The sequence below is a fragment of the Aequorivita sinensis genome, from assembly GCF_006346335.1.
GTDB classification, from domain to species: domain Bacteria; phylum Bacteroidota; class Bacteroidia; order Flavobacteriales; family Flavobacteriaceae; genus Aequorivita; species Aequorivita sinensis.
Map to the genome: position 1 here is coordinate 1 of NZ_VDMC01000015.1, position 57671 is coordinate 57671.

General features: G+C 33.9%; 50 protein-coding genes and 1 riboswitch (1 of these 51 running past the window's edge). Of the genes, 16 read left to right on the forward strand and 34 right to left on the reverse strand.

Annotated features, from left to right (window positions below; all coding sequences use genetic code 11):
- Positions 1-1522 precede the first annotated feature (1522 nt).
- From FHP04_RS12235 to rplS, 6 genes are all read right to left on the reverse strand, one after another.
- The gene (locus FHP04_RS12235; RefSeq protein WP_139856424.1) at positions 1523-1747 is read right to left on the reverse strand and encodes a DUF6095 family protein; all 225 of its coding nucleotides are present in this window, start codon (positions 1745-1747) and stop codon (positions 1523-1525) included.
- Complete coding sequence (gene murQ, locus FHP04_RS12240) at positions 1740-2555, reverse strand: N-acetylmuramic acid 6-phosphate etherase (RefSeq protein WP_139856425.1); 816 nt, start codon at positions 2553-2555, stop codon at positions 1740-1742. Before murQ ends, FHP04_RS12235 begins: the two co-directional genes overlap by 8 nt.
- Positions 2556-2581: 26 nt before the next feature.
- Entirely contained in the window at positions 2582-3382 is an 801-nt protein-coding gene (locus tag FHP04_RS12245; RefSeq protein WP_139856426.1) for a DUF4249 family protein, read from the reverse strand.
- A gap of 4 nt (positions 3383-3386) precedes the next feature.
- Positions 3387-5747: a TonB-dependent receptor gene (locus FHP04_RS12250; protein ID WP_139856427.1), complete on the reverse strand. Its 2361-nt coding sequence runs from the start codon at positions 5745-5747 to the stop codon at positions 3387-3389.
- A 65-nt stretch (positions 5748-5812) separates the two neighbouring features.
- A complete protein-coding gene (locus FHP04_RS12255; RefSeq protein ID WP_139856428.1) occupies positions 5813-8041 on the reverse strand; it encodes an NADP-dependent isocitrate dehydrogenase in 2229 nt (742 codons plus the stop codon).
- Between the two features lie 705 nt (positions 8042-8746).
- On the reverse strand, positions 8747-9097 hold the full coding sequence (rplS, locus tag FHP04_RS12260; protein WP_139856429.1) for a 50S ribosomal protein L19: 351 nt from the start codon (positions 9095-9097) through the stop codon (positions 8747-8749).
- Positions 9098-9474: 377 nt separating this feature from the next.
- Between rplS and FHP04_RS12265 the strand changes: the two genes are divergently transcribed.
- Positions 9475-11964 carry a GEVED domain-containing protein gene (locus FHP04_RS12265; protein ID WP_139856430.1) on the forward strand — a complete coding sequence of 830 codons (2490 nt, stop codon included), beginning with the start codon at positions 9475-9477 and terminating at the stop codon, positions 11962-11964.
- A gap of 76 nt (positions 11965-12040) precedes the next feature.
- Here FHP04_RS12265 and FHP04_RS14525 read toward each other — a convergent pair whose 3' ends face one another.
- The 3 genes from FHP04_RS14525 to FHP04_RS12275 form a co-directional block, all read right to left on the reverse strand.
- Positions 12041-12211, reverse strand: a complete 171-nt coding sequence (locus tag FHP04_RS14525) for a hypothetical protein (RefSeq protein ID WP_158319145.1) — start codon at positions 12209-12211, stop codon at positions 12041-12043.
- A gap of 19 nt (positions 12212-12230) precedes the next feature.
- The gene (locus FHP04_RS12270; RefSeq protein ID WP_139856431.1) at positions 12231-12935 is read right to left on the reverse strand and encodes an ABC transporter ATP-binding protein; all 705 of its coding nucleotides are present in this window, start codon (positions 12933-12935) and stop codon (positions 12231-12233) included.
- A gap of 116 nt (positions 12936-13051) precedes the next feature.
- The gene (locus FHP04_RS12275; protein ID WP_139856432.1) at positions 13052-13825 is read right to left on the reverse strand and encodes an O-methyltransferase; all 774 of its coding nucleotides are present in this window, start codon (positions 13823-13825) and stop codon (positions 13052-13054) included.
- A gap of 232 nt (positions 13826-14057) precedes the next feature.
- On the opposite strand from FHP04_RS12275, the gene FHP04_RS12280 reads away from it, so the two are divergent.
- Together FHP04_RS12280 and FHP04_RS12285 are read left to right on the forward strand one after the other, a co-directional pair.
- On the forward strand, positions 14058-16493 hold the full coding sequence (locus FHP04_RS12280) for a YfhO family protein (RefSeq protein ID WP_139856433.1): 2436 nt from the start codon (positions 14058-14060) through the stop codon (positions 16491-16493).
- The gene (locus FHP04_RS12285; protein ID WP_139856434.1) at positions 16494-17780 is read left to right on the forward strand and encodes a glycosyltransferase family 4 protein; all 1287 of its coding nucleotides are present in this window, start codon (positions 16494-16496) and stop codon (positions 17778-17780) included.
- Positions 17781-17804: 24 nt separating this feature from the next.
- On the opposite strand, the gene FHP04_RS12290 is transcribed toward FHP04_RS12285, so the two are convergent.
- Together FHP04_RS12290 and FHP04_RS12295 are read right to left on the reverse strand one after the other, a co-directional pair.
- Positions 17805-18980: a lipoprotein N-acyltransferase Lnb domain-containing protein gene (locus FHP04_RS12290; protein ID WP_246051427.1), complete on the reverse strand. Its 1176-nt coding sequence runs from the start codon at positions 18978-18980 to the stop codon at positions 17805-17807.
- 53 nt (positions 18981-19033) lie between these two features.
- Positions 19034-20101 (reverse strand): putative type IX sorting system protein PorV2, encoded by a 1068-nt coding sequence (locus FHP04_RS12295; protein WP_179951786.1) that lies wholly within the window; start codon positions 20099-20101, stop codon positions 19034-19036.
- 127 nt (positions 20102-20228) lie between these two features.
- Between FHP04_RS12295 and FHP04_RS12300 the strand changes: the two genes are divergently transcribed.
- Positions 20229-20966, forward strand: a complete 738-nt coding sequence (locus FHP04_RS12300; RefSeq protein WP_139856437.1) for a CDP-alcohol phosphatidyltransferase family protein — start codon at positions 20229-20231, stop codon at positions 20964-20966.
- Positions 20967-21105: 139 nt separating this feature from the next.
- Here FHP04_RS12300 and lptB read toward each other — a convergent pair whose 3' ends face one another.
- The 5 genes from lptB to FHP04_RS12325 all read right to left on the reverse strand — a co-directional run bounded on the left by lptB (position 21106) and on the right by FHP04_RS12325 (position 27056).
- On the reverse strand, positions 21106-21846 hold the full coding sequence (gene lptB / locus FHP04_RS12305; protein ID WP_139856438.1) for an LPS export ABC transporter ATP-binding protein: 741 nt from the start codon (positions 21844-21846) through the stop codon (positions 21106-21108).
- A 66-nt stretch (positions 21847-21912) separates the two neighbouring features.
- The gene (locus FHP04_RS12310; protein WP_139856439.1) at positions 21913-23739 is read right to left on the reverse strand and encodes an ABC transporter ATP-binding protein; all 1827 of its coding nucleotides are present in this window, start codon (positions 23737-23739) and stop codon (positions 21913-21915) included.
- Positions 23739-25454, reverse strand: a complete 1716-nt coding sequence (locus FHP04_RS12315) for a phospho-sugar mutase (protein WP_139856440.1) — start codon at positions 25452-25454, stop codon at positions 23739-23741. The genes FHP04_RS12310 and FHP04_RS12315 overlap by 1 nt, the downstream gene beginning before the upstream one ends.
- 118 nt (positions 25455-25572) lie before the next feature.
- Positions 25573-26520 carry a glycosyltransferase family 2 protein gene (locus FHP04_RS12320; RefSeq protein WP_139856441.1) on the reverse strand — a complete coding sequence of 316 codons (948 nt, stop codon included), beginning with the start codon at positions 26518-26520 and terminating at the stop codon, positions 25573-25575.
- A gap of 8 nt (positions 26521-26528) precedes the next feature.
- On the reverse strand, positions 26529-27056 hold the full coding sequence (locus tag FHP04_RS12325) for a DUF4199 domain-containing protein (RefSeq protein ID WP_139856442.1): 528 nt from the start codon (positions 27054-27056) through the stop codon (positions 26529-26531).
- 215 nt (positions 27057-27271) lie between these two features.
- Between FHP04_RS12325 and FHP04_RS12330 the strand changes: the two genes are divergently transcribed.
- Positions 27272-27553: a type B 50S ribosomal protein L31 gene (locus FHP04_RS12330; RefSeq protein WP_139856443.1), complete on the forward strand. Its 282-nt coding sequence runs from the start codon at positions 27272-27274 to the stop codon at positions 27551-27553.
- Positions 27554-27782: 229 nt separating this feature from the next.
- Complete coding sequence (locus FHP04_RS12335) at positions 27783-28958, forward strand: GlmU family protein (protein ID WP_139856444.1); 1176 nt, start codon at positions 27783-27785, stop codon at positions 28956-28958.
- Here the strand turns inward: FHP04_RS12335 and FHP04_RS12340 are convergent.
- The gene (locus FHP04_RS12340) at positions 28955-29230 is read right to left on the reverse strand and encodes a hypothetical protein (protein WP_139856445.1); all 276 of its coding nucleotides are present in this window, start codon (positions 29228-29230) and stop codon (positions 28955-28957) included. The two genes, FHP04_RS12335 and FHP04_RS12340, sit on opposite strands and share 4 nt — an antisense overlap.
- Positions 29231-30850, reverse strand: a complete 1620-nt coding sequence (locus FHP04_RS12345) for an ABC transporter substrate-binding protein (RefSeq protein ID WP_139856446.1) — start codon at positions 30848-30850, stop codon at positions 29231-29233.
- A 395-nt stretch (positions 30851-31245) separates the two neighbouring features.
- Here FHP04_RS12345 and mtaB point away from each other — a divergent pair, with 395 nt between their 5' ends.
- On the forward strand, positions 31246-32604 hold the full coding sequence (gene mtaB, locus FHP04_RS12350) for a tRNA (N(6)-L-threonylcarbamoyladenosine(37)-C(2))-methylthiotransferase MtaB (RefSeq protein WP_139856472.1): 1359 nt from the start codon (positions 31246-31248) through the stop codon (positions 32602-32604).
- An 84-nt stretch (positions 32605-32688) separates the two neighbouring features.
- Here the strand turns inward: mtaB and FHP04_RS12355 are convergent, their stop codons facing one another.
- The gene (locus FHP04_RS12355; protein ID WP_139856447.1) at positions 32689-32988 is read right to left on the reverse strand and encodes an N-acetyltransferase; all 300 of its coding nucleotides are present in this window, start codon (positions 32986-32988) and stop codon (positions 32689-32691) included.
- Positions 32989-33229: 241 nt separating this feature from the next.
- On the opposite strand from FHP04_RS12355, the gene FHP04_RS12360 reads away from it, so the two are divergent.
- Together FHP04_RS12360 and FHP04_RS12365 are read left to right on the forward strand one after the other, a co-directional pair.
- Entirely contained in the window at positions 33230-33889 is a 660-nt protein-coding gene (locus FHP04_RS12360; protein WP_139856448.1) for an alpha/beta hydrolase, read from the forward strand.
- A 59-nt stretch (positions 33890-33948) separates the two neighbouring features.
- On the forward strand, positions 33949-34869 hold the full coding sequence (locus tag FHP04_RS12365) for a lytic transglycosylase domain-containing protein (RefSeq protein ID WP_139856449.1): 921 nt from the start codon (positions 33949-33951) through the stop codon (positions 34867-34869).
- Positions 34870-34911: 42 nt separating this feature from the next.
- On the opposite strand, the gene FHP04_RS12370 is transcribed toward FHP04_RS12365, so the two are convergent.
- The 3 genes from FHP04_RS12370 to FHP04_RS12380 form a co-directional block, all read right to left on the reverse strand.
- Positions 34912-35613: a TlpA family protein disulfide reductase gene (locus FHP04_RS12370; RefSeq protein ID WP_139856450.1), complete on the reverse strand. Its 702-nt coding sequence runs from the start codon at positions 35611-35613 to the stop codon at positions 34912-34914.
- Positions 35614-35724: 111 nt separating this feature from the next.
- Positions 35725-36294 carry a DUF2892 domain-containing protein gene (locus tag FHP04_RS12375; protein ID WP_139856451.1) on the reverse strand — a complete coding sequence of 190 codons (570 nt, stop codon included), beginning with the start codon at positions 36292-36294 and terminating at the stop codon, positions 35725-35727.
- A gap of 1 nt (position 36295) precedes the next feature.
- On the reverse strand, positions 36296-37183 hold the full coding sequence (locus FHP04_RS12380; protein ID WP_139856452.1) for a DUF6263 family protein: 888 nt from the start codon (positions 37181-37183) through the stop codon (positions 36296-36298).
- 200 nt (positions 37184-37383) lie between these two features.
- Here FHP04_RS12380 and rpmH point away from each other — a divergent pair, with 200 nt between their 5' ends.
- From rpmH to FHP04_RS12395, 3 genes are all read left to right on the forward strand, one after another.
- On the forward strand, positions 37384-37545 hold the full coding sequence (gene rpmH, locus FHP04_RS12385) for a 50S ribosomal protein L34 (RefSeq protein ID WP_139856453.1): 162 nt from the start codon (positions 37384-37386) through the stop codon (positions 37543-37545).
- A gap of 104 nt (positions 37546-37649) precedes the next feature.
- Positions 37650-40502 carry a carbamoyl-phosphate synthase large subunit gene (gene carB, locus FHP04_RS12390; RefSeq protein ID WP_139856454.1) on the forward strand — a complete coding sequence of 951 codons (2853 nt, stop codon included), beginning with the start codon at positions 37650-37652 and terminating at the stop codon, positions 40500-40502.
- Positions 40503-40585: 83 nt separating this feature from the next.
- Positions 40586-41161: a T9SS type A sorting domain-containing protein gene (locus tag FHP04_RS12395; protein ID WP_139856455.1), complete on the forward strand. Its 576-nt coding sequence runs from the start codon at positions 40586-40588 to the stop codon at positions 41159-41161.
- Between the two features lie 36 nt (positions 41162-41197).
- Here the strand turns inward: FHP04_RS12395 and FHP04_RS12400 are convergent, their stop codons facing one another.
- The 5 genes from FHP04_RS12400 to FHP04_RS12420 form a co-directional block, all read right to left on the reverse strand.
- Positions 41198-41566 (reverse strand): 6-phosphogluconate dehydrogenase, encoded by a 369-nt coding sequence (locus FHP04_RS12400; RefSeq protein WP_139856456.1) that lies wholly within the window; start codon positions 41564-41566, stop codon positions 41198-41200.
- 84 nt (positions 41567-41650) lie between these two features.
- Entirely contained in the window at positions 41651-42961 is a 1311-nt protein-coding gene (gene rmuC / locus FHP04_RS12405; RefSeq protein ID WP_139856457.1) for a DNA recombination protein RmuC, read from the reverse strand.
- Between the two features lie 98 nt (positions 42962-43059).
- A complete protein-coding gene (locus FHP04_RS12410; RefSeq protein ID WP_139856458.1) occupies positions 43060-43854 on the reverse strand; it encodes an ABC transporter ATP-binding protein in 795 nt (264 codons plus the stop codon).
- Entirely contained in the window at positions 43854-44885 is a 1032-nt protein-coding gene (locus FHP04_RS12415; RefSeq protein ID WP_139856459.1) for a FecCD family ABC transporter permease, read from the reverse strand. Before FHP04_RS12415 ends, FHP04_RS12410 begins: the two co-directional genes overlap by 1 nt.
- Entirely contained in the window at positions 44885-46033 is a 1149-nt protein-coding gene (locus FHP04_RS12420; RefSeq protein ID WP_139856460.1) for an ABC transporter substrate-binding protein, read from the reverse strand. The genes FHP04_RS12415 and FHP04_RS12420 overlap by 1 nt, the downstream gene beginning before the upstream one ends.
- A gap of 144 nt (positions 46034-46177) precedes the next feature.
- Positions 46178-46437: riboswitch (cobalamin riboswitch) on the forward strand.
- A gap of 30 nt (positions 46438-46467) precedes the next feature.
- Here FHP04_RS12420 and FHP04_RS12425 point away from each other — a divergent pair.
- Together FHP04_RS12425 and FHP04_RS12430 are read left to right on the forward strand one after the other, a co-directional pair.
- Positions 46468-48300 carry a TonB-dependent receptor gene (locus tag FHP04_RS12425; protein WP_139856461.1) on the forward strand — a complete coding sequence of 611 codons (1833 nt, stop codon included), beginning with the start codon at positions 46468-46470 and terminating at the stop codon, positions 48298-48300.
- 4 nt (positions 48301-48304) lie between these two features.
- Complete coding sequence (locus FHP04_RS12430; RefSeq protein WP_139856462.1) at positions 48305-49360, forward strand: DUF5074 domain-containing protein; 1056 nt, start codon at positions 48305-48307, stop codon at positions 49358-49360.
- A 73-nt stretch (positions 49361-49433) separates the two neighbouring features.
- Here the strand turns inward: FHP04_RS12430 and FHP04_RS12435 are convergent, their stop codons facing one another.
- The 7 genes from FHP04_RS12435 to FHP04_RS12465 all read right to left on the reverse strand — a co-directional run bounded on the left by FHP04_RS12435 (position 49434) and on the right by FHP04_RS12465 (position 56678).
- The gene (locus FHP04_RS12435; protein WP_139856463.1) at positions 49434-50372 is read right to left on the reverse strand and encodes a hydrogen peroxide-inducible genes activator; all 939 of its coding nucleotides are present in this window, start codon (positions 50370-50372) and stop codon (positions 49434-49436) included.
- A 117-nt stretch (positions 50373-50489) separates the two neighbouring features.
- On the reverse strand, positions 50490-51824 hold the full coding sequence (locus FHP04_RS12440; protein ID WP_139856464.1) for a DUF58 domain-containing protein: 1335 nt from the start codon (positions 51822-51824) through the stop codon (positions 50490-50492).
- A 95-nt stretch (positions 51825-51919) separates the two neighbouring features.
- A complete protein-coding gene (locus FHP04_RS12445) occupies positions 51920-52912 on the reverse strand; it encodes an AAA family ATPase (protein ID WP_139856465.1) in 993 nt (330 codons plus the stop codon).
- A gap of 4 nt (positions 52913-52916) precedes the next feature.
- On the reverse strand, positions 52917-54104 hold the full coding sequence (locus FHP04_RS12450; protein WP_139856466.1) for a DUF4350 domain-containing protein: 1188 nt from the start codon (positions 54102-54104) through the stop codon (positions 52917-52919).
- Positions 54094-54819, reverse strand: coding sequence for a hypothetical protein (locus FHP04_RS12455; RefSeq protein ID WP_139856467.1), 726 nt, complete (start codon positions 54817-54819; stop codon positions 54094-54096). Before FHP04_RS12455 ends, FHP04_RS12450 begins: the two co-directional genes overlap by 11 nt.
- Entirely contained in the window at positions 54812-55729 is a 918-nt protein-coding gene (locus FHP04_RS12460) for a hypothetical protein (protein ID WP_139856468.1), read from the reverse strand. Before FHP04_RS12460 ends, FHP04_RS12455 begins: the two co-directional genes overlap by 8 nt.
- A complete protein-coding gene (locus tag FHP04_RS12465; protein ID WP_139856469.1) occupies positions 55704-56678 on the reverse strand; it encodes a stage II sporulation protein M in 975 nt (324 codons plus the stop codon). Before FHP04_RS12465 ends, FHP04_RS12460 begins: the two co-directional genes overlap by 26 nt.
- Positions 56679-56716: 38 nt before the next feature.
- On the opposite strand from FHP04_RS12465, the gene FHP04_RS12470 reads away from it, so the two are divergent.
- Entirely contained in the window at positions 56717-57442 is a 726-nt protein-coding gene (locus FHP04_RS12470) for an RDD family protein (protein WP_139856470.1), read from the forward strand.
- Positions 57439-57671: the start of a trimeric intracellular cation channel family protein gene (locus FHP04_RS12475; RefSeq protein WP_139856471.1), read on the forward strand. 391 nt of this gene lie beyond the right edge of the window; only the first 233 of its 624 coding nucleotides appear in the window; it begins with the start codon at positions 57439-57441; the stop codon falls past the right edge of the window. Before FHP04_RS12470 ends, FHP04_RS12475 begins: the two co-directional genes overlap by 4 nt.

A 57671-nucleotide genomic window follows, 5' to 3' on the forward strand; every position in this document is an offset into this window, starting at 1 on the left:
AGTTAAGCCCGTTTGCGCCGATGGTACTGCAATCCTGTGGGAGAGTAGGTCGCCGCCTTCCTTTAAAACCTTCATCATTTACTTGATGAAGGTTTTTTTTTGCCCTAAACTGAAATAACAAATTACCGATTTAATCTTTTAGGAGATTGTTCTTCTTCCTTTTATTTGAAAGTTGTTTTTCTAAAGTTATAAATAGAATGACCTACACTCCCACAGTGTGGGTGGTGATTGCAGCGTCACCTAAGTAACCCCGCAAGAACCGTTTTTAACTCCTCAAGCCGCCTTCCTTTTTTTGAAACTTTTTAGTATTGGAGGTGATTAAGGCTTCTTTTGCCCTAAACTCAAAACTTTCTACTCGCCCACAGTGTGGGTGGTGATTGCAGCGTTACCAAAGTAACCCTGCAAGAACCGTTTTTACTCGTCAAGCCGACTTTCTTTTTTGTCAACCTTTTAGTATTGGAGGTGATTAAGGCTTCTTTTGCCCTAAACTCAAAACGTCCTACTCGCTCACAGTGTGGGTGGTGATTGCAGCGTTACCAAAGTAACCCTGCAAGAACCGTTTTTAACTCCTCAAGCCGCCTTCCTTTTTTTGAAACCTTATTATTAACTGGAGGCGATTAAAGCTTCTTTTGCCCTAAACTCAAAACTTTCTACTCGCCCACAGTGTGGGTGGTGATTGCAGCGTTACCAAAGTAACCCTGCAAGAACCGTTTTTAACTCCTCAAGCCGACTTTCTTTTTTGTCAACCTTATTATTAACTGGAGTTGATGAAAGCTTTTATTGCCCTAAACTGAAATAACAAATTACCGATTTAATCTTTTAGGAGATTGTTCTTCTTCCTTTTATTTGAAAGTTGTTTTTCTAAAGTTATAAATAGAATGACCTACACTCCCACAGTGTGGGTGGTGATTGCAGCGTTACCAAAGTAACCCTGCAAGAACCGTTTTTACTCCTCAAGCCGCCTTCCTTTTTTTGAAACCTTTTAGTATTGGAGGTGATTAAGGCTTTTTTGCCCTAAACTCAAAACTTTCTACTCGCCCACAGTGTGGGTGGTGATTGCAGCGTTACCTAAGTAACCCTGCAAGAACCGTTTTTAACTCCTTAAGCCGCCTTCCTTTTTTTGAAACCTTTTAGTATTGGAGGTGATCAAAACTTCTTTTGCCCTAAACTCAAAACTTTCTACTCGCCCACAGTGTGGGTGGTGATTGCAGCGTTACCAAAGTAACCCTGCAAGAACCGTTTTTAACTCCTCAAGCCGCCTTCCTTTTTTGTCAACCTTTTAGTATTGGAGGTGATTAAAATTTTTTTGTTCTAATCTGAAATTACAGGAAGCATAATAGAGGTTGCAGCATAACCAAAATAGTTTAGGTGCTATTCTTAAGGTTCAAACCACTAGTTTATAAACAAAAAAGCCACTATAAAGATATATAGTGGCCTCTTTTAAATATGTAAACTTTATCTTCTTATATAAAATAAGAAGTTATAACATCTAGAAAAACTGCTGTCATAAATGAATACAATTTTAAAATATAGATTTCATGATTGTATTTATACCTTTAAAACATAGGAATATTGCTCCTACACAAGTAATAAGAGCAACTGGAAGAATCATATAGATAATATTGGTGTCTTTATTCAAAAATGCTAAAGTGAGTAAATAAGGACCTAAAAAGAGTAATGGCAAGGCAATTGCCATATATTTTAATCCTTTTTTCAATAAATTAAAATCTGTGTGTCCTTTACTCATTGTGATAATTATTTAAAACGTTTCTAACATTCTTATATTTCGCTAGAAGATTTTCAGCTTCTTCATTTGAGATATTTAGTTCGGCTGTAATCATCTTAATAGCTCGATCTACAAGTTTATTATTGCTCAATTGCATATCTACCATTTTATTCCCCTTAACTCGTCCTAATTGAATCATTGTAGTAGTTGATATCATGTTTAAAACAAGTTTCTGGGCTGTACCAGCCTTCATACGTGAACTTCCTGTAACAAATTCTGGACCTACAGTAACAACTACTGGAAATTGTGCAGTTAAGGCTAAAGGACTTCCTTCATTACAAGTGATGCAACCTGTAGCAATATTATTTTTATTACACTTCTCTAAGGCACCAATTACATAAGGTGTTGTACCAGAAGCAGCGATACCAATTACAATATCCTTTTCGGTAATATTTTCTTTTTTAAGATCTTCCCATCCTTGGTTTTCAGAATCTTCAGCAAATTCAACAGCGTTTCGTATGGCTGAATCTCCTCCCGCGATTAACCCAATAACCAAATCTGGAGATACTCCAAAGGTAGGAGGACACTCACTTGCATCTACAATTCCTAATCTACCGCTTGTTCCTGCTCCAATATAGAATAATCTACCACCAGTATTTAATTTTTCAACTACCTTTTCGGTTAAAGCTTCTATTTCAGGTAGCGCTTTCTCAACAGAAAAAGCTACTGTTTTGTCTTCATTATTTATATTTTGAAGCAGTTCTTGCACACTCATTTTTTCTAAATGATTGTATTTTGAATCTGATTCAGTGGTTTTTAAAAAATTCATCTATAAAGTTAAGGCTAATATTAATTTTATTGAACTATATAATTGAGTATTGATACTTCAGATATTCTAAAATATCCTAGCGGATAGTTTTCAGGATTTGTTTCATTAATTATGTTTCCTCTTACAGTCGCTGGTTGCGTGTCAAACGGACCGCTTCCTCCACCGATTTGTTGTAAAAGAACAAACATATAATTATAAAAGTCTTCATCAACACCATAAAGATTAAAAATAACACTATCTCCAGGAGTTAAATCTTCTACTACATAATAACCAAAATTTAAATTTCCGTTAGAAAACTCATCGTTGTAAACGCTACGTACAGTCCCTTTTTCTGTAATTCCGGTAAAATAATAAAAATTCTCTTCGTTTATAGGATCATTAAAAAAGACTTTTAGTTCGATATCCTCTCCACTAAAACCTCCATCGTCACGCTGATTAACATATTCTAAGGTAGCTGTGGTTTGAAGTTGTGTTGTAGCTGTATAAACTTCGTCGTCGTAAATTATTTTAAGGGAATAGTCTATGTCTTCTTGTGGTAGAAAAGTTCCTTGATAAAGTCCTTCACCGCGGTATTCAAACGGATATTCAACGCCATTTTCATCAGTAATTAGCACAATTGCATCTTCAACTATAGGGACAACATTATCAAAAAATGGAGCTGTAGTTGTAAGTTTCACCAAACTACTTAATGAAGAGCCATCTTCTAGAATATTAATATTGGCTTCTATAACTAATCGGGGAGGAGCGTCATTAAGTTCAACTTCTATAACATCTTGACAAGAAGTAAGAATTCCGAAGAAAAAAACTAATAAATATATTTTCTTCATAGTATTAAAATTTGAAATTATAAGTAACTGACGGAATTATACCAAATATAGATAGTCTAACCGCTTCATTTTTTCCGATATCTGTATTTTCGCTAAATCTAATAGACGCTGCATTTTTACGATTGTAAGCGTTATAGACGCTAAACACCCATTCGCCTTTCCAGCGTTTTGTACTTTCAGGTTTTGGAGTCCAAGTGGCTGATAGATCTAAACGATGAAACGGAGATAGACGACTACTATTACGGGCTTCATAAACTGGAACAACCATTCCGTTATATACATATTGTCCTTCTGGATAAGTGGTTGGTATCCCTGTTTGGAAAATAAAATTGGCACCAAAAGACCATTTTTCTGAAAGTTCATATTGTCCTGTAACCGATATATCATGCGATTTATCCCACGGACTATTATACCATTCTCCATTATTTATACCGCTTTCAAATTCCGTACGCCCAGGTGTTCTTTGTTCACTTTTAGACAATGTATAAGCTAGCCAACCTTGAAACCTACCAGTTGTTTTTTTGAATAAGACCTCTAATCCATAAGCTCTTGCTTCCCCGTTTAATAAAATTTGCTCAATGGCATTATTTGCAATTAAATCGGCATCATCTATATAGTCTAGTCTGTTTTTTACTTCCTTATAAAATGTTTCAATCTCTAAAGAATAATTTTTAAAATTTCTGAAATATCCCAAAGCCACCTGATCTGCCAATTGTGGGTCAATATACTTTCCACTTGGTGCATAAATATCAAAAGGAGTAGGAGAGGTAGTGTTACTTATAAGGTGAATATATTGCGACATCCTGTTGTAACTCGCCTTTATAGAAGAATTTTCATTTAATAAATAGGAAATAGAAAATCGAGGTTCTAAGTTTATAAATGATTTAATAGTTTCACTTCTGCTATATGATACTGTATCGATAGGTTTTGCTTTTCGGTATATCTTAAGATTAGAATCGTAATTTAAAGGATTGTTGTTTTCATAAAGAAACAATTCATCTTGTCCTAAACGATTAAATGTAGATAGTCGAAGTCCAGCCTGTACTGAAATTTTATCGGAAAAATCTATTTTAGCATCCACGTAAGCCGCGTTCTCCCATGCGTATTTATCGGTTAGCTTAAAAGGATTAATTCCTGAATCTTCAGTGGTTGGATTTACATCTCCTGGATTAAACTTGTAGTAAATACTATTTAGTCCGTAACGCAAATCAATATTATTTGATATATAATGCGTGAAATCGTATTTTAAGTTGAAATTACGAATACCACTATCAAAATCGAATTCAACAAATTTCAGCGCTAGGCCGTAATAATAATCTGAGTAGATTAAAGATAAATTTGAAAACAACTTATCGGAGTAAAGGTGATTCCAACGAAGATTTAAAGTTGTGTTTCCAAAGTTATTTGTAAAACTATCTGAAATTTCAAAAACATCTCTTCCAAAATATCCGGATAGGAAAAGACGATTATTGTCGTTTATATTATAGCTTAGTTTTGTATTTAGATCGTAGAAGTAGGCAATGTTATCGTTATCAAATAACGGAAGAAATAAGTGTGCATAACTACTTCGGCCTCCAATCAAAAAAGAAGCTTTGTCTTTTTTTATTGGGCCTTCTAATAATAATCTGCTTGCAACTAAACCAATTCCTCCACTTGCGTGATATTCTCGTTTATTACCATCTTTTTGATAAATATCTAAAACTGAAGATGCTCTTCCTCCATATCGAGCAGGAATTCCCCCTTTATACAATGTAAGGTCTTTAATAGCATCTGGATTGAAGACAGAAAAGAAACCAAATAAATGTGAGGAATTATAAATGGTAGCTTCGTCTAATAGTATTAAATTTTGATCAGACGCACCACCCCTAACATTAAAACCGCTAGCTCCTTCACCCGCACTGGTAACTCCAGGAAGTAATGTAATGGCTTTTATAACGTCAACTTCACCTAGAACCACTGGGATTTTTTTAATTGTTCCCGATGAGAGAGTGTTTGCGCTCATTTGAGAACTGCGAACACTTAAGTTTTCTGCATTTGCTTTTATAACCACTTCATCTAAGTTTTCAGTATCTGTAGCAAGTTCTAAGTCTAGCTTTATGTTTTCTGAAAGAGCAACATCAACAGTTTGGGATGCGAACCCTATATTACTATAGGTGACATTATAATTCCCTTTAGGAAGTGTAATTGAATAATATCCATATTGATTAGTTACCGTCCCTGTTTGTAATTCCGGAATAATAACGTTTACTCCAAAAAGTGTTTCGCCAGAACTTGCTTCTGAAACAGTCCCACTAAGTGTAAATTTTTCTTGAGAAAAGATTACAACACTTGTAAAAAAAAATAGGAATACTAGTATTTTTTTCAATTGAAATATTATTAGGTATAAAAAAACCTCCAGCAATGCTGAAGGTTTTATAACGTTTTATAATCTTAATTTATTTCTGAAAGTATATTATTAAAAGTTTTGCTTGGTCGCATAGCTTCAAATACTAATTTTTCAGTTGGCTCGTAATAACCACCTATATCAACTAAATGCCCTTGAACCATTGTCAATTCTTCATTGATTTTGTTCTCCTTTTCTTTTAATTGTTCAGCAATTGGAGTGAATATATCTTTTAATTCTTGGTCCTTATCTTGCTTAGAAAGTGCTTCTGCCCAATACATAGCTAAATAGAAGTGACTTCCGCGATTGTCAATTTCCTTAACCTTACGTGAAGGAGACTTACTATTGTCTAAATATTTTTCAGTTGCTTCATCTAAAGCTTCAGCTAAAACTATTGCTTTATGATTGTCATTCTTACTTCCAAGATGTTCTAAAGATACAGCTAAAGCTAAAAACTCTCCTAGAGAATCCCAACGTAAATGGTTTTCTTCTAAAAATTGGTCAACGTGTTTAGGTGCAGAACCTCCAGCTCCAGTTTCAAATAATCCTCCTCCGTTCATTAAAGGAACGATAGAAAGCATTTTAGCACTAGTTCCTAATTCTAAAATAGGGAAAAGGTCTGTTAAATAATCACGTAATACGTTTCCAGTTACTGAAATAGTATCTTCACCAGCTTTCACGCGCTCTAGAGTATATTCAGTTGCTTTTTCTGGAGAAAGAATTTTTATTTCTAAACCTTCAGTATCGTGATTTGGTAGGTAAGTATTTACTTTTTTAATTAATTCAGCATCGTGTGCACGATTTTCATCTAGCCAGAAAACAGCAGGACTTCCAGTTGCACTAGCACGAGAAACTGCTAATTTAATCCAATCTTGAATTGGTAAATCTTTTACTTGACACATTCTCCAAATATCACCTTCTTCAACAGTGTGTTCGATAATTACCTCACCGGAGTTATTTATAACTTGAACTTTTCCATTTGCAGGAATTTCAAAAGTTTTGTCGTGACTTCCGTACTCTTCAGCTTTTTGAGCCATTAATCCAACATTTGGTACTGTTCCCATTGTAGTAGGATCGAAAGCACCATGTTTTTTACAGAAATCTATAGTAGATTGATAAACACCTGCGTAACTACTATCAGGGATTACCGCTTTAGTATCGTGGCTTTTTCCATCGGGACCCCACATTTTACCAGAGTTACGAATCATAGCTGGCATAGATGCGTCTATAATAACATCGCTAGGAACGTGAAGGTTTGTAATTCCCTTGTCACTGTTTACCATTGCCAAATCAGGATTCTTGTCGATTATATTTTTAATATCGTTAAGAATCTCGTTTTTCTTATCTGTAGCTAATTCTGAAAGTTTATTTTCTAGATCTCCAAGACCATTGTTTGCATCGATACCTAACTCTTTAAAAGTTTGAGCGTGCTTTTCGAAAAGGTCTTTAAAGTAAACTTTTACAGCATACCCGAAAATAATAGGGTCGCTTACCTTCATCATGGTAGCTTTTAAATGCACAGAAAACAGAACGTTTTTCGCTTTTGCATCTTCAACTTGAGCTTCTAAGAATGAAATTAAAGCTTTTTTGCTCATCACCGTTGCATCGATGATTTCGTCTTTTAAAACTTTTAAGTTTTCTTTTAAGACAGTTATATTACCGTCGTTTTCAACCAATACAATTTTTAAAGTATCGTCTGAAGCTAATGTTAGCGATTTTTCATTGTGAAAGAAGTCACCTTCTTGCATTGTTGCAACGTGGCTTTTGCTGTCACTGCTCCAAGCACCCATGCTGTGCGGGTGTTTTTTAGCATAGTTCTTTACGGCTTTAGGAGCACGTCTGTCGCTATTACCCTCACGAAGAACTGGGTTTACAGCACTTCCCTTTACTTTGTCGTATTTTGCTTTTATTTCTTTTTCTTCTGAATTTTGTGGGTCTTCAGGATAATTTGGAATGTCAAATCCTTTCTTCTGTAATTCTTCAATTGCTTCTGTTAATTGTGGAATAGAAGCACTGATATTTGGAAGTTTAATAATGTTTGCCTCCGGAGATTTGGCAAGTTTTCCTAAATAAGCAAGATCATCACTTACACGTTGCTCTTCAGTAAGAGCTTCTGGAAATACAGCTAGAATTCGAGCAGCTAGTGAAATGTCGCGACTTTCTATTTCTATATTTGCTGGAGAAGTGAATGCTTCAACTATTGGTAAAAACGAGTGTGTTGCCAAAGCCGGTGCTTCATCGGTTTTGGTGTATATAATTTTTGAAGAATTTGTCATTGAAATGTTTTTTATAAGAAATAAATATCTAAAATTTTCGGAATGCAAATATAGCTATTTGGTGGGGGTTTTAAAAGAGAGTATAGTAGTTTAAAAGTTAAGGATTTGCAAAGATTTAAAATCCACCTTTAATATTGAATAAATAAGAGGGTTTCCAAAAACAAGAAAAGCCATATCAAAGTATAAATACTAATGATATGGCTCCTTGTATGTAAACTTTTACCAACCAATATACTCTATGGTATATTATAAGCAAGGTTATTATATTCTTGCAGTTGTAGTTTACTTACACGGGTTTCGTTTTGCTATCTTAATTTCCCCGAAGGTCAATTTAAATTTTAAAACTTACCCAACACTTTTTTTAATCTAAGTACTAATAATCTAAAGATCGTGAATACTTCAAACAATTAAAAAAAGCTAATAAAGTGTTTTCAGTTACTCTTTTAAAATTTAAAAACTAAACATCCATTAAGGTTGATAGCTTCATATTAAATTAGAAAAGAATAGTGTAAAAGAACGTTACTTTATATCAATAAAAAGTTTTTAAACTTTATTTGATATTGCTAATATAAGACTCTTTATCGGTATTGTAATAATTTATAACTTATTAAAAATCCACTGTTTACGAACAACAGTTGTTAACAATTGTTCATAAAAAAAGCCCTGTTAAAACAGGGCTTTTGAGAGTTTTCAACAAAGAATACCTTATGAACGCTTTTCTTTGATACGGGCTTTTCTTCCAGTAAGGCCTCTAAAGTAGTAAATACGAGCTCTACGCACGCTACCTCTTTTATTAACCTCGATTTTTTGAAGTGCTGGCATATTGATTGGGAAAATACGCTCTACACCAATAGTTCCACTCATTTTACGGATTGTAAAAGTTTTTGTAGTTCCAGTTCCTTTTACTTGGATTACAACACCTCTAAAAAACTGAGTTCTTGTTTTTTCACCTTCACGGATTTCGTAGTACACAGTAATAGTGTCTCCAGCTCCGAATTCAGGAAATTCGTTTTTTGTAACAAATTCGTCTTCAACAAATTTAATTAACTCTTCCATTTTGTTAAATTGATAGGGTTTAATTTAAAACAACATTCGCGGTTTTCGCCAGAGGTTGAATTAAGTGGGTGCAAAAGTAAGCAATTTATAATATGTGACAAGTTTTTTTTGAGTTTAAAACAAAACATCTTTAATTAGTATTAAGTGAGTTAAGTTGTCAAAAAACTCTACCAGCATTATCGTTTTAAATATGAAAAGCTTAGTAAAGTCTTCAAAGATACTACTTATATTTTCACAAGTTTTATAATCTTATAATAGGACTCTTATTGTTAAAAGAAGGTTAGTGATGATAAATCTTTAACCGATTTGTTGTTTAGAAATATAGCTTATTTTAGTTTTAACAAAAAATTAATAACAATAAATCAAACTTAAATTTTATGATTAAAAACTCCCTTCTAACTCTAGTAACTTTTCTTGCTATATTTTGGCAAGCAAGTGCTCAACAATCCCCACATAATGTTGGTACTTGGAAAGACAAAGCTCCTATAACAACCTTTGGAGAGCGATCAATTTTTAACAATTCTAAAACGCTATTATCTGATTTAAATCCGGCGCCATTTACAGCAGCTTGTAATCAAATTACTTCTGCACCTCCAGTTATTGAGGATGGATATTCCAATTTAGGAGAAGTACAAATGGCCAACGACTTAATGGTTCCGGCAAACAAAAGCTTTACAATGGAAAGCTTGAGCTTTAACAGCATGGTTGAACCTGGAATTCCGGTTCAATCTGTAGATGTTTATTATTATAATGATACAGGTAATGGACCAGGTACTCTTATTGGTTCAGAACTTGGAATAACGCCTTCAAATATTGAAAACCATGGAATTGTAAACAATCATGATCACCTTACTGTTACTGTAGAGTTTGATTCCCCATTCGAATTTCAAGGAAACTCTTTCACTACTATATATTGGGTTGCAATTAAAATATCAATTGGTAGCACTAATGGGTTTATGGAAGTTACAACTACCAATGTAAATACTACTTACCCGGTTTATGTTTTTAACCCTAATACTCAAACTTTTGTGCCTGGTCCAGGAGAATTTGGCGATGGTGTACTTTCTATGTTTGGTAATTGTGAGGATATAGCTGCTTGTAGTGGAACACCTTCTGCCGGAACTGTACAAGGTCCAAATGAAATATGTTCTGACACAGAGTTTTTATTGGAAGTAACAGGAGCTACTCAAGGTCAGTCAGGGTTGACTTACAAATGGCAAATTCGCGAATCTGGTGGTAGCTGGGAAGACTTAGGTGGAGCTACAAACTTTAGTTTATATCAAAGCATTACTACAGATACTGATTATCGTTTTGTAGTACAATGCGGAAGTAGTTCTCCTGTGTATTCCGACCCATTAACAATTACATTAAAACCAGCAAACGAATGTCATTGTATCCCCGTTTTCACAAATGGTTGTAATCAATTTGGTGACTATATCAAGGATTTTATTTTAGAAGGTGAAAACGGAACGGGTATTAGCGACTTAGATACTACATGTCCAACAGCCTCTTATGATGACAGAACAAATCAGTCGGTTGAGTTGGCTACTGGTTTTGAATATGTAGCACAAATTTCTTCAGGATCTACCGATGATTTTGTAGCAGTTTGGATTGACTTTAATAATAACGGTTCTTTTGAAACCGATGAAATAGTTGGTTCTGTTGGATCAGTAAGTGGTACGCAGAAAAGTCTTACATTAAATATTCCTGCAGATGCTCCAGAGGGACATTTCCGTATGCGCGTATTTTTACAATATTGGCAAATGCCGGTGGATCCTTGTGTTCCAGATGCCCCTTGGGGAATGGTTCGCGATTATTCTGTAGATATTATAGGTAGTGTAGATTGTTCAGGTCAGCCTGATGCAGGTACTGCAGTAGGGCCAGATTCTATCTGTCCAAATTCAGAAATAGTACTTAGCGTTAGTGGGGTGACTCAAGCATCAGGAGTAGCCTTCCATTGGGAAAGTAGTCCACAAGGACAAAATGATTGGACAACGCTTCCTGACTCAAACACTTTGGTCTATATCATTTCAGAAGGGATTACTGAAGCTACAGATTTCAGATTCTATATAGAGTGTAGTTTTTCAGGTGAATCTGATACAAGCAACGTGGTAAGTATTGATATAAATGCTCCAACGGATTGCTATTGCGAGCCAGAATATGTTATAGGTTGTGATTTTGATGGTGTTATTAGTTCAGTTCGTTTTAAAAATGCAAATGGAGAGGTAGTATTTGAAAATCAAACAGGTTGCTCTGTAGATGGATATGGTGATTATACAAGTGTAACTCCTGCCAATCTAGAACAAGGAAAAACCTATACCATAGAAATTCAAACTGGATCTCCAGATCCAATAAATGAAGATTTACGTGCTTGGGTAGATTTTGGACAAGACGGAATTTTTGATAATGATGAAGAAATTGCTAATACACTAGGTAATGGTTTCCCAAGTAATGGACTAGCAAGCTATGAATTTACTGTTCCTGCAAATCAGGATTTAGGAGATTATAGGCTTAGAATTAGATTACATAGTTACGAATCAAATTCTGAAATTGAGCCTTGTGAAAAATATACTTACGGTGAAGCGGAAGACTATTTTGTTAGTGTGGTAGAGCCAATGTCTGTTAATGATTATAGCTTTAACAATTTCAATATTTACCCGAATCCTGTTCAAAATCAATTAAACTTAAAATCTGATCAAATTATTTCTGAAGTAATTTTATACAATTTACTAGGTCAGCAATTGATTAAAATAAGTCCTAAATCGCAACAAACACAATTAGATGTAAGCTCACTTTCAACAGGAACTTACATTCTAAAGGCTGTGGTGAATGGCAATGAAAAGAGTTTTAAGATTGTGAAGTTTTAATCACAGCTTAATAGCTTAAAAGTAAAATCCCCTTTAAAACTTAGTTTTAAAGGGGATTTTTATATTGTAGAATTACCTATTCCTTTTCTTTTTCTCGTTCCTTTTTACGTTCGTAATAACTGCTTCTGAAGGATTTATTTCTGCGATTACGCAGTTTAGAAGCGTTGCTCTTATTCCAGAAATATAGCAATGCAAGTAAAATAACACCGCCAACAATTAATACGATAGGATTTGAAAGATCAATCATATTTGTAATATTTAATAAATTATATCTGCTCTGTTATAACTTCTTTTCTAGTGTCGCTTTCCACTTTTCCGTCACGAAGCCTAATAATTCTATGTGCATTATCGGCAATATCTTCTTCGTGCGTAACTAGTATAACAGTGTTTCCTGCTTTGTGAATTTCATTAAAAAGATTCATTATTTCCACAGATGTTTTAGAATCCAAATTTCCTGTTGGTTCATCAGCAAGAATAATAGAAGGTCTATTTACTAATGCTCTTCCAACAGCAACTCTTTGTCGTTGTCCACCCGAAAGCTGATTAGGTTTGTGGTCCATTCTGTCTGCTAAGCCTACATTGGTAAGCACTTCTTTTGCCCTTTCGGTACGTGCTGCTTTTGATGCTCCTGCATATATCATTGGCAAGGCTACATTTTCAAGAGCAGTTGTTCTAGGTAGTAAGTTAAAAGTTTGAAATACAAAGCCAATTTCTTTATTTCGGATTTCGGCAAGTTCATCATCACTCATACTGCTAACGTCTTTTCCGTTAAGCTCGTAGCTTCCAGAAGTAGGAGTGTCTAAACATCCAAGTAAATTCATTAATGTAGATTTTCCAGAACCAGATGGTCCCATTAACGCTACGTATTCCCCACGTTCTATGTCTAAATCTATTCCTTTTAAAACTTTTACGGTTTCTGATCCTAAAGGAAAATCTCTAGTTATATTTCGAATTTTAATTACTAAACTCATATTTTATTAGTTCTAGATTTAGGAGCTATGTTTATCCCGACTATAGGACGCAAAGTTAAGATATCTGTTACAACTTCTGTTTTTAAATGTTTTAAGCGAGTTTTAGTGAGTCTATTTTATACTCTAATTACAAAATGTTGCTTAAGCTGTTCTTTTCTAAAAAACACTAATCCCCATTGAAAGGTGTCGATGCTTACGGTAACCTTTTCATTCTTTATAATTTTTTCCCAAGCTTCGGTCATCCCTTTACTCCAATAAATATCATCAAAAACAATTACAGTGTCATTATGTGTAAAAGCTAATAACTTTTCAAAATACTTTAAAGTGCGTTCCCCATTATGATCACCATCAATAAAAATTAAGTCGTATTTATCTTGAGAAGGAGTTGATAAAAAATCAATAAAAGTGTTTTGCTCAAGTTGAATATTATTCAAATTAAATTCTTCAAATAAACCTTCGGCTTTTTTAGCAGTGTTTGGGCAACCTTCAACAGTTAAAACTTTTCCTTTTTTGGTGCCTAAAGCTAAGGCTGCTGTGCTAATTCCTAATGAGGTTCCTAGTTCTAAATTATTTATAGTTTCTAAATAGGAAGCTAGACGAAATAAAAGCTTTTGGCGTTTCAATTTCATTCCAGCTTGCTTTGCTACTCTTGAAGTTTTCCTGCTTGTTCCTTTAAAAACTCTTGAGCCTTGACCGAAATCTGTCATGTTGATTTCGGACTTATCTTGTTTTAAAGTTTTTTTATACTGCTTTAAAATCTTGTATTCAGGATGTTTAGTTTTATCATTAAAACATTTCGTAATAAGGTTGAACACAAAGGGGGAGTGAACCCCGTGCTTGTTCTTAGAACGTCTTAAAAACTCAAGATAGCTTTTTGATTGGTGAATCATTGTGGAAAAATAATCCGAATTAAGTTTCTGTTTAAGTGAATTGGTAGATTTTTTCAAATTTAATCTAGGCTACAAAGTAATTCTAACCGTGGCATTGCGCCAAATTTTCTTGAAGAAGATTTATTTCAAGATTAAAAATGGCTGTTGTTTTTGCTTCATACTCTCGCTTATTGCCATAGATTAATGATATTTTTTTGCTAATTTCCCCGATTCAAATTATACATGCCTTATTATGCAGTTTAACTACAAAAAGTTACTTCCACATTTAGTTGTTTTCGTGTTATTCATAGTTGCTTCCTTGGCCTATTTTAACCCGGTTTTACAAGGTAAAAAAATATTCCAAAGTGATATTGTTCAATATACTGGGATGGCAAAACAGCAAAATGATTTTCGAAAAAATACAGGGGAAGAAACTTTTTGGACAGACGCTGCTTTTGGTGGGATGCCTACCTATCAGCTTGGTGCAAAATACCCGAATAACTACATAAAAGAATTAGATCTTGCTATTCGTTTTTTACCGAGACCAGCAGATTATCTATTCCTATACTTTATAGGAATGTATATTCTTTTCTTAGTGTTGAAAGTAGATTACAAACTTGCTTTCCTAGGAGCTTTAGCCTTTGGGTTTTCAACGTATTTAATAATAATATTGGGGGTTGGGCATAATGCTAAAGCACATGCGATTGCTTATATGCCATTGGTGTTAAGCGGAATATTTCTCACTTTTCAACGAAAATATCTTTGGGGATTTTTGCTTTTAACAGTTGCGATGGGATTGGAGTTGACTGCAAATCACTTCCAAATGACATATTATTTAATGCTCTTAGTAGTAATTATAGGCATCGTATATTTAATTGATGCATATAAAAAGAAAGAATTATCTCATTTCTTCAAAGCTGTTGGGTTAATGTGTATTTCGGTTATAATAGCCATTGGTTTAAATGCAACTAATATTCTAGCAACAAAAGAATATGCCGACACTTCAACTCGTGGAAAATCGGAATTAACTATTAATGCAAATGGTACTCCAAAAGACAATAAGACTGGTTTAGATTACGACTATATAACGGAATACAGCTACGGAAAGCTTGAAAGCTTCAACTTATTTATCCCTCGCTTTATGGGAGGAAGTTCTACTGAAGATTTCCCTGAAGATTCAAAAACTGTTGAAGTCTTACTGCGCATGGGCGCTTCACCTCAAGAAGCAAATCAAGTTTTAAGTCAGATACCTATGTATTGGGGAGATCAATCGTTTGTTGGTGCACCTGCATATATTGGTGCAATTATGATATTTCTTGCCGTATTGGCTCTGTTTTTAGTTAGAGGTAGATTAAAATGGTGGTCTGTTTCTGCTTTTATTTTAATCTTACTACTTTCATGGGGTAAGAACTTTAGTGGGCTCACCGAGTTCTTTATAGATTACGTGCCGCTTTACAATAAGTTTAGAGCCGTTTCTTCTATTCAAGTAATACTAGAACTTATAATTCCTATTCTTGCGGTAATTGGGCTTCACCAATTCTTCAATAATTTTGAAAGGGAGAAGGAAAAGAAAAAAGCATTGTTGTATTCTACAGGAATTGTAGGAGGCCTTACTTTGATATTTATTCTTTTTAAATCGACACTTTTTGATTTTGCAAGTCCATATGATAGTTACTTTAGGGAGGAAATGGGACTACCATTTTTAGAAGCAATTCGTGAAGATAGAATGTCGCTTTTTACTTCTGATGCTATCCGATCATTAATATTTGTGATTTTATCGGCTGCAGTTCTTTGGTTTTTTATGAAAGGAACTTTGAAAAAAGGAATTGCAATTGCAGGACTTTGCGTTTTAGTGTTAGTTGATTTAGTTGGCGTTGATAGACGATATGTAAACGAGGATGATTTTGTTCAAGCTAGATTGGTTGAAGAACCATTTCAGAAAAATGGAGCTGATATTCAAATCTTAGAAGACGATGGTCATTTCAGGGTTTATGATGCTACTACAAATGCATTCAACAGTGCACGTGCAAGCTTTTATCACAAGGCATTAGGAGGATATCACGCTGCAAAGCCTGGAAGAATTCAAGATTTGTTTGAGTTTTATATCAGCCAAGGAAATATTGGGATTCTGAATATGATGAATGTTCGTTACATCATTGCACAGAATAAAAATGGAGGACCGGTAGCGCAACGAAATCCTTATGCAAATGGAAATGCTTGGTTTGTAGATAACGTACAACCGGCAGAAAATGCAGATCAGGAAATTCGACTTTTAGATAGTTTAGATACTAAAAAGACTGCTGTAGTCAACCAGGAATTCCTTTCCAAAATACCTGCTAAAAATGTAGCTAGAGATAGTACAGCTTCTATTGAACTTGTAAGCTATAAACCAAATCACTTAGTGTATGAAGCTTCAACCAAAACGGAACAACTAGGGATATTTTCTGAAGTTTATTATCCTAAAGGATGGAATGTTTATATCAACGGTAAACCTGCAGAATATTTTAGAGCAAATTATGTATTAAGAGCTATGATTGTACCTGAAGGTAATAATAAGATTGAATTCAAATTTGAGCCTAAGGTAATTCAGACAGGTAGTACAATATCTACAATAAGTAGTATCATTCTTCTATTAATTTTATTAAGCGGGTTGTATTTTACATTTCGGAAAAAGGAAATTAAGGAGTAAATGAAACGTGCTCTTATAGTTACATATTATTGGCCTCCAGCAGGCGGCCCAGGTGTTCAGCGTTGGTTAAAATTCGTGAAGTACTTCAAAGAATTCGGCGTAGAGCCAATTGTTTATATCCCAGAAAATCCGAATTATCCATTAGTCGATGAAAATTTCTCTTCTGAGATACCTTCAAATGTTGAGATTATAAAACATCCTATTAAGGAACCATATCGATTTGCTAAATTCTTTTCAAAAAAGAAAACTAAGCAGATGAGCAGTGGAATTATCCCTAAAAAAGATTCTACTGCAATTGAAAAGTTAATGCTGTATGTGCGCGGTAATTTTTTTATTCCCGATGCTAGAGTAGGATGGGTGAAACCTTCGGTAAAATATTTATCAGATTACCTCGAGAACAATGCTGTAGATGTTGTTATCACCACAGGGCCACCACATAGTCTTCACTTAATTGGGAAGCAGCTTAAGAAAGAATTAAATGTAAAATGGATTGCAGATTTTCGCGATCCTTGGACAACGATACATTACCACAAATCACTTCGCTTAAATAAAACTTCAGAAAAAAAGCACAAAGCATTGGAAGCTGCTGTGCTAAATACTGCCGATGTTGTAACCGTTACGAGCCCCACCACTAAAAAAGAATTTCAGGAAATTACAAACAAACCAATTGAAGTAATTACAAATGGTTTCGACATAACGGAAGAGGTGAACTACAACCGAGATTTAAAGTTTACTATTTCTCATATTGGTTCTTTATTAAGTGAGCGAAATCCAAAAAATCTATGGTATATACTTGCTGAAATATGTAAGAAAAACACTTCTTTTAAGAAGGATTTAGAACTGAAATTTGCTGGTGCAGTTAGTGATGAAGTAAAAGAAAGTCTATCTGAGTTTAATCTAGATGAAAACAGCAAATTTTTAGGGTATGTATCACATTCTGAAGCTTTAAAACTGCAAAATGAAAGTCAAGTACTACTCTTAGTTGAAATAAATAGCGCTGAAACTCGAGCCATAATTCCTGGAAAACTCTTTGAATACTTAGCTGCAAAGCGTCCAATTATTGCTTTAGGGCCAAATAAAAGTGATATAGAAGCGATTGTGGATGAAACAAAATCTGGAAGATTTTTTGATTACTCTGAAGACAAGGAATTAAAAAATGAAATTCTCCGACTTTATAAACAGTATAAGACAGGTGATTTACAAGTTGCTTCCGAAGGAGTTGATAGGTTTAGTCGCAAGCAACTTACAAAACAGATGTCGGCTTTGATAAAAGATGTTAGCTTATAATTTACATCTTTTTAGTTCAACTTTCTATTTCTTTCCTACGTAGTACACTAAAAATATATAGCGAATTGCCAAAGCAATTAGCAATGGCAATAGGCCAATTGCAAAAACTTGTACGCCTGTAATCCAATGAAGGGTTAGTAGGCTTAAAAGCACTAATAAAAGCATAAAATAACGCTTCATATTTGGAGAAATATCCTTTTTTGCAACCGCTACAATTACGAAAATTGAAATAGGAAAAGCCCACAACAAATTGTAGTTATTAGCAGTCGCACTATGGTCTGTAGCAAACCAAAGAAGGAAAAGGAGAATTCCTATAATACCTGTAGATAGAAAAATAATTAAGTCTAAGTAGCGGCTTCGTTTATTTGTTTTAAAGTCTCTGTAGGTTATAAAAACGATTAAAGCTCCAATAAGTCCTAAAATAAATAGTGGACTTAAAAAGAAATTACTTTGGGGTGGGGTAGGAGTGTTTTTGTATAAAGTGTTGGTTGTTTTAACCAATGAAACTTTTTCTCCATTTCTATTAATATATGCGTTAGCGGCTCCTTGGAATACATATTCTGGTAGGAACTGATATTCAATCGGCTTTGCTTTTGTGTCTATTATAGCACCAAGAGCTGTGTCTATTCCTAAACTTCCCCAAGAATTTGCTTCAAGGTTTAGCTGAATTAATTGCCTAAAAGTTAGTTCTTCGTTGATATGATCGTCATTAAACTCCAATTGCTTTCCGAGTACTGTCCAAACAACATCGCGCATTTTAGTGGCGCAGTTGTCATAAAAGAAGTCGTATTTGTATTTTTTATTCTCAGGTCGCGCATTATTCCATAGAAAGTCGGAGAGTTCTTGTTTTTCAGAATGCGTAAGGTTTAGAACTTGCTCTTTCATCCAGCGATTTTGCGCTACATAACGAGGATAGAAGTTTTTGTAATAATCTACGCCTAGTTGATAAAGTAATTTACCTTGAGCGAATTTAAGGTAGAAATTCGGCGTGTTAAAATCGTATTCACCGTAGTTAAACACCACATCCATTCCGTTGATACTATCTTGAATCCTGAAAGCACTATGTCCAAACTTGTCGTAAAGTTCAGCTCCGGGACCAATTGTGATAATACTTATTTCGGAAGCTTCAGATAATTGCGCAAACTGTGCATTTGCTGAAACCGAAAAAAATAAAAGAAGTAATACTATGTAATTTTTCACCACCTATAAACGATTATATGTTTTATAAATATCTTATTAAAAGTTCAATTTTATTATCTAAAAATTTCCCAATCTAATTTCAGCGAGAAAACATTTGAATACAGTGCCGCACTTTGGTCACCAATATCAGTTAATGCGTAATCTACTTGTATACCTTTATATCTAAATCCAACGCCAATATTAGGCTGAAATCCTACAGCGTCAGAATTATCAAGTTGTTTAATATTTTGAAAATTACCAACTCCACCTCGAACATAAACCATGTCAATATACGCGAATTCAAGTCCTAAAGAGGGGGTAATACTTGCAAATGAAGTAGAGATAATGTCGTTTGTTTCAGCAAATCTGAAATTTAAATCTACTTCAGCTAAAAGAGAAAAGTCGTGACGATAAACAAATTTTCGAGCTACCCCTAATTGAAGCTTTGGGATAGTAATTTCGGTGGTTTCAGGTAACTCTTGATTTTGACCTTCTACGGCTCCTTGTATTTCAGCAAACTTTTCTTCGTCTATGCTCCAAGCGTTAAACGTTGTAGTAATATCTCGAGCCATTATTCCAAACATCCAGTTTTCAGTTCTAAACTGCACAGCTGCATCCAATCCAAATCCCCAAGATGATGCGAAATCACCGATAACACGTCTAATCACTTTAGCGTTTACGCCATAGTTAAGACCGTCTAAAGGGAGTCTTCGAGCGTATGAAAATGTAAACCCATAATCTGCTGTAGAGAATTTACTAATTCGATCGTATCTTATATTTCCTTCATCGTCAATAAGCTGAGTGGTGTTTAAGATATCGTCCACACCAAAACGTATTGCAGAAAGTGCTACAGCACTTCTATCGTCTAGCGGCATTGCAAAGGCTGCGTAATCGTAATTTGCGATGTTTGCAAAGTACGATGCGTGCATTAAGGATAGCTGTTTGTCTTCGAGGTTTACTAATCCAGCGGGGTTCCAATATCCAGAATTTACGTCGCTAGATGAAGCTACCACAGCGTTGGCCATACCAAATGCAGCAGCATCTACACCAATGTTCATGAATTCGTTGGAATATTTACGTGCGGTTTGAGCTTGGGCAAAAACCGAAATAAGTACGATAAGTAGGAATAATCTATCTTTCAAGCCTGGAAATTTGGGCAAATATGACACTATTTTATAAAATATTAAACTTAAAATTTATAGACATATTGCCTTAAATTAGCATAGGACGAAAATACTTTGTTATTTTTACACTTCCTACCAATAAATTATGATAAAACAAATACCAAATATCATCACATCGTTAAACATTATGTGTGGATGTGTAGCAGTGCTTTTCGCTGTTTCAGGCGATTTAATAATAGCTTCAGTTTTTGCATTCCTAGGAATATTCTTTGATTTTTTTGATGGACTTGCAGCGCGTTTGTTAAAAGCACAAAGTGAAATTGGACTTCAGTTAGATTCTCTTGCAGATGTTATTACAAGTGGAGTAGTACCAGGAGTAGTAATGTTTCAGTTATTGAATCTTTCTATCTTCGGACATATGCAAACGCTAACGGAGATTTTTTCTTTAGACGGGTGGAACGTAAGTTTTAATAACTACTTACCTCTTTTAGGGTTAATGATTGTAATTGCTTCTGCTTACCGCTTGGCAAAGTTTAATGTTGATACCCGCCAAACCTCTGGATTTATTGGATTGCCAACGCCTGCTAATACTTTATTGATTTTAAGTCTTCCTCTAATTTTACAGTTTCAATTTTCAGATTTAGCTGAAACGATAATTCTTAATAAATGGTTCTTAATTGGGATGACATTATTAAGTTGTGTACTGCTAAATGCTGAAATACCACTTTTCGCTTTAAAGTTTAAAACTTGGGATTTTAAAAGTAATGCAGTTCGTTATGTGTTTTTACTATTGTGTGTTGTGCTTTTAGTTTTTCTGAAGTTTTTAGCAATACCTTTTATAATCTTGATTTACATATTGCTTTCAATGTTCTGGAAAAGCTAAATTACTAGGGAAAAAGATTTGATGTTTGCTCGTAAAGATTATTGAGTTTTCAATTGAAAAATAGGGTGATTATACTTTTAATCTATAATTGAAGTTTAAAATTCCATCAGTAAAGATTAATATAAGGTAGATTGAAAAATTAGAATTCTAACTTCTTCTTTCTAAGCTCAAAGTTTTGACCTAGATATACTTTACGTACCATTTCATCGGCAGCTAATTCTTCTGGAACTCCATGTTTTAGAATACTTCCTTCAAACATAAGGTAGGTTCTGTCTGTAATAGCGAGCGTCTCTTGAACGTTGTGGTCGGTAATAAGGATTCCGATGTTTTTGTTTTTAAGCTTCGCTACAATACGCTGTATGTCTTCTACAGCTACAGGGTCAACTCCTGCAAAAGGTTCATCTAGAAGAATAAAGTGAGGGTCGGTTGCTAATGCTCTTGCAATCTCAGTTCTACGTCTTTCTCCACCACTTAAAAGATCTCCGCGGTTTTTGCGTATATGTCCCAAACCGAATTCCTCGATTAACGATTCCATTTTGGCACGTTGTTCTTTTTTGGAGAGTTTAGTGAGTTGTAAAACGCTTAAAATATTATCTTCTACGCTTAGTTTTCTAAAAACTGAAGCTTCCTGCGCTAAATAACCAATACCATTTTGAGCACGTTTGTACATTGGGTATTTGGTGATTTCTGTTCCTTCTAAATAAATATTTCCGCCATTGGGTTTAATTAACCCTACTATCATATAAAACGAGGTGGTTTTACCAGCACCATTCGGCCCCAGCAAACCAACAATTTCTCCTTGGTTTACTTCAACTGTGATGCCTTTTACAACCTTTCGGCCTTTATAAGATTTTACTAAGTTTTCGGCTTTTAGTTTCATTTATTCTTTTTCTGAAGGTTCGACCACTCCCGAAGTTTCGGGATACGAAGATATTAATTATTTAAATTACGCTAGCGATTGCATCTCAACCAAATTGTAATAAACTCCTTTTTTCTCTAATAGTTCTTGGTGTTTACCTTGTTCTACAATCTCACCTTTTGAAAGTACCACTATATTATCTGCATTTTGAATGGTAGAAAGTCTATGCGCAATAACAATCGAAGTTCTATTTTGCATCATTTTTTCTAATGCATCTTGAACCAAACGCTCACTTTCTGTGTCTAGGGCCGAGGTAGCTTCATCCAATATCATAATTGGTGGATTTTTAAGTACAGCTCTAGCAATACTCAATCGTTGCTTTTGGCCTCCACTTAATTTATTCCCGCTATCACCAATATTTGTATTAAAGCCATCGGGTAAATTTTTAATGAATTCATACGAATTACTAATTTCAGTAGCTTCCATTAATTCTGCATCGGTAGCTAAAGGTTTCCCAAGCTTTAAGTTGTTGGCAACGGAATCATTAAAGAGAATAGAATCTTGTGATACAATTCCCATTAAACCGCGTAAAGATTTTTTCGAAATATTTTTAATGTCAACACCATCAATCTCTATACTCCCTTTGTTTACATCGTAAAAACGTGTTAACAAATTGGCGATTGTACTTTTTCCGCTACCAGATTGTCCAACCAGTGCAACAGTTTTTCCTTTAGGAATTTCTAACGAAAAGTCTTTAAGCACGTATTGATCTTCGTACTTAAACGAAATATTCTTAATCGAAATTGTGCTGTCAAAATCTTCTTTCTGAACAGGGTTTTCAATATCGGTAATTGTATTCTCGGCTTCTAACAATTCTAATATACGCTCCGCAGAACCGTTTGCACGCTTTAAAGAGTAACTAGCTTTAGCGATCGCCTTTGCCGGAGTAAGAATATTATAAGCAAGCATAATATACCCAATAAAGAAACTAGCTTCTAATGTTTCGTCGATAAAAACTAAATACCCTCCGTAAACTAGCAAGATTCCGATTGTTATAATCCCTAGAAGTTCACTTAAAGGTGAAGCTAGGTTTTGCCTGTTCATTACTTGATTAGAGTGTTTGTAGAATCGTTCGTTGCTGTCTTCAAATTTTTTCTGAAAAAGTTCTTCGGCGTGAAAGGCTTTAATAATGCGAAGACCTCCCATAGTTTCTTCCAAAATAGAAAGGAAAACACCTTGTTCTTGTTGAACTTTTAAGGACTTTTTCTTTAATGTTTTTCCAACTTTTGAAATGAAAAATCCTGAAATAGGTAAAAACAAGAAAACGAAAAGGGTAAGTTTGGCACTAATAAAAAGCATAAATATTAGCGATGCAATAATGGTTAGTGGTTCTCTCACAATCATTTCTAATACTGAAAGAACGGAGTTTTTAACTTCATCTACATCACCACTTAATCTAGATATAGTGTCACCTTTTCTTTTTTCAGAATAAAACGCCAAAGGAAAACTTACAACTTTACTGTAAAGAGCATTTCTTAGATCTTTTAATACCCCATTCCGAAGAAAGGTTGCGTAAAACAAAGCTAAGTAGTTGCTTAAGTTCTTCAATAAGAATAGCGAAATGATAATTCCTACCATATACATTAGCACCTTAAACTCTCCTAGATTGTTTATACTTTCTATAATAAAGTAATTAAGGTATTCCTGCGAATAATCTTTTAAATTGGTAATGCCTTCGTAAACTGGCTTTGGGCCAAGTGTACGTTGGTTGCTAAAAATAATTTCTAAAACTGGGATTAATGCTACAAATGAAAGTGTACTAAATAACGCATACAATATGTTGAAAAATATATTGAGGAATGCATATTTCTTGTACGGGTAGGCGTAACGCAGTATTTTTTTGAAATAATTCATTAACTAATGTTTAGTTGTGCTGCAATAGCCTCTATTTTCTTTTTAAGAATCCCTTCAAAATTTTCTTTTTCTGAAGTGTTTACGCTAATGTAGAACTTTATTTTTGGTTCAGTACCACTTGGTCTTGCTGCAATTTTACTTCCGTCTTCAGTATAGAAAATTAATACATTAGATTTTGGAAGATTTAATGTTGAAGTTTCATTTTTGATGAAGTCTGTGGTTTCATTTTTAGAAACATCATCCATTCTCAAAACCTTACTTCCGGCAATTTCCTTAAATGGATTAGCGCGGAGTTCTTTCATCATATTTGAAATCTCCTCAGCACCTTGTTTACCTTTTTTTGTAAGAGAAATTAAATGTTCGCGATAATTTCCAAATTGGTTGTAAACGTCATTGAGGTATTGAATCATACTGTTGCCAGCGTGTTTTTTCTGGGCTGCAATTTCACAAGCTAAAAGAGTAGCGGTAACAGCATCTTTATCGCGAACAAAATCACCAACTAAATACCCAAAACTTTCTTCCCCGCCGCCAATAAATTCTAACTCAGGATTGTCTTTAATCATTTTTGCTATCCATTTAAAGCCTGTTAGACCTTCAAGATATTTCACGTTGTAGTGATTAGCGATTTTTTCAACCATTGGAGTGGAAACTATCGTAGAAGCTACAAACTGATTTCCGTTCAGTTTTCCTGCTTTTTGCCACTGTTCAATAAGGAAATGCGTCATTAAAACCATTGTTTGGTTTCCGTTTAAAAGAACCATTTCGTTATTGCTATTTCTAACTGCAATCCCTAATCGATCACAATCTGGGTCTGTTCCGATAACAATATCTGCATTTTCTTTTTCAGCGAGTTCCAAAGCCATTTTTAAGGCTGCAGGTTCTTCAGGGTTTGGTGATTTTACTGTAGGGAAATCTCCATTTGGCTCTGCCTGCTCTTCAACAATTAATACATTGTTATAGCCAGCTTGATTCAAAACCTTTGGAATCATCGTGATTGAAGTTCCGTGAAGTGAAGTGAAAACGATTTTCAGGTTTTTACGTGCTTCTTCTGAAGTATTAAAAGTTCCGTTTTCAACAGATGCTTTGGCGAAAGCTTCATCAACTTCTGAATCTATATTCTGAATCAAACCTTCATTTGCTTCAAACTTTATGTCTTCGTATTTAAGGGAATTAATTTCAGAAATAATTTCTCCGTCTTGAGGTGGTACTAATTGCCCGCCATCTTCCCAATACACTTTATATCCGTTGTATTCTGGTGGGTTGTGTGAAGCGGTAAGTACAATTCCTGCTTGACATCCTAGGTGTTTTACTGCGAATGAAAGCTCTGGAGTAGGGCGTAAGTCTGAAAAAAGGAAAACTTTTATTCCATTTGCCGAAAAAACATTAGCAACAACTTTTGCAAATGTTTTACTATTGTGTCTGCAATCGTATGCAATTGCTACTTTTATATCTTGGTTAGGGAATTTTTCTTTTAAGTAGTTAGAAAGACCTTGAGTGTTTTTCCCTAGGGTATACTTATTAATTCTATTGTCGCCAAGCCCCATAATGCCTCGCATTCCACCAGTTCCAAACTCAAGGTTCTTGTAGAAACTGTCTTCCAACCCCTCAGGATCGTTTGCGATCATTTCTTTAATATCGTGTTGAGTTTTCTCGTCGAAAAAAGGGGTGAGCCACTGGTTAACGCGGTCTAAAATTTTCGGATCTACGTAAATCATTTTCTTAAATTAAAAGTGCAAAAATAGGCATAAATATAGTGCCTAAAGTCTGCTAAAGTTAAAAAGTACTTAAAGTTGGATCTCTCCATACTCTAAGTACTTTGTCCTTTAACAAATATTAAGTGTTTATTACTTCTTTAATTATATAGTTTTTTGATTCTTTTTTGCTTCTAAGAATCAACTCTCCTAAGAATCCTGCTAGGAAAAGTTGTGAGCCTAGCACCATCGCGGTTAAAGCTATAAAAAACTCTGGACGTTCTGCTATTAATCTACCAGTCGGGTTTAAGAACAGCTTGTCTATACCTAAATACAGCGCAAAACAAAACCCGATAAATAACATTAAAGCCCCCCAAGCTCCAAATAGGTGCATTGGGCGTTTGCCGAAGCGAGATAAAAACCAGATGGTTATTAAGTCTAAAAATCCACGAATAAAACGTTCAGCGCCAAACTTTGTAGTACCGTATTTACGAGCTTGGTGAATAACTGGTTTTTCTGAAATTTTAGTAAAACCTGCGTTTTTAGCCAAAACTGGAATATAACGATGCATTTCTCCAGTTACCTCAATGCTTTTTACAACGTCTTTTTTATACGCTTTTAGTCCGCAATTAAAGTCGTGTAACTTTACGCCTGAAGTTTTTCGAGCAGCATAATTAAATAGCTTTGAAGGTAAATTCTTACTAATTACAGAATCGTAGCGTTTCTTTTTCCATCCTGAAACTAAATCGAAACCTTCTTCGGTAACCATTTTGTATAATTCAGGAATTTCTTCAGGACTATCTTGTAAATCGGCATCCATGGTGATGATTACATCGCCTTTTGCCATAGCAAAGCCAGCGTGTAGCGCTTGTGATTTTCCGTAATTTTTTTGAAATCGAATACCTTTTACGTCCGAATTTTCAGATGAAATTTTCTCGATTATATCCCAAGAACCATCAGTACTTCCGTCGTCGATAAAAATTAGCTCGTATGCGAAACCATTTGCTTGCATTACAGTTGTAATCCAGCGGTAAAGTTCATTAAGAGACTCTTCTTCGTTAAGAAGTGGGATGACTATGGAAATATTCATTCAGTAAATTAAAGTTGTGGTGGGTTTTTCTTTAAAATCATACCTGCAACAAGCGATATTATGAAACCGAAAAACAAAGTTGCTAAAATCCCCATCGCCGACATAATAGTAGGGGTCATAAATTTAGCTGAAATTTCAAGACTATTTTCCATTTGCTCCTGAGTCATATTTGGGAAATCAGTAATCATTTGCTCTCTAGAGAAATCTAATGTTTTCTGGATAAAATCAGGATCTATATAATTGATGAAAATATAATTGAAGATAACTGATATAATACCTGCAACAAGGCTAATTGCTAGTCCTGTTTTTAAAGCTTGAGCGATAGTAAGAAACCCAGCATTATCATTTTTAAACGCTTTAATTCCGTAAACAAGTACACCTATAGATATTACTAATTGTAGAATGGTAAGCCACCAAGGTCTATCTATATGTGCGTCAAGAACAAACGATATAACTTGTAATACGATTGAAAGTAAAGCTAAAAGCACCCCGAAGTTAAGAGCGATTTTTTTTAATGATGCGGTTTGATTTTCCATAATTATAAATTGGTTTAAAAATCTACCAAAATTGGTGGTAGAAAAGGTTCGGTTTGTTAGTAAACAAAGATAGTAAAACGTTACATTTGCAACTGAATTTAGTGTGAATTAAAAAAGTGCAATATTTTGTTGCTATTTTCTAATTATTGATTAAATTTGCAAACTCAATTCCGAAAGGTCGGAAGAGTCCATTTATAAAAAATAATATTACAGAGATGAAAAAAGGTATCCACCCAGATAATTATAGAGTAGTTGCTTTTAAGGATATGAGTAACGAAGAAATTTTCCTTACTAAGTCAACAGCTGATACTAAAGAAACTATTGAAGTTGATGGTGTTGAATATCCTTTAGTAAAAATGGAGATTTCACGTACATCACACCCTTTCTACACAGGAAAAGCAAAACTTATTGATACTGCTGGACGTATTGATAAATTCAAAAACAAATACGACAAGTTTAAAAAACCTGCAAAAGCAGCAGAAAAAACTGAAGAGTAGGTTTCGATTCAATTTTAATATTGATGCTGATACAGGTCAGAATCATTTATTGAAATTAGTCAATCCACTCTAAATAGATAATTTACAAAAGCCTTCGAGAAATCGAAGGCTTTTTTGATTTGTTATATTTAATTGACTCTTGCAGATTTTTAAGTAAAATTGGTTTTGTATTTTTACTGCTACGATTTTTAAAGAATCGCAAACCTAATATCGAAAATCTAAAATCAAAATGAACTATATTCTTTTCGACGGAAACGTCCGCAATCAACTTTTACCATTTACTTTTACCCGACCAGTAGCCGATATCCGAGTTGGAATTTTAACCATTCGTGAAAAATGGGAGCATTATTTAGGTTTTACTACAACAACAGTAACTGAAGATTATCTTTCAGATAAATATCCGTTTTTAGAGTTAGATAAGAACATTTTTATAAACGCTTCTTTTCTGCCTTCACAAAATTTAGTGAATATTATTAAAAATTTAGAGGAGAATCAAGCCGTATTTTTTGATGATGAACCGCTTGCTTTTTTCACTTCGGATGGTCAAGAAGTAGATTTTAATACCTATGACGTTATCCAATACGAGCACAAAGATGTGTTACGAATTGAAAACACTTGGGATATCTTTTCTAAAAATGGCGAAGCGATAAAACGCGATTTTGAAATGCTAACGGAAGGAAGACAATCACAACCAATCCCGGATGGCGTTTGGGCAAAAAATCCAGAGAATATTTTTATTGAAGAAGGAGCAAAAGTTGAGTTTTGTACACTAAATGCATCTAATGGTCCTATATATATAGGTAAAGAAGCCGAAATCATGGAAGGTTCGTTAGTTCGTGGTCCCTTTGCACTTTGCGAACACGCGACTTTAAAAATGGGCGCTAAAATATATTCAGATACAACTATAGGTCCACATAGTAAAGTGGGAGGTGAGGTGAGTAACTCAGTAATTTTCGGTTTTTCAAATAAAGGTCACGACGGGTTTTTAGGTAATGCTGTTTTAGGAGAGTGGTGTAATTTAGGTGCCGATACTAATAATTCAAATTTAAAGAATAATTACGCTGAAGTTCGTCTATGGAATTACGAAACAGAAGGATTTGCAAAAACAGGGTTGCAATTTTGTGGTTTAATGATGGGGGATCACAGTAAATGTGGTATCAATACAATGTTTAACACAGGAACTGTTGTAGGTGTAAGTGCAAATATTTTTGGCAGTGGATTTCCACGAAATTTTGTGCCAAGTTTTAGTTGGGGTGGAAGCAGTGGTTTTACAACTTATAAAACAAGTAAAGCTTTTGAAGTAGCTAAAGTAGTAATGAGTCGTAGAAATATTGAGTTTACTGAAACAGATGAAAAAATATTAGAACACGTATTTGAAGAAACAGCAAAGTGGAGAAAGGATTAATAATAAAATAAGAAGTAAATAATTGCACTTAATATTATAGTCATTACGCCGCCAAAGATCACAATTAACCGTTTTTGGCGGCGTAATTCGTTTTCTTTTAATTGCTGTTTAAAAGCCACAAACTGAGCAGGAGACATTTTTTTATGATCTACAATTTTCTTTGAGTTAGAACTTTTAGAATCAACATCTTTTTCAAAGTAACTTTTTCGTTTGACGAGCTGCTTCGCATTATTGCGAATAGATTGAATCATCCCTGAACTTCCAAATCCCATTTACTTTTCTTTTTTGACCTTTTTTAAAATTAAAAAGTTCTGAGGATTAATGCCTAAACCAGAAACTTTATTATTTACAAAACGTACAGCCATATCGTAGAACAACGGCACTACAGGTGCTTCCTCAACTATAATGGAGTCCATTTTTGTGTAAAGTAGTTTGCGTTCGTCAATATTTGAAACAGAAAGTGAGTTTACATAAAGACTATCGTACACTTCATTTTTAAAGTGCATATAATTTGGCCCATTAGGTGTGAAGTTTTGGCTGTAAAAAAGCGATAAATAGTTTTCAGCATCAGGATAATCTGCAATCCAACTACCTCGGAAAATATCAAGTTCTCCACTGCTTCTCATTTGTCTAAGGGTGGAAGGAGGCATCACATCTATGGTTACGCTTATCCCAATTTTCTCTAATTCCCGTTGAACGTATTCACATATATCAAGATATTGACTGTTTGTACCAATGGTTATTTCAGGTTTAGAATCGCCGGTTTCTGTTTTGTACTGTTCTATTAATTGTTTTGCTTTTTCAGGTTGGTAAGTATATCCTTTTATTTCTTCATAACCTGGTAGCCCTTTTGGGATAAAACCGTGAATGGCAGGAATACCCATTCCGTTTCGTAAATAGGTAACCATTTTTTCACGGTCGAAACCGTAATTTATGGCTTGGCGTAAGGCTTTGTTTTGTATTTCGGTTGTTTTGCTCCCTAGAAAAATACCTAAGTATTCTGTATTTAAATATGGCCCCGTAATCATGTAAGCCATATCGCTATATTTTGACTGCAGTTTTCCTTCGGTAGTTAATAACTCATCTTTATAGCTTCCATCTAAACCGGAGATAAAATCTAATTTACCTTGAGCAAATTGCAAGAATTCACTTTGTTTATCGGGAAGAAATGTAATTGCAACAGCTTCAAGATAAGGGAGTCTTTCTCCATTTTTATCACGCTCGAAATAAAGCGGGTTTTTAGTAAAAACTAATTTTACATTTTCTTCCCACATCTTAAATTGAAAAGGACCGGTGCCTACAGGATTTCTTCTAAATTCATTTCCGTAATACTCTACAGCTTCTCTAGGGACTACAGAACAATAGCGCATTGAAAGCAATCCAAGAAATGCAGGAAATGGTTTTTTTAAACTTATTATTAGAGTTGAGTCGTTTTCAGCTTTATAACTTTTTACGTTATTCATAACCCAGCTTCCAGAAGAGGCAACGCTTTCATCCAACAGTCTATCGAAGCTATAAACAAAATCCTCAGCTACTACTTTTCTTGTATAGCTCTTTGAATTTTGGGTTCCTTCTTGTGCAAAAGCTCTATTCTGATGAAAATAAACATCTGTACGAAGGTGGAAAGTATAGGTGTTGGTTGAATCGTCAATAGTCCAACGCTTTGCAATGTCGGGTTTAATATTTAATGAATCATCTAGTTGTACTAAGCCATTGTAAAGTTGATTATCTGGCCAAATTGCTTGCGGATTACGAGCAAAAGCAGGATCTAAAGTGGGAATGTTTCCGTGTTCATTATAGCGAAATACAAGATGATCACGTTCTGTTTCTGCTTTATTTTGGCAAGAAAGAATTGAAAATATAATTGTAAAAAATAAGAGAGCTCTAATCATAACTAAATGTCACCATGAATGCACGAATATAGATGTTTATTGCCTTTTTTAGGGATTAAAATGGGAGAAATCAAAGTGGTGTTTAAGATTTGATTGAAGAATAGAATTTTCTGATGTATTAAATGCGACTGAGTCTGCAGCTTTTTTTAATTCAATTTTAAGATTTAAATCCACTTTTTTGCAAATGCTTCTGCTATTGTGTTCCTTTCTTCACCTAAAGTAATTGCTCTTTTCTAAACATCAAGGTTTTCAAATCTAAAGCTCATGAACTTGCTTTTTGCAAATATAACTCAGCTTTGTGTACACAATTAAACCTAAAATCATCCTTCAACCCCCGCATCCATCATCTACTAATTAAAACAGAATACCGTATATTTGCCGTAATAATTTTCATGATGGAAAAAAATAAGAAAGTCGCCTTCTACACCCTAGGTTGTAAATTAAATTTCAGCGAAACTTCTACTATTGCGAGAGGTTTTGAAGGGGAAGGATTTGAACGTGTAGATTTTTCAGAAAAAGCTGATATCTATGTGATTAATACTTGTAGTGTAACTGAAAATGCAGATAAGCGTTTTAAAACCATTGTAAAACAAGCGCAGAAAGTTAATCCGGATGCATTTGTTGCTGCGATAGGGTGTTACGCACAACTTAAACCACACGAATTGGCCGATGTTGATGGTGTGGATTTGGTTTTGGGAGCTACTGAAAAGTTTAAATTAACATCATATTTAAACGATCTTTTATCGCGTCCAGAGCGCAGTAGGGGTGCGGGTGAAGTGCATTCATGCGAAATTGAAGAGGCAGATTTTTATGTGGGATCTTATTCTATTGGAGATAGAACTCGTGCTTTTTTGAAAGTTCAAGATGGGTGTGATTATAAATGTACGTATTGTACAATTCCTTTAGCTAGAGGGATTTCAAGAAGTGATACTTTAGAAAACGTTTTAAAGAATGCTTTTGAAATTTCACAACAAGGAATTAAAGAAATTGTTTTAACTGGAGTAAATATTGGGGATTACGGGAAAGGTGAGTTTGGAAATAAAAAACACGAACACACATTTTTAGATCTCGTAAAGGCATTAGATGAGGTAGAAGGGATTGAAAGACTGCGAATTTCTTCTATAGAGCCGAACTTACTTAAGAATGAAACTATTGAGTTTGTTTCAAAATCGAGAACTTTTGTACCTCATTTTCATATACCGCTTCAAAGTGGAAGCAATGATATTTTAAAGCTTATGCGTCGTAGGTATATGCGTGAGTTATATACTGAAAGAGTGTCAAAGATTCGCGAAGTTATGCCAGATGCTTGTATTGGTGTTGATGTTATTGTTGGTTTCCCAGGAGAAACAGATGAGCGATTTTTAGAAACGTACCACTTCCTAAACAATTTGGATATCTCGTATTTACACGTTTTTACTTATTCTGAAAGGGATAATACTCCTGCTGCCGAAATGGAAGGTGTTGTACCTAAAAAGGTGAGAAATAAGCGCAGTAAAATGTTGCGAGGTCTTTCAGCTAAGAAGAGAAGAGCATTTTATGAAAGCCAGCTTGGGACTACGCACACCGTACTTTTTGAAGGAGAAAATAAAGAAGGCTATATTCATGGGTTTACTGAAAACTACGTAAAAGTAAAAGCACCATGGACTCCTGAATTGGTAAATACATTACAAGAAATCACACTAACAAAAATTGATGAAGATGGATTAGTGAGGTTTGAGAATGTTGTACATGAAGTTGCAAATACAACACTTTAAGACATTTAAATTTCTAAATTGGAATATAATAAAAAGAGTTGCGCTAGCATTTTTAAAACGCTAGCGCAACTTTTTTTATTCGGGTTATATATTAATTCCTACAGGAAGTAATGATTTGTATTTTCTACGATTTTTACGCATAAATCCAACAATCTCAGGGCTTGTAGGCACTAAGCTTATTTCTCTGTCTTTTACTTCTTTAAAAACAGCTTCAATAAAAACTTCACGATACCCTTTTTCTTCTAACTCTTGAGGCATTTCGTATTTTGTTAGGAATATTTTTCGGTCTTGAAGTGCGTATTCAATACGCGCCATTTTGCCTTCGATTTCAAGTTCAAATTGTCTTAAAAATTCGTTGTCGGTAATTGCTACATCTTCAGTCATACAGAGTTATTTAAGTATTATATCAAGAATTATTATGTTTGTTAAATATCTTTACCACCACAAATCACAGAATAGAATGAGGTTTTAATAAAATCTTATTTAAGTTGGTTAGAGTTGTTTTCAAAGTAACCTATTGTAAGAAATATAATTAGTTTAACAGATCCTTCGCAAGAATGATAAATTGGTATGTGTAAATTTACGAAATATCTTTGGGCTTTACCATTTTCTTCTTAAAAGACTTATGAGTTATCAAAAAAATCACATTTATTTTGTTCCAGGAATGGCCGCTGGAGCCGAAATCTTCAAAAACCTTACATTTCCGGATAATTATGAAACACACGTATTGGAGTGGCTTATTCCTGAGAAAGAGGAATCGCTAGCAGATTATGCTAAGAGGATGGCTAGTCGTATTAAAGTGCCAGATGCGATTCTTATTGGTGTTTCTTTTGGAGGAGTAGTGGTGCAAGAAATGTGCAGTTTCTACACTCCTAAAAAAATAATAATAATATCTAGTGTTAAAACAAGCAAAGAACTTCCGCGTAGAATGAAATTGGCTAGTCTAACAAAAGCTTATAAATTAATTCCTACAAGTTTAGTGTTAAGTGTAGATGATCTAACAAAACTCTCTGTAGGTCCAAAATCTAAAAAACGATTAACGCTTTACCAAGAATATCTTCACGTTCGAGATAAGCGATATTTAGATTGGGCATTAGAAAAAATGATTACGTGGGATAACACAGAGGCAAGAGAAGGGATTATTCATATTCACGGTGAAAAAGACCCTGTGTTTCCTATTAAATATATCAATGGCTCAATTATTATTAAGGGGGGAACTCATATTATGATATTAAATAAAGCAAGAAAAATATCAAAAATACTCTACGAACTTATTAAAGAATAATAGATTCTTATTTTCTGAAGGTTTCTTATTTCAGTATCTTTAACGAAAATTATAACATTATGAAATTGATTAGTAAAATAGGTTTAGGAGTTGTGATTTTAGCAGTAAGTGCTGTTAGTATCAATGCTGTTCAAGACGCTCAAACAGATGAAGGTTTAGAGAAAAAGATAATAAATGATTACAATGTTTATGCATTGCCAATTCCAGAAAAATTGGATTTTGCAGGAGAAGAAGTTCCTTTACACAATCCTGATATTCGAGAAAGAATAGATAGAGAATTACTTGTGAACGCATATTGGCAATCTAATGGTTTGTTGCTCTTTAAAAGAGCAAATAAGTATTTCCCGTTACTTGAACCATTATTGGAAAAGTATGGATTACCGGATGACTTTAAATATTTAGCAGTAGCTGAAAGTGCTTTGGAGTATAAGAGTTCTCCTGCTGGCGCTAGTGGTATTTGGCACTTTATGAAAGGTACAGGTTTGGAATATGGACTTGAAATTAACGATTACGTGGATGAGCGTTACAATTTAGAAAAAGCTACTATGGTTGCAGCAGAATACCTTAAAAAGTCTAAAAAACGTTTTGGGAGTTGGACTATGGCAGCTGCATCTTATAACGCAGGTGTAGGAGGAATGAATAAGCAAATTAACAGACAGAAAGAAACTAGTTACTACGACTTGCTGTTAAACGATGAAACGAGTAGATATGTGTTTAGGATAATTGCTATCAAAGAAATTATGAGTAACCCTAAGAAGTATGGATTCAATTTTAGAGAAAAGGATTTATATCAAACGATTCCCACTTACAAAGTAATGGTTGATACTCCAGTTGAAGATTGGGCTGAATGGGTTAAGCCTTATGGTATTAATTATAAAATTTTGAAAATTCACAATCCTTGGCTTAGAGATACATATTTAAAAAACGCTTCAGGAAAAGAATATTTTGTTGAAATTCCCGAAAATGGTTATTATCAATAACATCAATAAGTAGTAAAACTAAAAGGAACCCGTAAAATAACTTTACGGGTTTTCTTTTACCACTAATTGTTGATTATCTTCAACATTGAAATTTTTAAGTAGGGTAATTCCGTTTAAGAATGAATTAAAATTTAGTTGATAAGAAATCTCATATTTTTCATTGTAGGGGTGGAGTGTACCTCTACGAACATCGACTATGCGTTTATTTTTGTCCATAAAAAATGAAGTAGGGAAGCCTAAACTGTGCTTCATTACTTCAATAATATGGTTGTTCGTGTTTTCTTTTTCGTCTATATATATGATGTTTATATTTTTTGAGTACGCTTTTGCAACCTTGCGGACATTTTCTTTTGAATCCCAAAACAGAATAACAAAATCAATAGTGTTTTTGTTTTCTTCAGCGATTTCATTCAATGCAGGGATTTCACCTGAACCAGGTATACACCAAGAAGCATAAGTCATTAAAAACATTGGTTTTTCGAACTTATGAAGTTGAGTTTTCCTTCCCGATAATTTTCTAACCTTAAAGTTGTCTAAATAGCTACCGGTAACTACGTGCTTTATGAGGGAGTCAAATAAGAAGTCCGCACGTTTAAAATCCTGATCGTAATACGCTTTTTCGGAATTTTTCGTGTATTTTTTAATGTTCTTTCCAATCGCTTCAGATAAATAGGTGTGTTGCTCAACCTGTGATTGTGCGAAGAAAGAAAATAAAAAGAGGAGATATAGTAGATTTCTACCCATAAGCATTTGCTTTGCTTAAAGGTAATGAAAAAATAAAGTTTTAACAATATAATTGAGTTAAGTTCATTTATATTGTTAAAACTTAAAAGTAGTTTGTTTGCTTGTGAGGGTTTAGAAGCGTCTTCCGCCTCTTCCACGACCGCCTCCAAATTGTTGTCTTGGCTGCCCCATTTTTTTCATTTGCTGTTTCATCATTTTAATCTGATCGTCTAGCATATTGTGTTTATCAAGTCTTTTTGCTTCTTCCATGAGCTTTTCAGCGTCTCTCTTGCGGTTTTTTGTCATCGCTATTCCAGCAAGATTCAACTTTGTCATTGCCATGTCTGCGTCCATATTTAGACCTAAAGTTTCAGCTCTTTTAAAGTATTTTTCAGCCTCAACCATATTGGTTTGGGAAACCATCAACCCGTTTAAGTAGTTGTAGTAGCCTTCTTGTTTAGGAACTAATGCGCTTGAAGGGTTTTTAATTTTATCTAGCCAACTTTTGGCACCCGCAAAATCTTGTTTACGCAGTCTAAGAAATGCAAGTAGGATAATTTCATTTTTAAAATATAGAAAAACGAATATTAAAGAGAGGAGAATAAGCATAATTCCATTTCCAATATTTGTTTCTGTAAATTGCCATACTGCTGCTCCTATAATTAATGCAGCTAAAACTAGTTTTATGTTTTTGTTGAACATTTTATAATGATTTGTAAGTTATCGTAGATGTTAGGGTAGTCGGTATTTTTATGTTATTCATTTCCAAAGCAATAGACACTCCTTCTAGTTGCTGAGTAACGGTCATCGTTTCAATGAATCCAGTAGCTGTGTTTGTAATAGCTTTTGTTTTTTGATTGCCAGACAATTCCATAATTACAGAATCCTCAGTGGTATTTAGTTTAATTATCGCATCAGATTCAAGGTTGATGTTTGTTTTTGAGTAATTCATCAACGTCCAAGTGTTATTTGCTGTAAAATCACCAGTGTAAGTGTTTTCCCAAGTTTCATTAGTTTTTACTGACTTTTCAGGATAAATAAATGTAAACTGTTGCATGCTTTCAACCATATCGTGGTTGTTAAACTCCTTTTCAACACTTTTTCTAATCATTGCTTTGGTGAAATCATCTATATCTTCAACATTATTTATCATACCTTCAACAAGGTTTTCAGTTCCAGTAATAGATTCTATTTCACCGGTTGGCAATAATATCATTTGAAACTTTGGTCCCACTAAGCCCTCAAAAATTTTTGCTTCAACATCGTCCTCATTTGCAGGAATACTAGTGTTAATATCCGTTAACACACCATATAGATTGGAGTCTATTTTTAATTTGAAAGTTTCAAAGTTAACATCCAACACAAATTTACTACCTAAAACATTTACAACTTCCATCTTAAAAATTCCGTATAAGGTATTGGTCATAAGGTGTTCGTTATCGTCAATATTTTGAGTTATATTTTGAATAGCGTTTTGCTCAATCATAAATACATCTCCCTTTTTAAAGTTGTATTGGATTATTTCTTGTGCAGCTACATTGTGTAAGCTTACAAAACTTAAAAAAAAGACTAAGTAGTAGATTGATTTCATTGGTTGAAATTATGAGAATTTGTAAAGGCCGACAAAGGTATGAAAAACAAATAAAAATAAATTGATATTTAGATTTGGGAAAATAAAAATTGATTGTATATTTGCACCCGCCTAAGCAGATAAAAAGCTATGGTAAACACGCCCACTTTAAGTAAAGTGGTATTTAAAAAAAAATATTACAGAAGTTAAAGCATATTAAAATGAGCAAAAGAACATTTCAGCCATCAAAGAGAAAAAGAAAGAACAAACACGGTTTTAGAGAGCGTATGGCTTCTGTAAACGGAAGAAAAGTATTAGCTGCCCGCAGAGCGAAAGGCAGAAAGAAACTTTCTGTTTCATCAGAAGGCCGTCACAAAAAATAATGTTTATAAGTTATAAATAAAAAGGTGTTGTTTATCTAAGCAACACCTTTTTTTATACCCAAGAGCGTCGTAATTTTGCGGCACTAAATAAAACCTTTTAAAAAATGCCTAAAAATCCCTCCATTAAATCCGTTTTAATTATTGGTTCTGGGCCTATCGTAATTGGACAAGCTTGTGAGTTCGATTACTCTGGTTCGCAAGCCTTACGTTCTTTGCGTGAAGATGGTATAGAAACTATTTTAATTAACAGTAACCCAGCCACAATTATGACCGACCCTTCAATGGCCGATCATATTTACTTACTACCCCTTACCACAAAATCACTTATAAAAATTCTAAAGGAGCATCCTCAAATTGATGCAGTATTGCCAACTATGGGTGGGCAAACAGCATTAAACTTGTGTATTGAAGCCGACGAAAAAGGAATTTGGAAGGATTTCAATGTAAGACTTATTGGTGTGGATATAGACGCTATAAATATTACTGAAGATAGAGAGCAGTTTAGAGAATTGATGGAGAAGATTGGTGTTGGTATGGCACCACAGGCCACTGCAACCTCTTATTTAGAAGGTAAGGAAATAGCTCAGGAATTTGGTTTTCCTTTAGTTATTAGAGCTTCATACACTCTTGGTGGGGCTGGAGCGTCTATTGTTCATAAAGAAGAAGATTTTGACGAACTATTATCGCAAGGTCTAGAAATATCTCCAATTCACGAGGTAATGATAGACAAAGCTTTAATAGGCTGGAAAGAATACGAATTAGAATTGTTACGTGATAATAACGACAACGTTGTAATTATCTGTACAATTGAAAATATGGATCCAATGGGAATCCATACGGGTGACTCTATTACAGTTGCACCTGCAATGACACTAAACGATCGCACTTTCCAAAAAATGCGTGATATGGCAATTCATATGATGCGTAGTATCGGTGATTTTGCCGGTGGTTGTAATGTGCAGTTTGCAGTTAGCCCAGATAATGATGAGGAAATTATTGCAATTGAAATCAACCCTCGTGTTTCACGTTCATCTGCCTTAGCTTCTAAAGCAACAGGTTATCCTATTGCTAAAATTGCTACAAAACTTGCGATTGGTTACCACTTAGACGAATTAAACAACCAGATTACTAAATCTACTTCAGCTTTATTTGAGCCTACTTTAGATTATGTAATTGTGAAAATACCACGTTGGAATTTCGATAAATTCGAAGGTTCTGACCGTACTCTAGGGCTTCAAATGAAATCTGTTGGAGAAGTTATGGGTATTGGCCGATCTTTCCAAGAAGCACTTCATAAAGCTACCCAATCTCTTGAGATTAAACGAAACGGAATTGGAGCTGATGGAAAAGGATATACCAATTACGAGCAGATTCTAGATAAGTTGAAAAATGCTAGCTGGGATCGTGTTTTTGTGATTTATGACGCTATTCAAATTGGAATTCCATTAAGTAGAATTCACGAGATCACTAAAATTGATATGTGGTTCCTTCGTCAATATGAAGAGCTATTCTTGCTTGAAAAAGAAATTTCTAGTTACACTTTAGATACACTTCCAAGAGAATTGTTATTGGAAGCTAAGCAAAAAGGTTATGGGGATCGTCAGATTGCTCATATGTTGAAATGCTTAGAAAGCCAAATCTATACAAAACGTGAGGAGATGAATATTCAACGCGTTTATAAATTAGTAGATACTTGTGCGGCAGAATTTAAAGCTGAAACTCCTTACTATTACTCAACTTTTGAGAATGATATGCAACGTGAAGGCGAGAAGCCTTATGCTGAAAATGACAGTATAGTAACCGACAAAAAGAAAATTATTGTTCTTGGTTCAGGTCCAAATAGAATAGGGCAGGGTATTGAATTTGATTACTGCTGTGTGCATGGTGTTTTAGCTGCTGCAGAATGTGGATATGAAACAATAATGATTAACTGTAACCCAGAAACTGTATCTACAGATTTCGACGTTGCTGATAAATTGTATTTCGAACCAGTTTTTTGGGAACATATTTACGATATTATTCGTCATGAAAAACCTGAAGGAGTAATCGTTCAGTTAGGTGGGCAAACTGCACTGAAACTTGCTGAAAAACTTGACAGATATGGAATCAATATAATTGGAACAACATATCAATCACTTGATTTGGCTGAAGATCGTGGAAGTTTCTCAAAACTTTTACAAGAAAATGATATTCCTTATCCAAGGTTTGGAGTAGCTGAAACTACAGATCAAGCGCTAAAACTTGCTGATGAACTCGACTTCCCATTGTTAATTCGTCCTTCTTACGTGTTAGGAGGTCAAGGGATGAAAATTGTAATCAATAAACAAGAATTAGAAGAGCACGTTGTAGATTTACTTCGTACTATTCCAAATAATAAATTACTTCTAGATCATTATTTAGATGGTGCAATTGAAGCCGAAGCAGATGCAATCTGTGATGGTGAAAATGTATATATTATAGGGATAATGGAGCATATAGAGCCTTGTGGAGTTCACTCTGGAGATTCTAACGCAACATTGCCTCCGTTTAATATTGGAGAATTTGTGTTACAGCAAATAAAAGATCACACAATTAAAATTGCGAAATCTTTGAAGACTGTAGGACTTATAAATGTGCAGTTTGCAATAAAAGATGATGTAGTTTATATTATTGAAGCAAACCCACGTGCATCTAGAACGGTTCCATTTATTGCGAAGGCTTACGGCGAACCTTATGTAAACTATGCTACTAAGGTAATGCTAGGTCATAATAAAGTAACTGATTTTGACTTTAACCCAAAACTTGAAGGATTTGCTATTAAGCAACCTGTGTTTAGTTTCAATAAGTTCCCGAATGTAAATAAGCAACTAGGGCCTGAAATGAAAAGTACAGGAGAGAGTATCTTGTTTATTGATAGCTTAAAAGACGATGCTTTTTACGATTTATACGCAAGAAGAAAAATGTATTTAAGTAAATAGAACCTGTATTCTTCTTTAATATCTATTTTTTATGTTAATTTTTTTGATTAAATTAGATTGTTAACCCGTCAAGTCAAACTTTTATGAATAAAATTACTTTGTTCTTATTTTTTTTAACCGTAAACATTCTCACTGCGCAGAATGTTGTGGAAATTCCATGGGGACAAGGGATTAATGAATCTGTTGCAAGTCCTACTATAGAAGTTGGTGATACAGTTTTGTGGACTTGGAAAGATAATTCTCAAAAAAGTGTTACTAGTATTTACGGAGGAAGTGAAGAATTTGATAGTGGGTTATTAACCGATTCAAAAAGCCGATTTTCATATACCTTCAATAAAACGGGTGTAACCGAATATCAAAGTCACGGTAATTCGACATTACGCGGCAAGGTAACGGTAGTAAATAAACTTTCAACTGAAGATAAGTTTATTAAAAACCTGAACTTTTATCCAAATCCAGTAAAAACAGATTTGACTATTGCTTCAATTTTTAAAGTAGATAGTTATCAAATTTACAATGTTTTAGGATCCTTAATTTCTGAAGGAAAAGGAGGGAGTAATTACGTTCAAGTGGATATGAGTAGACTAAACAGTGGGTTTTATTTTCTGAAAATAATTTCAGGAAGTATGCAAACAACTTTGAAGATTGCTAAAAAATAGACAACTAAAGATTAAATAATTAAAATTCGCCTCAGTTTAATTTCGGTTAAAATGGGGCGAATTTTCTTTTTCTACTTTCGTAATGAAATATTTTGTGTCTCCCCAAATAGCAAACGAAGCATAGCGTTCGATATAGGTTACCTTAACGTAGCTGCCCTGATATTCTTTTAGCTTTTCAATAACTTCTTTGTCTTTGTCTAAAACAGAAAAAGAAAATATTTGAGCGCCGCTTATACCTTGGCTAATCTCACCTTCCCAAGTTTTTATCGCCACTCCACGATTGCTAAATTTTATTAACTCTCCGGCACGAGTTCCTTCACTATACGGTACATAGTACAAAAATGCAAAGTATAATAAAAACAATGCCGTTAGACTTCCTAGAATTATGAATAGAATTTTTTTCATTCAATAAATGTACATAAATTTTGTGTGGACTAAAAGAGGATATTTGTCAAAAAAATATAGTGCTATTTAACATTACCGCCTTAATTATTCCTCAGAGTTTTTCAATAATTTTTGATCAATATTTTTACTTGTAATCGCGCCAAGCTTTTTTAGCTTTTCAACTCTTCTCACTAAATTTCCTTTTCCTTCAAGTTTTACCAAAGCATTGTCAAATGAGCCTTGAACAGTGCCTAATTGCCGTTTTATCTTGTTTAGCTCATCTAGCAGACTAACAAACGAATCATAAAGTCTACCGGCTTCTGTTGCTATCTCAAGAGTATTTTTCTTTTGGTTATCGTTCTCCCATAAGTTTTCTACTAATCGCAAAGCGGCTAATAGAGTAGAAGGGGTAACAATCATAACTTTTCGTTTAAAAGCTTCTTGGTACAAATTTTTTTGATTGGCAACTGCAATTGCAAATGCTGGTTCAATAGGAACAAACATAAATATGGTGTCTGGGCTATCATTAATAGCGTGATAATATTTTTTCTCGCTTAGGGTAATGATGTGTTTTTTTATGGACTCAATGTGTTTTTTAAGGTAAACAGGTTTTATTTTTTCATCTTCTTCTGAAACATATCTTTCAAAATCGGTAAGGGAAACTTTACTGTCGATTATCATTTTCTTACCATCCGGAAGATGAATGATCACGTCGGTTTGCAATCTGCCACCATCAGGATTATCATGGCTGTCTTGAATTGTATATTCGCGACCTTTCTCTAAACCAGACTCTTCTAAAACCCTAGATAAAATCATTTCACCCCAATTCCCCTGAATTTTCGAATCGCCTTTTAATGCTTTAGTAAGGTTATCGGCTTCTTGACTTATTTTTATATTTTGTTCATTAAGTATTTGAAGTTGTTTCCCTAATTCTGCATGTGTTTTTACAAAATCGATATTGTTTTTCCCAACTTTCTCTTCAAATTCCTTAATTTTTTGATTCAATGGTTTTAGTATTCCTTCAATATTTTCTTTGTTGGCTTCAGTGAATTTTTCGGTTTTATCAATCAAAATTTTATCGGCTAACACAGAAAATTTAGCTTCAAAATCCTTCTCGAAGTTTTTGAAACGTTCCTTTTCCTTATTCAATTCGGCATAAAGTGCATCGTACTCTGCACTTTGACGAGATAGCTGAATGTTCAGCTGTTCCTTTTCTTTTTGTAGAAGTTCTTTCTCAGACGTAAGGTTATTTAATCTTTCGTTTAACTGATCTTCTAGCTTCTTAGCATTTTGAAGTCTTTCTTCAATTTTACTAGTTTCAACTTTGTTTTTTAAACGAGCAAAATAGCCACCAATTAGTGCTCCAATAAATAGACAGGATACTCCAATAAATAAGAATACAAGGGTTTCGTTCAATTTTGTAGAATTAAGTTATTATGAAAAGGATGTTTCAGTTTTTTTTGATTTTGAATAAAGATAAGAAGTTAAAAGCTAATCGGAAATATTAAAACTCATTAACTTTTAATAATAAAACGCCCTGTTTCTCTATCAAAATCAATGGTTTCTTTTGGAAATAAAGCATCGAATTTCCCCGATTCAATTAGTTTACACGGACTTTCAAAATGGTTTTCATCTTTTGCCATTACCAACATTTTATCTGTCAGCTGAATTGCCAAATCTATTTCGTGGGTAGAAAAGAATATCGTTTTTTGGGTTTCTGAAGCTAGTTTCTTTAATAATTTAAGAACATAAGCACGATGATAGATGTCGAGGTGTGTTGTTGGTTCGTCTAGAATTATTATAGGTGTATCCTGCGCTATAGCTCGAGCTATTGCCACTCGTTGCATCTGTCCATCACTTAGTTCAAAACATTTTCGATGGGCTAGAGTTGTGGTTTCAGTTGCTTCTAAAGCAAAATTTATGGCATTTTTATCTTCTCTTGTTAGCGTGCCAATCCAATTGGTATAAGGTTGCCTACCTAGGGAAATCATTTCTAAAACTGATAAATTTTTAGAGGCTGGAGCTTCAGTTAACACAACACTTAATTCAGTTGCAAGCTCAAATGAAGTATAGCTATTAATGTGTTTTTCATTCAGAAACACATCGCCTTTTAAAGGGTTTTGCATTCCAGTTAATGTACGTAAAAGTGTAGATTTTCCAATGCCATTTGCACCTACAAGTCCGACTAATTCACCTTTTTTAATTGAAAAGTTAATCTCTTTAGCAATAACAGAATCGCTCTTTTTGCTGGAGTAGCCAACAGCAAGATTTTTAGCTTCTAAAATGATATTTTTTTCTACTGAAGCCATTAAAAAAATAATTTTCGTTTACGAACTAAAAGCCAAATTACCACCGGAGCGCCTATTAATGAGGTTATTGCATTAATTGGTAAAGTGAACTCGCTAAAGGGTAATTGAGCAATAGTGTCGCAGATTAACATTAACAAACTCCCACAAAGTAAAACAGCCGGAAGTAAAATTAGGTGATTTGAAGTTTTATAAAACTGTCGCACCAAATGTGGTACTGCTAAACCTACAAAGGCAATCGGACCAACAAAAGCCGTAATTCCACCTGCCAAAATACTTGTTGCTAATATGATTATAAAGGTTGTTTTTTTAATGTGAATTCCCATACTTTTCGCATAGTTTTCTCCTAATAATAGTGTGTTTAAAGACTTACTACTTATGATGCTTAAGATTAGCCCAGCTAAAAAACAAATGCTTAATATAGTTACACCTTGCCAAGATTGATTTCCTAAGCTGCCAAACGACCAAAATATATACTGCTGTAATTGCTCTGCATTACTAAAGTATGATAATACCGAAACTACTGCAGTAGTTACACTCCCAAACATAAGACCGATAATTAAAATAGCCATAGTATCCTTTATTCTAAATGTTACAGCTAGCACAGCCAACAACACTAAAAAGCTACCTAAAGCAGAAGCGATAACTAAGCTCCATTGACTTAGTAACATTGTTCCAAAAAAGCCTCCAAATGCACTTGCGCCTAAAATTAAAATAGCAACTCCTAAGCTTGCTCCACTGCTTAAACCTAAAACAAATGGACCTGCTAGAGGATTTCTAAACAAGGTTTGCATCAACAATCCCGAAATTGCTAATCCGCCTCCTGCTAGCATTGCGGTAATTGCTTTTGGGAGTCGATAATCAATTAGTATATATTCCCAAGTAGCTTTTGTTGAGCCATTTCCAACGAATACCGAAATGATTTCTGTAAGTGGAATTGAAACAGAACCCATACTCAAATTCACCAAAAATGCAGCGAGCAGTATTAGTAGAAGTACCAAAAAATGAATTCGATATGATGGCGAAGTCTGCATTAATTTAGTTTATCGAAAAAATGAAATTTATGATTTGGCAACATTTCAGGGTGTAGAATTTTAATCAAATCCTTTAATACTAAATCTGGTCTATTTGGAGCTAATTCGTAATAAATTACACCTCCCTTTTCACCTTTTTTCATACTATAGGAATATACTTCCCCAGTTCTATAGGCTTTGAATTGGGTATAAGCTTTACTGCCTTCTTTTAATTCTTCTAGAGAATTAAACTGCGCTGGACCAATCCAAACATCTGCTTCAATACCTTTGTCTAATACCGATTCTAAACTTAAAGAAAGGCTTCCAGTTCCCTCAGAATCTATCCAGAGGTAATCTCCGTAAGCATCTCTTATAAACTGTGCTCCCCAACTATTTCCCTGTGGCATATACCAAACATCCTTGTACATAGCACCACTAATTACGGTAGGCTTATTTTTAGCTTCAGAAGCTAAACTTTTAGCTGAAATATATTCCGATTCAATTTTACTGAAAATGCTGTCGGCTTCTTTTTCTTTGTTGTAAAGTGCACCAAAAAACTTTATCCATTCAGCTTTTCCTAAAGGAGAAACCTCTGTCCAGTCTGAATTATAAAGAACAGGAATTCTTGCATTTTGTATTGTTGAAAACGCAGAGTTATTACCATCAACAGCAAAACCAATAACAGCATCGGGAGAAAGATCGATAAGGATTTCAGTGTTTATGTCTTCGTTTTTACCCAACTCCTTAATTTCATTGTTTGCAATTCGGTTTCTAGTCTTTTCCGAAGAGATATAGTTTAAATTAGGAAAACCAATCAAAGAATTTATTTCTCCTAACATTTCTAAGGAGGGAATGTGAGTAGTAGAAGTTACAACTATTTGCTTAATAGGAATTTCAACCACTGCATCATAGCTTTCTGGATTTGGAAGGGAGGCATTTCTCTCAACTAAAGCATAGGTGAAAGTTTTATCTGTTCCTGGCCAAGGATTTTTTAAAGTAATTGTCTTATAACCTTCGAATGCTTTAATTTCAAAGCCCTTAGCATATTTTACTTCCAGCTTTTGGCCTTCAACTAAAACACCTTCTATAGATTCTTTAGTTTCATTTTTACAAGAGATTAATACTATAGTGAAAAAGAGTAAAACAATATGATTTTTAAAACTTGGCATTATTGGCTGTTTAATGTTTTTGAGATGCGCAAAGGTATCACAAAGTTGTAGAAAGAATCAATAGCTCACTTTTTAAAATATTATTCAGAAATGCCAATCCTTAATCTTTACAGTAATTTCTTTTCAACGCTGAAATTAACGACTATCTTTGCATCGAATTTTGGTGAGCATATATAAAAGTGCTCTTAAAAGGGAAATAGGTAAACGATTTTAATGCTTTTTATTCGAATGTTTAATTCGACATTATAAAAAAATCAATAATCCTATGCTGTTCCCGCAACTGTGAGTCGGCCTTGATACAATTTGAGGCGTGCATACTTCAAAACCACTGTCTTGATAATTTTTAGGATGGGAAGGTAGCACAAAAGACAAGCCAGGAGACCTGCCAGATTCATAACATAAAAACATCAAACTTTCGGGATAAAGGTTGAATTATGAAAAATCTACATTACCATATCATCTTGGCTATTTTCTTGTGTTCAACTTCAGTTGTGGCACAATTGGATACTATTCAGCAGTTACCTGAAGTATTGCTTACCGACGCAAAACTTGTACACTTTTCTAAAGGATTCAAGATAGAAAAAGTAAATGATTCGATTGTTGAACGAAACGCTACGTCATTAACTGAAACCCTTACATATAACTCTTTAATCTATTTTAAAGAAAATGGATATGGGATGGTTTCATCTCCTTCCTTTAGAGGAACAAATGCGTCACAAACAGCTGTTATTTGGAATGGAATTAATATAAATTCAATTTTTACAGGTCAAACTGATTTTAATGTGATTTCTCCTTTAAACTACGATGATATATCAATCAGAAGTGGTGGTGGAGGAGTTCAATATGGAAGTGGAGCAGTAGGTGGTAGTATTCATCTAAACAATACTTATACTTTTAAAAAGACAAATAAAACCAATGTAGGATTGCGCTACGGAAGCTTTTCTACGATAGCTGCAAATGCAAATACTACTCAAACTTGGGATAATCATTATCTAAATATAGGTGTAGATTTTTTACGTTCAGAAAATGATTACGACTATGTAGGAAAGGATAAAATGAATAAACACGGGCAGTTTTTACGTTTTTCGGCCAAAGTAAATGAAGCTCGACGTATAAGAAATGGTGTTGTTACTTGGAATTCGGAGTACGTGTATAACGATAGAAACTTTTCAGGTAGCCTTAATACCACAGGAAAGGATGCTTATAAAGATATTACAACGAGAAATTTATGGCAGTTACAAAAACAAATTGGAATCTTTAATACAAAAGCTAGTTTCGCACACCTGTACGAACAGTTTAGGTATATTCCAGATAGTGAAAAATCAAATTACGACAAAGGACAAGCAAACAGCTTTATTGGTGGATTGCAGACAGAAGTGTTATTTAAAAATAATATTCGATTAAACGGAAAAGCTGAATACACTTTATTAAATGGAAACGGTGATAATGTTGGCGATAACTCCCGTAGAACCTTGGCTGCAGTTTTATTGTTAAATCATAAAGTTTCGGATGATTTTAATTATGGATTAAACATTAGAAAAGAGTTTCTAAATGAATATGACAATCCGATTCTGTTTTCAGCAGATGCAAAATATAAGGTTTCCGACTTTTATGCACTTCGAATAAATGGTTCTAAAAATTACAGAATCCCAACATTTAACGACCTTTATTGGTATGCTGGTGGAAATATTGACTTAAAACCAGAAACTTCATATCAAGTAGAACTTGGGCAAGAGATTTCTTCTGGAAAACTAAATGTTGATGTTGCGGCTTATTACATTAAATCTGAGGATTTAATAAAATGGACGCCAAGAAATGGTGGTATTTGGGAACCTGAAAACATAAGTGAAACTAGAAATTTTGGAGCTGAAGTTACTTTTGATTATACTGTGGAAGTAGGTAAATCACAGATTTTAAATTTGAATGCCCACTATTCCTATACTAAAGCTGAGGATTTAAAGAAAGAGAAACAATTAATCTACGTACCTTATCACAAAGCAGCTGGATCAATAACATATAGCTATAAAAAGCTTTCAATTTATTTACAAGGATTGTTTAATGGAGAAGCTTATACAACTACCGATAACAGTGATGTTGTGGATGCGTATTCTTTGTTGAATCTGGGTGCAGATTACGCATTTCCTTTCAATCCGAATATAAAACTAGGCGGTCGAGTAAAAAATGTTTTCAATAAATATTATGAAAATGTAGCCTATAGACCAATGCCTTCACGAAGTATCGAAATATTTTTAAACTTTAATATATAACTAAATGAAAACAATAAAAAGATCACTCTTAATTGCTTTATCAACATTATTTTTTGTCGCTTGTAGTAGTGATGATGACAATCAGCCGGTTTACGAACCTGCTGCATATGAGAATGGGGTTCTAGTTACTAACGAAGGTCCATTTATGAATGGAAGCGGATCAATAACTTATATATCTAATGATTATGCAACTGTTTCACAAAATATTTACAGAACTGTAAATGGTACAGAACTTGGAAATATTGTACAATCAATGGGTTTTAATAACGAAAACGCTTACATAGTAGTAAATAATTCGAATAAAATTATGGTAGCTAACCGTTATAGTTTTGAAGCTATAGACTCTATTACAACAGGTCTTGTTAATCCACGATTTTTTGAAAGTATAGACGGGAATAAGGGATACGTTACAAACTGGGGAGATCCAAACGACAACTCAGACGATTATGTTGCCGTTGTTGATTTGAGAACTAACGAAATTTCTGCAAATATTTCAGTAGCATTTGGACCAGAAAAAATGATTTCTCACAACAATAAAGTATATGTAGCTCACCAAGGAGGTTATGGACAAAATAATTTAATTTCTGTAATTTCTGGAACTTCTGTAGAGAGTACTATTACTGTAGGCGATGTTCCAAATTCGATGGTAGTTAAAGACAACAATCTATATGTACTTTGTGGAGGAATGCCTAGTTATGCAGGAACTGAAACTGCAGGCTCGTTAGTGAAAATAGACCTATCATCGGGTCAGGTTTCAGAAACTTTTGCTTTTGAAACAACACAACACCCAAGTAATTTAACAATTGATGGTGATAACTTATTATACAGCTTAGATGGCAAAGTTTACAAAGTAAATACTTCATCAGTAACATTACCAGGAACAGAAATTATTGATGGATACTTTTATGCACTACAAGCTAATGATGGTAAGCTTTACGCTACCGACGCAGGTGATTTTGCTAGTAAAGGTTCTCTATATATTTATGACCTTTCTACAAATCAACAAATACAAGATTTTCAAACAGGAATAGTTCCTGGTGGAATTTATTTCAACAATTAATTGTTTTTATATAGCCAAAAAGGTCCATTTGATTAGTTTCAAATGGACTTTTTAGTTTAGAAGTGTTTGTTTATTATTTCTTTAAAGGACTAATTATCTTAACATCTTGAAATGCTATCGCACCGCGAATTATACCTGAAATAACGTCGTAAAGAACATTAGTGATTTGCATTTTAAGTTCACTTTTACTGTAAATTAAACTAACCTCACGAGCAGGAGATGGTTCTTTAAAGTATTTTAAATTTTTGGTTTGATTAGGGGAAACATCTAATGTGTGAAGATAGGGTAGAAGTGTCATTCCTAAACCTTCGTCAGCAAGTTTTACAAGCGTTTCAAAACTACCGCTTTCAAGTTGAAATTTTTCGAAGCTACCATTTTTAGAAGCTTTACACAGGTTAATAATACCATCTCTAAAACAATGACCATCTTCTAATAATAATACATCTTCAATGTCTAAATCTTTCGCTTCTATAGTATCCTTAGATGCTAATCGGTGATTTTCTGGGATGTAGGCTACAAACGGCTCGTAATAAATAGGGCGTTCTTTGATTCTTTCCTGTTTTAAAGGAGTTGCAGCAATAGCCGCATCTAAATATCCATCATTAATTTTAGTGATTATTTCATCTGTATTCAACTCCTCGATTTTTAAATGAACCTTTGGATAACGAGTTGAAAATGTTTTTAAAAACATTGGTAACAAGGTTGGCATAACAGTAGGAATAATACCAAGTTTGTAAGAACCACCAATAAAACCCTTTTCCTGATCTACAACATCCTGCATTCGCTCAGATTCATTAACGATATTTCGGGCTTGTTCTACAATTTTTTGACCTACAGAAGTAAGTTCAATCGGCTTTTTTGTACGATCAAAAATTTGAATTTCAAGTTCCTCCTCCAATTTTTGAATCTGCATACTAAGCGTAGGCTGAGTAACAAAGGTTTTTTCGGCGGCCTTTGTAAAATTTTGGCTCTCTGCTACAGCCAAGACATATTTTAATTGAGTGATTGTCATCGTTAACTTTATTTATACAAATATATATCTATTATCAAATATTTCTATTTCCACCTTAAGATAATAGCAGGCTTAGTTATAATGAAGTGAATAAATATTCAAAATTGAAATTATCAATTAAATCATTCCTCGGGCTTTAATCTCTAAATATTTGTTGATAGTATTTACCGTAAGATTTTCAGGTGAAGTTAAAATTGATTGAATTCCGTATTTGTGAAGCTCATTTACAATAAGTTTCTTCTCAAAAATGAATTTTTCGGCAATTGTCTTTTCAAAAATTTGATGCGTGGTTTTTGCTTCTTTATTTAAAAATGATTTTAATTCGGTGTTTTCAAAGAAAATAACTACCAACAGATGCGTTTTGTTTATTGCCTGTAGATACGGCAACTGCCGATGAAGCGCATCCATGGTTTCAAAGTTTGTGTAGAGTAATAAAAGGCTTCGCTGCTTAATGTGTCGCTTTACATCTACATATAAACGAGAAAAATCGCTTTCTGAAAAATCTGTTTCTATATTGTAAAGTGTTTCCAAAATTAAATGCATTTGCGCATTTCTACGTTGGGCTATAACTCTATCACTTACTTTTCTTGAAAAAGTGAACATTCCAGCTTTATCGTGCTTCTTTAATACAATATTAGAAATTACAAGGGTCGAATTTATAGCGTAATCTAATAAGCTTAAATTGTTAAAAGGCATTTTCATTACCCTTCCCTTATCAATTACAGAATAAACTGGCTGTGATTTTTCATCTTGAAATTGATTAACCATTAGATTGTTGCGCTTGGCAGTAGCCTTCCAATTAATGTTTCTTATGTCGTCTCCAATATTATAGTCTTTAATTTGTTCAAATTCCATAGTGTGGCCAATTCTCCTTATTTTTTTAAGGCCAAACAACTTTAGTTTATTGGAAAAAGCTATAAAATCATATTTTTTAAGCTGAAGAAACGACGGGTAATTAGGAACCATACCTTCTGCCGAAAACTGCTGCTTTCGTGCAACTAGTCCTAATACCGATGAAGTAAATACATTCAAGTTTCCGAAGTGATATTCGCCACGCTCTGTAGGTCTAACTTCATAGGTGAAAATTTTCTCTTCAGAAGGATTTAATATCGCTTCAATTTTAAAGTCACGAATCTGCCATTGTACGGGTAATTCATCAATAATTTTAAGTGAAACTTTAAATTGATATCGATTAATAATCTTTATTTCAATCGGATTTTCGTCGCCATTGGAAAGTTTTTCAGGTAAAACTCGGTGAGCTTGAATTCCAATTTTATTTCGATAAAGTAAGAAAATATCAAAAACGACTGCTAGAATAAACAAATAGAAAAACAGCCTAATTACACCAAACAATTCTGGAAAGAAATACGCCCCCACAAACAAAACTGCAAGTGAGAACAGCACGATAAAAAATCGCTGTTGTAAGTATAAGCTTTTAAGGAATTTCTTCAATTTATAAATTTAATCAGGGTTTCTATTTTATTATTTTCATTTTACTTACAAAGGGCATTTTGTGCTAGTAAGATTTAGTAAAATAGTTTTTAAGATTATCTAGGAATTTCAATAGTTTCTATAATCTGTTGCACCACTTTGTCTGCTGTAATTCCTTCCATTTCGCGCTCTGGGGTAAGCATAATTCTATGTCGAAGTACCGATGGAGCGATTTTCTTTATATCGTCTGGAGTAACAAAATCACGCCCGTTAATAGCTGCAAGTGCCTTGGAAGCATTCATAATTGCTAGAGAAGCTCTTGGCGATGCACCTAGATATAAGTTTGAGTTAGAACGCGTATTATCAACGATAGCGGCAATATACTTAAGTAAATTACTCTCGATAATTATTTGCTTAATTGTGTCTTGATACTCGGCGATTTCTTGTGCATCAAGTATGGGTGCAATATTGTCTAAAACCAACTTATCCTTACGACTGTGTTCGTTTTCTAAAATTTGAACTTCTTCTTCTAGACTAGGGTAGGGCACATTTATTTTAAATAGAAAACGGTCTAATTGCGCTTCAGGTAGCGCGTATGTACCTTCTTGCTCTACCGGGTTTTGGGTGGCGAAAACCAAAAAAGGAGGATTCATTTCATACTTTTTTCCGTCCATAGTAACTTGACGTTCTTCCATTACTTCAAAAAGGGCGGCTTGAGTTTTAGCAGGTGCACGGTTTATTTCATCAATTAAAATAATATTGGAAAAAACAGGACCCTTTTTAAATTCAAACTCGTTGGTTTTTACATTGAATATTGAAGTACCTAGAATATCACTAGGCATTAAATCTGGTGTAAACTGAATTCTACTAAAGTCTACCGACATTGTTTTAGCTAAGAGTTTGGCAGTTAAAGTTTTTGCGACTCCTGGCACACCTTCTATTAATGAATGACCGTTGCTAAGTATCGAAATAATTAGCATTTCCAACATATCGTGTTGTCCAACGATTACTTTGCCTAGTTCCGTTTTTATTCTTTCGGTGGCTTCCTGTAAAGTTTTTAAATCAATTCGCGAGTTAAATTCTAACGGATTTTCCTGTGTATCTTCCATAGTTTTACAATCTAAATTCTTCTATTTGTTTGTTTAGCGCAAGCAAGTCGGATTCGCTATGAACAGTTTTTGCTTTTAAGTTTTTAACAAGATGCATCAATTTTTGAGTGTCTTCTAGAGTGTTTCCACTTTTTAAAGCTAATTTCTTGATTAACCCTTCTGTAATGTCATTGGTATTCAAAAAGTATTTTGCTCGAAGTGTTTCTGAAAAGTACTTTATTTTTTTGGCAATTATATCGCTGTAATCTTTATGCTGAAAATATAAATCGGCAATTGTTTTGGTGAATTCTACTGAAGTATTTTCTAGTGGTTCAATCACTTCTACAATGCGCTGTTCACGTTTACCTTTAAAAAGAACGAAAATTATTAACCCGCAAATTAAAACGTAGTATGCCCAAGTAAGGGGTTCCTGATTTAACACAAATCGCATAGGTGAAGTAACTATTTTTCGACCCGACTTTAAATATTCATCTAAAAATATATGCTCTGCTTCAATATACGATATCAAATTTGCAGCGTATTGCTCGTTGTTTTTAAGGAGGTAATAGTTGGTGAAAGCTTCAGGCAAAGTATGAAGTAAAAAAGCACCGTTGCCATATTTTACTTTTATAAAGTTTAAGTCGTCTAATTTATCTTTATTTGAATCATAGTAACCTAAAGCTTTGGTTTTTAAGGTGTCTATTGCTGTAAATGAAGTTTTAAATATTCCCTTTTTAAATTTTGGTAATTGTTTTTCTTTTAAAGAAGGTGAAAAGAATGTTGGAGTAACCTCTTCTTCTAAAACGCTGTAGCTTGTATTTAAATTAATTTTTAATGTATCCTGTAAAATATTCCCATAACTACGTGAAGAAATAAAAACTGTATTTCCTTTTTCAACGTATTTTAATAATATTTGAGTTTGTCTTTTATCAAAGTTCAACTCTTCATTTATAAATATATATGCTGAGTTTTTGTTGTAGGTGCTATCGACTAAAAACGAGTAAGGATCTTTGTCAATATTTTCTATTTCTGAATCTTTAAACAGCGAAGTAGCTTCTTCAAAAAACACAAAACTGCCAAAAGGGATTTTATCTACTGAGGTGTAACTCGGTCTCCAATCGATAGGTTTTGGCCTTACAATTTCTGTAATTAGGATTAACAATAATGTTAGCCCAAATATCCATAGTACTCTTTTTGAACGTTTATCTAGCATTATTTAAGTTTTGATTTAAACGTTCAAAATCTCTTTGGGCACTTAAAAATCCAGTTTTGTTAAGTGCAAACTCTCCATACCAAATATTGTCGTATAGGTAGGATGCTTTTTTAAAATCTTCTTTTAGTCCTTGATTTTCAATCTCTCGGTAATAGTCGCTGTTGGTTTTTTCATAGTGCCAATCGATAATATTATTTTGTGAAAGCAGTTTTAAAGATTTTAAGTACATATATCGGATTGCCAGTCGGTAATTTTCTTCCTGAAGAGCATTTTTTATATAGCTATCAAGATCGACGTTTTCAATATGCTGCTCTTTAATATTTAATGGTGCTATTACTTGCTTTTTTCTACTGAATAATGAAGAAGCATTATTACCAACTAGTAATTTAACAACAATATAAATAGCAAAAAATATCAATAATCCATAGATGAAATTCTTTATAAGCTCGAACATTTCATGTGAAAGTTCAAATCCAAAAATTTCGCCTAGAGTTTTGAAAAACCAATTGATTGCACGGCCTAAATAATTCTCGGCTTCTCCTTCAATTTTATCATAATCAAAATCTCTGCCTGAATATTTATCAGATAAGCCTTCAGAAAATTGCTTTCGGACAACATTTTCATTTTCGACAATTACGGATAGAGAATCTTTTACAAATGCAGTTGCGGCAAATGAATTCAGTAAAAAAAATGATATGAAGATAAGTCTATTCACTTGCTCCAATTTGATCTATACGTTCGCGAGTTGCTTCATTGTAGGTTTCTTCGTGAAGGGAATAATATAAAATACCGTTTATAAATTGAAGCATAGATTGATTAAGTGTATATAATATAAGTACAATAGATAGGGCAATTGTCCAAACCACATTAGCTACAGCCGAATTTGCTAAATCTATACCTGAATCTAGGGAATGAAATGCGTAAACGCTAATTAAAACACCTGGAATAATAAGTACAACCATCATTAGTAAGCTAAGGAGAATACTAATTATTAAATTTGATAATACACATTTCCAGAAATACAGTTTTAATAATTTCCAACCCTCACCAAAGGCATCAGTGACCTCTCGATTGTCGTTAATTAACGCCATAAAAGAAAGTCCACTCCAACTGGTAAAACCTAGAATCATAAGATAATAAGCGAGTGTACCCAATAAAGGGATAAAAGAAATAATTACACCTACGATTACTAGAACTAGATACATCAACATCATTATTACAATGAAGAGTATAATTTTCCCCAGGTTACCTTTTACTACCTCCCAAACTTTTCTTTTTACAACTTCTTTTCCTTTATTTCCTTCATATTGAATAATATAAACAGCGGCTAAACTGTAGTTTAAAATTGCTGTAAGTAGAAATAGAAAAAGGAAACCAAGAGCTCCAAGCGCTATATAGATGTTATAAATTGAAGAGTCAGACCCAATTGTGTTGGATGAAAGACTTCCTACAAAGCCTGTAACCATCAAGTAGCTCACTCCTAAAAAACCAAGAATAAATATTCCATTATAACTAATGAAAATATTTAAAAAGGGTTTAAAGTTCTGTTTAAAAAAATCGAAGTAAGTAGTTATAATTTCACCTACATCTCGTTGTTGTTTAAGCGGTATGTATTTTTTTAGCATTTGTTTTATGTAGGATAATTGGATATATAATGTAATAGTAAATAATCAGAATCAAAGACAAGAAAATAATTGTCAATGCTAACCATACAGGCATATTGCTATAACGTGTAATAAAGCCTTCAATAAATCCAGCTATAATAAAAAAGGGTATGGTGCTAACCACGATTTTAAGTCCGTCTTTTGCACCCTTTAAAAATGAAATTTTCCTCGAATACGTTTTTGGGAAAAGTATGCTATTTCCCATTACCATTCCTGCGCATCCAGCAATAACGATTACAGAAATTTCAATAGTTCCGTGGAGCCAAATGTTTTTTGACGCTTCAAAGAGTAAATCTCGGTTATAGAAAAAAGTAAAAAAAGCTCCTAGCATTACTCCATTGGTAAACAGCACATACGCAGTTCCCACCGAGGTGATAACTCCGAATGCATAAGCCAAAAACGCAACCCGAATATTATTGATGGTTATTCCTAAAAACGTGCCTATCTCGCTTCCGCTTTTGTAAATAGCAGTAGGATCGCCTTTTTCAATATTATTTATTGTTTCGTTTACATAGGAATCCCCGAGGATTAGTCGAACAAAAGAATCGTCGTTTACTGCTGAAATCACTCCAATAGCCGTTGCTACTGCAAATAGTAAAAACGAATAAAATAGCATTCGGTGGTGCTGGTAAAAGAATAAAGGAAACTCGTCCTTCCAAAAACTTACAAGCCGATTTTTGGATTCTTTTTTATTTTTATAAATCTTTTGATGAGCTTGTGAAGCTAATGAATTTAAATACTGAAGTGTTTTGCTATCAGGGTAATATGTCTGCGCATAAGCAAGGTCGTTTGTAAGCTGAATATAGTCGTCGGCAAGCTGATCTGGATTTATTTTTGAATTAAGTGTAATTGCTTTTTCAAATGCAATCCATTTTGCCTTATTTTGCTTGACGAATGCTGCCTCGCGCATCTTTTAATTTTTTGATAAATATAACCACTTGCTTTTAAATGGCAAACCTAGAAATAAATACTTCTCAAAACGTAAATCTAGACTACAAGATTGTAAGTGTAGGTGAGAGGATTCTAGCTTTTATGATAGATATCTTTCTATTTTTTGTGTATTTCTATATTATAGAGTTAATTACAGATGCAATGCATATGGCATTTAGTGATCAATGGACTGTATTTGGGCTACAACAACTATTGTTTTTACCAGTAATGTTTTATTCTTTGTACATGCATATCCTTTTTGATGGTAGAACAGTAGGGAAGATGGCAATGAAAACTAAGGTTGTAAAGGTTGATGGTAGTCCTGCTCATTGGAGTGATTACCTGATTCTATGGATGCTCAGATTGGTGGATTTATGGATATTTTTGGGTTCAATTGGTTTATTATCTATTATTTTTTCAGACAAGCGACAACGAGTTGGAGACCATGCTGCTGGAACTGTCGTGATAAGTACAAAAAATAAAGTAAATATTAGTCATACAATTTTAGAAGAAATTGAGGACAACTATCATCCAAAGTTCTTGAATGTTACTGATCTTACAGATAAGGATGTGAGACTAATAAAAGAAACCTATATTATTGCATTAAAATCTAATGATTTCAATACCTTGAAATTACTTCGAAATAAAGTTGAAAGCGTATTAGGAACTTCATCAGATTTATACGATAAACAGTATATTGATACCGTACTAAAAGATTATAACCACTTTACACAAAACATGTGAGTTTAATATTAGTTTTAGATATAATAGGAACATTGGCCTTTGCAATTTCTGGGGTGCTTACAGCACTTCATAAAAGGCTAGATCCATTTGGGATTTTAATAATTGCTTTCGTTGCAGCCGTAGGTGGGGGAACATTGCGAGACGTTTTAATTGGCGCTCCAATTGCTTGGATGGTAGACTTAACTTATGTGTATGTAATTTTTGGAGCTACAGTTTTTTCAGTAATTTT

What these genes read in the sequence shown, in the direction of transcription:
- FHP04_RS12235 (WP_139856424.1), bottom strand. Translation starts at nt 1,747, where the DNA reads ATGAGTAAAGGACACACAGATTTTAATTTATTGAAAAAAGGATTAAAA.
- murQ (WP_139856425.1), bottom strand. Translation starts at nt 2,555, where the DNA reads ATGAATTTTTTAAAAACCACTGAATCAGATTCAAAATACAATCATTTA.
- FHP04_RS12245 (WP_139856426.1), bottom strand. Translation starts at nt 3,382, where the DNA reads ATGAAGAAAATATATTTATTAGTTTTTTTCTTCGGAATTCTTACTTCT.
- FHP04_RS12255 (WP_139856428.1), bottom strand. Translation starts at nt 8,041, where the DNA reads ATGACAAATTCTTCAAAAATTATATACACCAAAACCGATGAAGCACCG.
- rplS (WP_139856429.1), bottom strand. Translation starts at nt 9,097, where the DNA reads ATGGAAGAGTTAATTAAATTTGTTGAAGACGAATTTGTTACAAAAAAC.
- FHP04_RS12265 (WP_139856430.1), top strand. Translation starts at nt 9,475, where the DNA reads ATGATTAAAAACTCCCTTCTAACTCTAGTAACTTTTCTTGCTATATTT.
- FHP04_RS14525 (WP_158319145.1), bottom strand. Translation starts at nt 12,211, where the DNA reads ATGATTGATCTTTCAAATCCTATCGTATTAATTGTTGGCGGTGTTATT.
- FHP04_RS12270 (WP_139856431.1), bottom strand. Translation starts at nt 12,935, where the DNA reads ATGAGTTTAGTAATTAAAATTCGAAATATAACTAGAGATTTTCCTTTA.
- FHP04_RS12275 (WP_139856432.1), bottom strand. Translation starts at nt 13,825, where the DNA reads ATGATTCACCAATCAAAAAGCTATCTTGAGTTTTTAAGACGTTCTAAG.
- FHP04_RS12280 (WP_139856433.1), top strand. Translation starts at nt 14,058, where the DNA reads ATGCAGTTTAACTACAAAAAGTTACTTCCACATTTAGTTGTTTTCGTG.
- FHP04_RS12285 (WP_139856434.1), top strand. Translation starts at nt 16,494, where the DNA reads ATGAAACGTGCTCTTATAGTTACATATTATTGGCCTCCAGCAGGCGGC.
- FHP04_RS12300 (WP_139856437.1), top strand. Translation starts at nt 20,229, where the DNA reads ATGATAAAACAAATACCAAATATCATCACATCGTTAAACATTATGTGT.
- lptB (WP_139856438.1), bottom strand. Translation starts at nt 21,846, where the DNA reads ATGAAACTAAAAGCCGAAAACTTAGTAAAATCTTATAAAGGCCGAAAG.
- FHP04_RS12310 (WP_139856439.1), bottom strand. Translation starts at nt 23,739, where the DNA reads ATGAATTATTTCAAAAAAATACTGCGTTACGCCTACCCGTACAAGAAA.
- FHP04_RS12315 (WP_139856440.1), bottom strand. Translation starts at nt 25,454, where the DNA reads ATGATTTACGTAGATCCGAAAATTTTAGACCGCGTTAACCAGTGGCTC.
- FHP04_RS12320 (WP_139856441.1), bottom strand. Translation starts at nt 26,520, where the DNA reads ATGAATATTTCCATAGTCATCCCACTTCTTAACGAAGAAGAGTCTCTT.
- FHP04_RS12325 (WP_139856442.1), bottom strand. Translation starts at nt 27,056, where the DNA reads ATGGAAAATCAAACCGCATCATTAAAAAAAATCGCTCTTAACTTCGGG.
- FHP04_RS12330 (WP_139856443.1), top strand. Translation starts at nt 27,272, where the DNA reads ATGAAAAAAGGTATCCACCCAGATAATTATAGAGTAGTTGCTTTTAAG.
- FHP04_RS12335 (WP_139856444.1), top strand. Translation starts at nt 27,783, where the DNA reads ATGAACTATATTCTTTTCGACGGAAACGTCCGCAATCAACTTTTACCA.
- FHP04_RS12340 (WP_139856445.1), bottom strand. Translation starts at nt 29,230, where the DNA reads ATGGGATTTGGAAGTTCAGGGATGATTCAATCTATTCGCAATAATGCG.
- FHP04_RS12345 (WP_139856446.1), bottom strand. Translation starts at nt 30,850, where the DNA reads ATGATTAGAGCTCTCTTATTTTTTACAATTATATTTTCAATTCTTTCT.
- mtaB (WP_139856472.1), top strand. Translation starts at nt 31,246, where the DNA reads ATGGAAAAAAATAAGAAAGTCGCCTTCTACACCCTAGGTTGTAAATTA.
- FHP04_RS12355 (WP_139856447.1), bottom strand. Translation starts at nt 32,988, where the DNA reads ATGACTGAAGATGTAGCAATTACCGACAACGAATTTTTAAGACAATTT.
- FHP04_RS12360 (WP_139856448.1), top strand. Translation starts at nt 33,230, where the DNA reads ATGAGTTATCAAAAAAATCACATTTATTTTGTTCCAGGAATGGCCGCT.
- FHP04_RS12365 (WP_139856449.1), top strand. Translation starts at nt 33,949, where the DNA reads ATGAAATTGATTAGTAAAATAGGTTTAGGAGTTGTGATTTTAGCAGTA.
- FHP04_RS12370 (WP_139856450.1), bottom strand. Translation starts at nt 35,613, where the DNA reads ATGGGTAGAAATCTACTATATCTCCTCTTTTTATTTTCTTTCTTCGCA.
- FHP04_RS12375 (WP_139856451.1), bottom strand. Translation starts at nt 36,294, where the DNA reads ATGTTCAACAAAAACATAAAACTAGTTTTAGCTGCATTAATTATAGGA.
- FHP04_RS12380 (WP_139856452.1), bottom strand. Translation starts at nt 37,183, where the DNA reads ATGAAATCAATCTACTACTTAGTCTTTTTTTTAAGTTTTGTAAGCTTA.
- rpmH (WP_139856453.1), top strand. Translation starts at nt 37,384, where the DNA reads ATGAGCAAAAGAACATTTCAGCCATCAAAGAGAAAAAGAAAGAACAAA.
- carB (WP_139856454.1), top strand. Translation starts at nt 37,650, where the DNA reads ATGCCTAAAAATCCCTCCATTAAATCCGTTTTAATTATTGGTTCTGGG.
- FHP04_RS12395 (WP_139856455.1), top strand. Translation starts at nt 40,586, where the DNA reads ATGAATAAAATTACTTTGTTCTTATTTTTTTTAACCGTAAACATTCTC.
- FHP04_RS12400 (WP_139856456.1), bottom strand. Translation starts at nt 41,566, where the DNA reads ATGAAAAAAATTCTATTCATAATTCTAGGAAGTCTAACGGCATTGTTT.
- FHP04_RS12410 (WP_139856458.1), bottom strand. Translation starts at nt 43,854, where the DNA reads ATGGCTTCAGTAGAAAAAAATATCATTTTAGAAGCTAAAAATCTTGCT.
- FHP04_RS12415 (WP_139856459.1), bottom strand. Translation starts at nt 44,885, where the DNA reads ATGCAGACTTCGCCATCATATCGAATTCATTTTTTGGTACTTCTACTA.
- FHP04_RS12420 (WP_139856460.1), bottom strand. Translation starts at nt 46,033, where the DNA reads ATGCCAAGTTTTAAAAATCATATTGTTTTACTCTTTTTCACTATAGTA.
- FHP04_RS12425 (WP_139856461.1), top strand. Translation starts at nt 46,468, where the DNA reads ATGAAAAATCTACATTACCATATCATCTTGGCTATTTTCTTGTGTTCA.
- FHP04_RS12430 (WP_139856462.1), top strand. Translation starts at nt 48,305, where the DNA reads ATGAAAACAATAAAAAGATCACTCTTAATTGCTTTATCAACATTATTT.
- FHP04_RS12435 (WP_139856463.1), bottom strand. Translation starts at nt 50,372, where the DNA reads ATGACAATCACTCAATTAAAATATGTCTTGGCTGTAGCAGAGAGCCAA.
- FHP04_RS12445 (WP_139856465.1), bottom strand. Translation starts at nt 52,912, where the DNA reads ATGGAAGATACACAGGAAAATCCGTTAGAATTTAACTCGCGAATTGAT.
- FHP04_RS12450 (WP_139856466.1), bottom strand. Translation starts at nt 54,104, where the DNA reads ATGCTAGATAAACGTTCAAAAAGAGTACTATGGATATTTGGGCTAACA.
- FHP04_RS12460 (WP_139856468.1), bottom strand. Translation starts at nt 55,729, where the DNA reads ATGCTAAAAAAATACATACCGCTTAAACAACAACGAGATGTAGGTGAA.
- FHP04_RS12465 (WP_139856469.1), bottom strand. Translation starts at nt 56,678, where the DNA reads ATGCGCGAGGCAGCATTCGTCAAGCAAAATAAGGCAAAATGGATTGCA.
- FHP04_RS12470 (WP_139856470.1), top strand. Translation starts at nt 56,717, where the DNA reads ATGGCAAACCTAGAAATAAATACTTCTCAAAACGTAAATCTAGACTAC.